The organism is Longimicrobium sp. (assembly GCA_036377595.1).
Taxonomy (GTDB): Bacteria; Gemmatimonadota; Gemmatimonadetes; order Longimicrobiales; family Longimicrobiaceae; genus Longimicrobium.
Window position 1 is genome coordinate 57672 of sequence record DASUYB010000103.1, and the last position, 57042, is coordinate 114713.

Annotated in this window: 51 protein-coding genes and 2 pseudogenes (2 of these 53 running past the window's edge); 33 read left to right on the forward strand and 20 right to left on the reverse strand. The window is 71.8% G+C overall.

Features of this window, described 5'->3' with window-relative positions; all coding sequences use genetic code 11:
* Positions 1-166, reverse strand: the start of a protein-coding gene (locus tag VF092_16460) for an RNB domain-containing ribonuclease (GenBank protein ID HEX6748893.1). The gene continues 1301 nt to the left of window position 1, outside the view; 166 of the gene's 1467 nt are visible here — the first part of the coding sequence; the start codon lies at positions 164-166; the stop codon falls past the left edge of the window.
* Between the two features lie 320 nt (positions 167-486).
* Here VF092_16460 and VF092_16465 point away from each other — a divergent pair, with 320 nt between their 5' ends.
* Positions 487-660, forward strand: a complete 174-nt coding sequence (locus tag VF092_16465; GenBank protein HEX6748894.1) for a hypothetical protein — start codon at positions 487-489, stop codon at positions 658-660.
* 3 nt (positions 661-663) lie between these two features.
* On the opposite strand, the gene VF092_16470 is transcribed toward VF092_16465, so the two are convergent.
* Positions 664-1968 carry a hypothetical protein gene (locus tag VF092_16470; GenBank protein ID HEX6748895.1) on the reverse strand — a complete coding sequence of 435 codons (1305 nt, stop codon included), beginning with the start codon at positions 1966-1968 and terminating at the stop codon, positions 664-666.
* A 501-nt stretch (positions 1969-2469) separates the two neighbouring features.
* Here VF092_16470 and VF092_16475 point away from each other — a divergent pair.
* Positions 2470-3657 carry a YbhN family protein gene (locus tag VF092_16475; GenBank protein ID HEX6748896.1) on the forward strand — a complete coding sequence of 396 codons (1188 nt, stop codon included), beginning with the start codon at positions 2470-2472 and terminating at the stop codon, positions 3655-3657.
* Positions 3658-3703: 46 nt separating this feature from the next.
* On the opposite strand, the gene VF092_16480 is transcribed toward VF092_16475, so the two are convergent.
* The 6 genes from VF092_16480 to VF092_16505 all read right to left on the reverse strand — a co-directional run bounded on the left by VF092_16480 (position 3704) and on the right by VF092_16505 (position 10273).
* Positions 3704-4177: a hypothetical protein gene (locus VF092_16480; GenBank protein HEX6748897.1), complete on the reverse strand. Its 474-nt coding sequence runs from the start codon at positions 4175-4177 to the stop codon at positions 3704-3706.
* 268 nt (positions 4178-4445) lie between these two features.
* On the reverse strand, positions 4446-5882 hold the full coding sequence (locus tag VF092_16485) for an MBL fold metallo-hydrolase (GenBank protein HEX6748898.1): 1437 nt from the start codon (positions 5880-5882) through the stop codon (positions 4446-4448).
* A 170-nt stretch (positions 5883-6052) separates the two neighbouring features.
* Complete coding sequence (locus VF092_16490; GenBank protein ID HEX6748899.1) at positions 6053-6289, reverse strand: BON domain-containing protein; 237 nt, start codon at positions 6287-6289, stop codon at positions 6053-6055.
* Between the two features lie 23 nt (positions 6290-6312).
* A complete protein-coding gene (locus VF092_16495) occupies positions 6313-7284 on the reverse strand; it encodes a universal stress protein (GenBank protein HEX6748900.1) in 972 nt (323 codons plus the stop codon).
* 277 nt (positions 7285-7561) lie between these two features.
* Complete coding sequence (locus VF092_16500) at positions 7562-8875, reverse strand: PAS domain-containing sensor histidine kinase (protein HEX6748901.1); 1314 nt, start codon at positions 8873-8875, stop codon at positions 7562-7564.
* A 162-nt stretch (positions 8876-9037) separates the two neighbouring features.
* Positions 9038-10273, reverse strand: coding sequence for a 2,3-bisphosphoglycerate-independent phosphoglycerate mutase (locus VF092_16505; GenBank protein HEX6748902.1), 1236 nt, complete (start codon positions 10271-10273; stop codon positions 9038-9040).
* A gap of 287 nt (positions 10274-10560) precedes the next feature.
* Here VF092_16505 and VF092_16510 point away from each other — a divergent pair, with 287 nt between their 5' ends.
* The 3 genes from VF092_16510 (at position 10561) to VF092_16520 (ending at position 12774) form a co-directional block, all read left to right on the forward strand.
* Entirely contained in the window at positions 10561-11106 is a 546-nt protein-coding gene (locus tag VF092_16510) for a DUF2939 domain-containing protein (protein ID HEX6748903.1), read from the forward strand.
* Between the two features lie 475 nt (positions 11107-11581).
* Positions 11582-12202, forward strand: a complete 621-nt coding sequence (locus VF092_16515) for a superoxide dismutase (GenBank protein HEX6748904.1) — start codon at positions 11582-11584, stop codon at positions 12200-12202.
* A gap of 335 nt (positions 12203-12537) precedes the next feature.
* Positions 12538-12774, forward strand: coding sequence for a hypothetical protein (locus tag VF092_16520; protein ID HEX6748905.1), 237 nt, complete (start codon positions 12538-12540; stop codon positions 12772-12774).
* 95 nt (positions 12775-12869) lie between these two features.
* On the opposite strand, the gene VF092_16525 is transcribed toward VF092_16520, so the two are convergent.
* From VF092_16525 to mazG, 4 genes are all read right to left on the reverse strand, one after another.
* Positions 12870-13880 (reverse strand): hypothetical protein, encoded by a 1011-nt coding sequence (locus tag VF092_16525; protein HEX6748906.1) that lies wholly within the window; start codon positions 13878-13880, stop codon positions 12870-12872.
* A gap of 255 nt (positions 13881-14135) precedes the next feature.
* Positions 14136-14744, reverse strand: a complete 609-nt coding sequence (locus VF092_16530; GenBank protein HEX6748907.1) for a hypothetical protein — start codon at positions 14742-14744, stop codon at positions 14136-14138.
* On the reverse strand, positions 14741-16264 hold the full coding sequence (locus VF092_16535; GenBank protein ID HEX6748908.1) for a HAMP domain-containing sensor histidine kinase: 1524 nt from the start codon (positions 16262-16264) through the stop codon (positions 14741-14743). The genes VF092_16530 and VF092_16535 overlap by 4 nt, the downstream gene beginning before the upstream one ends.
* 213 nt (positions 16265-16477) lie before the next feature.
* Entirely contained in the window at positions 16478-17305 is an 828-nt protein-coding gene (mazG, locus tag VF092_16540; GenBank protein HEX6748909.1) for a nucleoside triphosphate pyrophosphohydrolase, read from the reverse strand.
* A gap of 23 nt (positions 17306-17328) precedes the next feature.
* Here mazG and alr point away from each other — a divergent pair, with 23 nt between their 5' ends.
* From alr to can, 10 genes and pseudogenes are all read left to right on the forward strand, one after another.
* Positions 17329-18495 carry an alanine racemase gene (gene alr / locus VF092_16545; GenBank protein ID HEX6748910.1) on the forward strand — a complete coding sequence of 389 codons (1167 nt, stop codon included), beginning with the start codon at positions 17329-17331 and terminating at the stop codon, positions 18493-18495.
* A 12-nt stretch (positions 18496-18507) separates the two neighbouring features.
* Positions 18508-19797, forward strand: coding sequence for a hypothetical protein (locus VF092_16550; GenBank protein HEX6748911.1), 1290 nt, complete (start codon positions 18508-18510; stop codon positions 19795-19797).
* Positions 19794-20948 carry a hypothetical protein gene (locus VF092_16555; protein HEX6748912.1) on the forward strand — a complete coding sequence of 385 codons (1155 nt, stop codon included), beginning with the start codon at positions 19794-19796 and terminating at the stop codon, positions 20946-20948. Before VF092_16550 ends, VF092_16555 begins: the two co-directional genes overlap by 4 nt.
* 338 nt (positions 20949-21286) lie before the next feature.
* A complete protein-coding gene (locus tag VF092_16560) occupies positions 21287-22918 on the forward strand; it encodes a S41 family peptidase (protein ID HEX6748913.1) in 1632 nt (543 codons plus the stop codon).
* A gap of 233 nt (positions 22919-23151) precedes the next feature.
* Positions 23152-24165, forward strand: coding sequence for an asparaginase (locus VF092_16565; protein HEX6748914.1), 1014 nt, complete (start codon positions 23152-23154; stop codon positions 24163-24165).
* Positions 24158-24832, forward strand: a complete 675-nt coding sequence (locus tag VF092_16570; protein ID HEX6748915.1) for a carboxymuconolactone decarboxylase family protein — start codon at positions 24158-24160, stop codon at positions 24830-24832. Before VF092_16565 ends, VF092_16570 begins: the two co-directional genes overlap by 8 nt.
* 304 nt (positions 24833-25136) lie before the next feature.
* Entirely contained in the window at positions 25137-26165 is a 1029-nt protein-coding gene (gene obgE / locus VF092_16575) for a GTPase ObgE (GenBank protein HEX6748916.1), read from the forward strand.
* Entirely contained in the window at positions 26153-27307 is a 1155-nt protein-coding gene (gene dprA, locus VF092_16580) for a DNA-processing protein DprA (GenBank protein ID HEX6748917.1), read from the forward strand. Before obgE ends, dprA begins: the two co-directional genes overlap by 13 nt.
* Positions 27308-27553: 246 nt before the next feature.
* Positions 27554-28360 (forward strand): NAD-dependent deacylase, encoded by an 807-nt coding sequence (locus VF092_16585; protein ID HEX6748918.1) that lies wholly within the window; start codon positions 27554-27556, stop codon positions 28358-28360.
* Positions 28357-28938 (forward strand): annotated as a pseudogene (can, locus tag VF092_16590) (carbonate dehydratase). The gene VF092_16585 and the pseudogene can overlap by 4 nt, the downstream one beginning before the upstream one ends.
* On the opposite strand, the gene VF092_16595 reads toward can, so the two are convergent.
* Positions 28899-29504: an Rrf2 family transcriptional regulator gene (locus VF092_16595; protein HEX6748919.1), complete on the reverse strand. Its 606-nt coding sequence runs from the start codon at positions 29502-29504 to the stop codon at positions 28899-28901. The pseudogene can and the gene VF092_16595 sit on opposite strands and share 40 nt — an antisense overlap.
* 99 nt (positions 29505-29603) lie before the next feature.
* On the opposite strand from VF092_16595, the gene VF092_16600 reads away from it, so the two are divergent.
* The 6 genes from VF092_16600 to VF092_16625 all read left to right on the forward strand — a co-directional run bounded on the left by VF092_16600 (position 29604) and on the right by VF092_16625 (position 38488).
* Positions 29604-30890: a M20/M25/M40 family metallo-hydrolase gene (locus VF092_16600; GenBank protein ID HEX6748920.1), complete on the forward strand. Its 1287-nt coding sequence runs from the start codon at positions 29604-29606 to the stop codon at positions 30888-30890.
* Positions 30891-31569: 679 nt separating this feature from the next.
* Complete coding sequence (locus VF092_16605; protein HEX6748921.1) at positions 31570-34797, forward strand: lantibiotic dehydratase; 3228 nt, start codon at positions 31570-31572, stop codon at positions 34795-34797.
* Positions 34778-35809 (forward strand): thiopeptide-type bacteriocin biosynthesis protein, encoded by a 1032-nt coding sequence (locus VF092_16610; protein HEX6748922.1) that lies wholly within the window; start codon positions 34778-34780, stop codon positions 35807-35809. The genes VF092_16605 and VF092_16610 overlap by 20 nt, the downstream gene beginning before the upstream one ends.
* A 64-nt stretch (positions 35810-35873) precedes the next feature.
* Positions 35874-37931: a lanthionine synthetase LanC family protein gene (locus VF092_16615; GenBank protein ID HEX6748923.1), complete on the forward strand. Its 2058-nt coding sequence runs from the start codon at positions 35874-35876 to the stop codon at positions 37929-37931.
* A gap of 91 nt (positions 37932-38022) precedes the next feature.
* Entirely contained in the window at positions 38023-38214 is a 192-nt protein-coding gene (locus VF092_16620) for a hypothetical protein (GenBank protein HEX6748924.1), read from the forward strand.
* Positions 38215-38299: 85 nt separating this feature from the next.
* Positions 38300-38488: a hypothetical protein gene (locus VF092_16625; GenBank protein ID HEX6748925.1), complete on the forward strand. Its 189-nt coding sequence runs from the start codon at positions 38300-38302 to the stop codon at positions 38486-38488.
* 377 nt (positions 38489-38865) lie between these two features.
* Here VF092_16625 and VF092_16630 read toward each other — a convergent pair whose 3' ends face one another.
* Together VF092_16630 and VF092_16635 are read right to left on the reverse strand one after the other, a co-directional pair.
* The gene (locus VF092_16630; GenBank protein ID HEX6748926.1) at positions 38866-39924 is read right to left on the reverse strand and encodes a hypothetical protein; all 1059 of its coding nucleotides are present in this window, start codon (positions 39922-39924) and stop codon (positions 38866-38868) included.
* A gap of 158 nt (positions 39925-40082) precedes the next feature.
* Positions 40083-40199 (reverse strand): annotated as a pseudogene (locus VF092_16635) (IS5/IS1182 family transposase).
* 781 nt (positions 40200-40980) lie between these two features.
* Between VF092_16635 and VF092_16640 the strand changes: the two are divergent.
* The 11 genes from VF092_16640 (at position 40981) to VF092_16690 (ending at position 47662) form a co-directional block, all read left to right on the forward strand.
* On the forward strand, positions 40981-41229 hold the full coding sequence (locus VF092_16640; protein HEX6748927.1) for a hypothetical protein: 249 nt from the start codon (positions 40981-40983) through the stop codon (positions 41227-41229).
* Positions 41230-41274: 45 nt separating this feature from the next.
* Positions 41275-41442, forward strand: a complete 168-nt coding sequence (locus tag VF092_16645; GenBank protein ID HEX6748928.1) for a hypothetical protein — start codon at positions 41275-41277, stop codon at positions 41440-41442.
* A gap of 67 nt (positions 41443-41509) precedes the next feature.
* The gene (locus VF092_16650) at positions 41510-41779 is read left to right on the forward strand and encodes a hypothetical protein (GenBank protein HEX6748929.1); all 270 of its coding nucleotides are present in this window, start codon (positions 41510-41512) and stop codon (positions 41777-41779) included.
* Between the two features lie 11 nt (positions 41780-41790).
* A complete protein-coding gene (locus VF092_16655; GenBank protein HEX6748930.1) occupies positions 41791-42039 on the forward strand; it encodes a hypothetical protein in 249 nt (82 codons plus the stop codon).
* A gap of 99 nt (positions 42040-42138) precedes the next feature.
* A complete protein-coding gene (locus VF092_16660; GenBank protein ID HEX6748931.1) occupies positions 42139-42288 on the forward strand; it encodes a hypothetical protein in 150 nt (49 codons plus the stop codon).
* 41 nt (positions 42289-42329) lie between these two features.
* Positions 42330-42503 (forward strand): hypothetical protein, encoded by a 174-nt coding sequence (locus VF092_16665; protein ID HEX6748932.1) that lies wholly within the window; start codon positions 42330-42332, stop codon positions 42501-42503.
* Positions 42504-42534: 31 nt separating this feature from the next.
* The gene (locus VF092_16670) at positions 42535-42687 is read left to right on the forward strand and encodes a hypothetical protein (GenBank protein HEX6748933.1); all 153 of its coding nucleotides are present in this window, start codon (positions 42535-42537) and stop codon (positions 42685-42687) included.
* A gap of 40 nt (positions 42688-42727) precedes the next feature.
* Positions 42728-42892 carry a hypothetical protein gene (locus VF092_16675; GenBank protein HEX6748934.1) on the forward strand — a complete coding sequence of 55 codons (165 nt, stop codon included), beginning with the start codon at positions 42728-42730 and terminating at the stop codon, positions 42890-42892.
* Positions 42893-43413: 521 nt separating this feature from the next.
* A complete protein-coding gene (locus tag VF092_16680) occupies positions 43414-45225 on the forward strand; it encodes an ABC transporter ATP-binding protein (protein HEX6748935.1) in 1812 nt (603 codons plus the stop codon).
* Between the two features lie 98 nt (positions 45226-45323).
* Positions 45324-46544, forward strand: a complete 1221-nt coding sequence (locus VF092_16685) for an efflux RND transporter periplasmic adaptor subunit (protein ID HEX6748936.1) — start codon at positions 45324-45326, stop codon at positions 46542-46544.
* Positions 46541-47662 carry a S8 family serine peptidase gene (locus tag VF092_16690; GenBank protein ID HEX6748937.1) on the forward strand — a complete coding sequence of 374 codons (1122 nt, stop codon included), beginning with the start codon at positions 46541-46543 and terminating at the stop codon, positions 47660-47662. Before VF092_16685 ends, VF092_16690 begins: the two co-directional genes overlap by 4 nt.
* 280 nt (positions 47663-47942) lie before the next feature.
* Here the strand turns inward: VF092_16690 and VF092_16695 are convergent, their stop codons facing one another.
* The 5 genes from VF092_16695 to VF092_16715 form a co-directional block, all read right to left on the reverse strand.
* Positions 47943-48233 carry a hypothetical protein gene (locus VF092_16695; protein ID HEX6748938.1) on the reverse strand — a complete coding sequence of 97 codons (291 nt, stop codon included), beginning with the start codon at positions 48231-48233 and terminating at the stop codon, positions 47943-47945.
* Positions 48230-48799, reverse strand: a complete 570-nt coding sequence (locus tag VF092_16700) for an RNA polymerase sigma factor (GenBank protein HEX6748939.1) — start codon at positions 48797-48799, stop codon at positions 48230-48232. The genes VF092_16695 and VF092_16700 overlap by 4 nt, the downstream gene beginning before the upstream one ends.
* Before the next feature lie 345 nt (positions 48800-49144).
* A complete protein-coding gene (locus tag VF092_16705) occupies positions 49145-51685 on the reverse strand; it encodes a PAS domain S-box protein (protein HEX6748940.1) in 2541 nt (846 codons plus the stop codon).
* A gap of 268 nt (positions 51686-51953) precedes the next feature.
* The gene (locus VF092_16710) at positions 51954-52427 is read right to left on the reverse strand and encodes a MarR family transcriptional regulator (protein HEX6748941.1); all 474 of its coding nucleotides are present in this window, start codon (positions 52425-52427) and stop codon (positions 51954-51956) included.
* 336 nt (positions 52428-52763) lie between these two features.
* Positions 52764-55025, reverse strand: coding sequence for a VIT and VWA domain-containing protein (locus tag VF092_16715; protein ID HEX6748942.1), 2262 nt, complete (start codon positions 55023-55025; stop codon positions 52764-52766).
* Between the two features lie 428 nt (positions 55026-55453).
* On the opposite strand from VF092_16715, the gene VF092_16720 reads away from it, so the two are divergent.
* Positions 55454-57042 carry the 5' portion of a DUF1800 domain-containing protein gene (locus VF092_16720; GenBank protein HEX6748943.1) on the forward strand. The gene runs 454 nt beyond the window's last position, so 1589 of the gene's 2043 nt are visible here — the first part of the coding sequence; the start codon lies at positions 55454-55456; the stop codon falls past the right edge of the window.

Sequence of the window (57042 nt, forward strand, 5' to 3'; positions counted from 1 at the left end):
GGTCCGTCCTTCCAGGTGCCGACGCGGGGTCGCTCCGCGCCGCCGCCTCCGCGGCCTGGACGACCTCCGGCGGAAACTCGGCCCGTACGCCGAGCGCCTCGCGCTTGCGCGTGAATGCGGCCTCGATGAGCGCGACGCCGGGGTCGGTTCCGCTGCGAGCGGGCATTTGTCGGCAGGGGAAGACGGGAAACTGCCCAGGGTGGAGACGCCCGACTAACCTGCGGCGTACCCCTGTTCCGCGCCAGCATGCTATGAATTTCGCAGGAACTACTCGAAGGCGGGAAGTGACGCGATCAGCCGAAGAAAGCCCGGCGGGGTGCCGGTGTACTGTAGCACAAGTTTGGTGCAGTTGGATCAACGTGGCGGGAATTAATCGATTTTAGGCGCCTTATGTCCGACCCCTCCGTCCACGTGGGAGATAGTTTCCGCCCGCAGACGCGGAAGCCTCCGCGTCCCATCCCTCAAAAACCCCCAAGGACCGTTCCGATGAAGATCCGTATTGCCGTGCTCGCCGCGATGATCCTGGCCAACGTGGCGGCCTGTGCGCAGTCCCCGACCGCTGTTGATCCGAGCCGCCGTTCCCCGGTGCCTTCCGTGCGCGAGGGCGATGTGACCGACACGACCTCGAGAGGCGGCGGACTCCTCGGGAGCAACCACTGAACCTTAGGTGGCGGCGAGCTCCAACACTCCTGGCGCAGTGAGGACGGCAACGAACCGCCGGGCGAGTTCTGTTGCCGCACTCTCTTCCGCCGAACGGGAGATGCGCGTGGAAGAAGCCGTCTCCCGCTGTGCAGCCTCTAGAACCGCCTCCGCTTCGATCGACACGCGGCCTTCGCCTCGCCTGCGGGCAATCGACATCGCCTCGTCCGCATAGCCGGCCGCAGCCTGCGCGTCTCCAAGCGAGAGCGCGCCGTGCGCAAGGCCGAGAAGCGTTCTGGCCGCGGTCTCACCTGGAATAGCCGGGTCACTCAACAAATCGTCCACCAGTGCGGCGGCCGCGACGAACATCTCGCGGTCGCCAAGCGCTCCTGCCGCACGGCCGACGAGCCCCTGAACGATGGGTCGCACGGCCGGTTCGTCGATCACGTCGGCGAGCGCGAGCGCAACCTGGAGCGCAGCGGCAAACTCGCCGCGCAGCATCCAGTACATCGCCACGTCGTACGCCAGGCGAGGCACGTTCTCATTGCCGGGCTCGTAATTGTCCAGCGCGCGTGCCGCCAGCGTATCCGTGTGGGGCCCAGCCTCGGTCGCCACCTCGATGTCGAACAGGTTGTGATACGATGCAGCCACCAGCTCCCTGACCCCGTGGCGGGTCGCAGCGGCGAGGCAACGCTGGTGCATGCGTCGGGCGGCGGGGAAGTTCCCCCGCTGGAAATGCAGGTTGCCCATGCCGGCCAGCGCGGACGTGAACGCATTCCAGTCCTGCGCCTCCCGGGCCTGCACCGTCGCGCGCGTGTACCAGCTCTCGGCACGGTCGTACTCGGCGAGCTTTCGGGCGACGCGGCCGACGATGAATGCCAGCGACGCCGATTCGGGGGACACCAGGGCGGCGGCCTGCGAGAACTCCAGCACGGTGTGCATGGCGCCGCGCTGCTCGGCCCACGCGGCCACGCGGCGGCAGGCGTTCACCAGGCGCAGCACGTCGGCGCCGGCGGGGTCGCGGAGCAGGTCGGTGAAGACGGACAGGGGGGCGCGGAGCTCGGGATCGACGTCGGCGTGCGCCAGCTCGTCGCGGCGCGTACGGGCGGCGTCGCCGGCGAACAGGGCGGCGCGGCTGCCGGCCGGGGTCTCGGCCCAGAGAAGCACGTTGCGGGCCGAGCGCCAGAGCGTCAGCCCGAGATCGCCGGGGATTTCGTCCAGAATGGAAATGGCCTCCACCCGCTCGATGCCGCGTGTGAGGGCCGGAGGGACGCGCTGCCGCCGGTTCGGGCTGGGCTGGCGGGTGCGGCGGCTGGTGGCGAGGCGCATGTCGGGTTCGAGCGGAAACGGCGGGGCCGGTTGCACGTATCCCGGAAGCGTACGGCGCAAGATAACCGGGCGCAAGCGAAAAGTTCCTGGGCGCCGCGCGCGGGAGGGCGGCGCGCGGCCGTAGAGACAATCTTATACAAACCGTCGCGTTTCGGAACCTCCCCGGTACAATTTCTTTTCACCGTGAACGCATCTGCCGATTCTGCATCAGGTTCGCCCAACCTGACGCTCCGTGGTTTCCTCGTTTTTCCTCCTCGATCTCCGGCCCATCAGTCCGCCCCGGACGCCGTGACGCTGCCGGCGGGGCGCGGGCCGGCTTCGCGCGCGGGGCGGGAGCGCGGTAGATTGGCTGTCGGCTCGCGGGCCTCGGTGTCGCCCAGGACGATGCAGCGACGGCTCGCGGCCGAGATCATCATCCCACCAGTTTGAAACTTTCGGGGCCTGTCCGGCGTGGAGCATGCGTATCCCGCCGCGCGAGGACCGACCCGGAGGCCGCCAACCGTGACCGACACCCGCTTCCACCGACGCCAGGACGACCCGTCTCCGTTTCCGCCGGAGCCGGACTTCGATCCGCGCTGGGAGCACGAGGTGGCGGAGCTCGAGGAAGAGGCGAAGAAGGCCGGTCCCCTCCGCTGGGTGCGCTGGGTGGTGGTGCTGGCCCTCCTGGCGCTGGCGGTGCACCTGATCATGCCGCAGCTGGGCGACCTGCAGGACTCCGCCAGGGTGCTCCGCACCATGCGGCCGTGGGCGGTGGGGCTGGCGATCCTTTCCGAGCTGCTGAGCTACGTGGCGCTGGGCTACATGATGAGGCGCATCGTGGGGCTCACCGGGCAGGTGCTGACGCTGAACCGCGCGTTCGCGGTGACGCTGGCGTCGGGCGCCGTGGGGCTGGTGGCGGGCGGGCTGGTGGGGATCGGCGGGAGCAGCTTCCGCTGGCTGCGCGACGCGGGGATCCGCGCGGAGGGCGCGCTGCTGGCCGGGTGGCTGCCCACGCTGCTGAACGCCGCCACCATCGCCGCGTTCGCGCTGGTGGGGATGGTGGAGCTGGTCATCTTCCAGGATCTGTCCACCACGCTGTGGATCGCGTTCAGCCTGTCGCTGGCGCTGCTGGTGGCGGTGGCCGGGGCGCTGCTCTGGGGCTCCAGCCACCGCGACGCGGCCAAGCGCCGGCTCTGCATGCTGCAGGAGAAGTGGGCGCGGCTGCGGAAGAAGGAGCCGCAGCCGGAGCGACTGTTGGGCACGGTGGACCGCCTCTTCGACGCGTTCCACATCCTCAAGACGCGCGGCTGGAAGGCGCCGGTAGCCGCGGCGGCGATGGGCGTGGTGCTGGACATGGGCGCCATGTTCTGGCTCTTCGTCGCCGCCGGGCACCCGGTGACGCCCGGCAAGCTGCTGTCGGGGTACGCGCTGCCGCTGCTGCTGGGCAAGGTGGCCGTGATCCCCGGCGGCATCGGGCTGGTGGAGGGGACGATGATCGCGCTGTACCACGGCTTCGGCGTGCCGGCGGCCACGGCCACGGTGGTGGTGCTGGCCTATCGCGTGATCGCGTTCTGGATGCCGAACTTCATCGGCTTCGGGATGATCCCCCTGCTGCAGATCCCCACCAAGCGCACCGGCCGCGACATCCCCCCGCGGTGGGGGCGGCGCGAGACGGATCGCCAGCCCACGGAGACGTCGTCGGCCGGATAGATTTCGCCATCTCCCTCTCCATCCCATTCTCCCGCTCGAAGGACGGTCAGCGCGGCACCATGTCGCGCAGGCTGCACAGGCGCAGCTCGGGCACGTGCTCGCGGCCCGCGACGCCGCGGTTGTGGCGAAAGACGCGGCGCACGTCGGTGGGGAGGGTGCGGTCCTCCAGGTACGCGTCGTAGCGACGGATCACCTCGCTCTCGACGGCCAGCAGCGCGCCGCAGGCGGCGGAGAGCACGCGGTGCGAGGGCACCGCTCCGGCGCTCCACCGGCTCGGCGGGACGCCCAGGCCGCGGTCGGTGTAGAGCAGGCCGATCAGCTCGGCGTGGTTGCGCTCGACGGCCGCCCACCCGGCGAACGGCGGCACGGCGCCGAAGTCGCGCGCGAAGCGCTCGTACGCGGCGGACGAGCGGTACTCCTCCTGGATCATCGCATCCATCGCCGCCACGACGGGGTCGACGCGCGGCGCACCATCAGCGCACAGCGCCACGCCGGCCAGCAGCAGGAGCGGAATCGCCATCGTCTGTCTCATCATCCCCCTTCCCTATCGCCCTGATCGACAGATCCACCTGGCGCTGTGCACGCTAGGGCGAGCGGGAGATCGGAATGGACGGGAGATGGAGGGCACTCGCGGCGCGGAAAGCTCCGCGAATGCGTGTGGTGCGGCGCCGGACAGGACCAAGACGACGTTCCGCCGGGCGATCATCTGCCCGGCGATTTCCTCGATCAAAGCCGAAAACCCTCTCCAGCGCGCCGGAGAGGGTTTTCGCGTTTCGGATCGAGATCGATCAGACCGCGACCGGCACTTCGCGTTCGATGGGGCGGCCGGCACGGACCCACTCGGCGTAGTCGCCGGCGAGGTGGACGACGTCGGTGAAGCCGCGCGCCTTGAGCAGCGCGGCTGCGATCCCTGCCCGCGCGCCGGTCTGGCAGTGGACGACCAGCGTACGGTCGCGCGGGAGCTCCCCGAGGCGCTCGGGCAGGCGGCCCAGCGGCAGGTTCACCGCGCCGGGGAGGTGGCCGGGCTCGAACTCCGACGAGTTGCGCACGTCCACGATCTCCGCCGCGCCGGCGGGGCGCAGGGCCTCCAGCTCGTCCGCGGAGATGTAGGGCACCGAGCCCGCGCGGCCGCTCTCGCGCACCGCGGCATCCACCGCCTCGGGGGAGAAGAAGCCGGCGACGTCGTCGATGCCGATCATCGCCAGGTCGCGCACCGTCTCGGCCACGCTCTCGTCCTCGATCACCAGCCACACCGGGCGCCCGTACGGGACGATGGAGCCGGCCCAGGTGACGAACGACTTCCCCAGCGGCACGCTGAGCGTCCCCGGGACGTGGCGCGCGGCGAAGGCCTCGGCGCGGCGCGTGTCGAGCACCGTCTCGCCGGCGGCGGCGAGGGCGGCCAGCTGCGCGGCGGGAAGGCGGCGCGGCGCGCGGAAGCCGCCCAGCACGCGCGGCCCGTCGCGGTTCACCCGCTTCATCTCCGCGAAGTACATGGGCGGCTCGGGCTGCCCGGCCAGCACCTCGCGCACGAACGCGTCCTCGTCGTCGGCCGCCAATCCCCAGTTGAACAGCTTCTCGTAGCCCAGCGTGCTGGAGGGGACGGCGCCGAGCGCCTTGCCGCACGCCGAGCCGGCGCCGTGCGCGGGCCACAGCTGCACCCAGTCCGGAAGCGCGGCCTTGAAGCGCCGCAGCGAGGCGAACAGGGTGCGCGCGCCGGCCTCCATCGTTCCCGCGTAGTGGGCGGCGCGCTCCAGCAGGTCGGGGCGGCCGACGTCGCCGACGAACACGAAGTCGCCGGTGAACACGCCCATGGGCCGGTCGGCGCCGGCGGTGTCGGTGACGACGAGGCAGACGTGCTCGGGGGTGTGCCCCGGGGTGTGCATCACGTCGATGCGCACGTTGCCGACCATGAAGCGCGACCCGTCCTCCATCAGCACGGCGCCCGCATCCTTCGCCCAGCGATAGCGCCACTCCTCGCCGCCCTCGGCGGAGAGGTAGGGCGTGGCGCCGGTGCAGCGGGCCAGCTCGCGCGCGCCGGAGACGAAGTCGGCGTGGATGTGCGTCTCGGCGACGTGGGTGATGCGGAGCTTCTCGCGCGCGGCGGCGTCGAGGTACCGGCCGACGTCGCGGTTGGGATCGACGACCAGCGCCTCGCCGGTGGCGTCGCACCCCACCAGCCAACTCGCGTGCGCCAGCTTCTCGTCGTAGAAACGCTTGAGGATCATGGAGATGCAGGTCAATGGATCCCGTCGGCGCGCCATCGGCTCGCGGCGCGCGAAGAAGGTCTGCCCGCGCGCCGGTGCCGTCAAGTGCGCCGTGCGGACGGGAACGCCGCGGCGACCCGGCGTGCGCGATCCCGCCGCCTCACGTCCCGAAGCGGCGGGATCGCACGCGCTCAGACGGCGGCGAGCACCGGCGCCGGCTCGACCGCCAGCGCGTTGGCCACGCGCCGTACGCCCCACACGCGCCGCGCGGCCGTCTCCGCGGCATGCCGCCCCGCGACGGTGGGGACGGCGCCGGTGAGGGTGACGTCGCGGCCGCGCACCGTCACCGCGACCGTCGCGGGGTCGATCTCCGGCTCCCACGCCAGCTCGTCGAGCACGTCGCGCTGGAGCTCGGCGGGCGTCCTCATTCCCATCTCCCGCTCGTCCGCGCTCACAGCGCCAGCGCGGGCCGCGGCGCGATCTCCAACGCCGGCTCCGCCACGAGGCGCGGGGCGACGGCGACGGCCGCGCGCGGGACGACGAGGACGTTGCAGCAGGCGCCGCGCAGCGTGGCCGCCGCGGTGCTTCCCAGCGCCAGGCGCGAGAAGCCGGAGCGGCCGTGCGTCCCCAGCACGACCAGGTCGGCCTGCCACTCCTCGGCCTCGCGCACCACCTCGCGCGCCACCTCGCCGAAGCGCACGCGCGGCTCGATGCGGGCGCCGCGCGGGCGCTCGGCGACGAACGCGCGCAGCTCGGCCTGTGCCTCCTCGCGGAGCGCGTCTTCCTTGAGCGGCGGCGGGAGGAGGACGTCGAACCACACCACCATCAGCGTGCGCAGCGCCAGCCGGTCGCCGAACAGCGCGACGGCGGTGTCGGCGCCGCGGTCGTGCAGCCGCGCGCTCTCGTGCGACAGGTCGGTGGTCAGCAGCACGCGGCGCACGGGCGCGGCGAACGGCTGGTGCACCACCAGCACGGGCACCGGCGAGCCGCGGATCACCCGGTCGGCCGTGGTCCCCAGCAGGTTGCGCCAGAACCGTCCCCGCCGCGTGGCGCCGACGACGATCAGCCCGGCGTGCTCACGCGAGGCGAGCTCCACCAGCGTGCGCCCGGGCGAGCCCTCGACGGAGTGGCAGCGGATGCGGTCGTAGCCGAATCGCGCGACCTGCGCCTCGAGCCGGGCCAGCACGTCGCGCCCGTAGCGGCCGCGCAGCTCCTCGTCCACGTACGGTACGTACTGGGCGTAGGCGGCCAGCACGGGCGTGGGGATCTCGTACACGTGCACCACGTGCAGCAGCGCGCCGAGCCCGCGCGCCAGCTCCACCGCGGGGGCCAGCACCGGGTCCTCGCCCGCGTGCGGATGCGCGGGGTCGTCGTGCGCCAGCGTGGCCACGCCGACCACGATGGTCCGGATGGATTCGGGCATGGGGTCCTCCCGCGTGCGTCGGTTGGGCGGGTGCGCTCGATCAGGGGCGCACGTCCGCATGCATCCCAAGGTTGCGGGCGGCGGGGAACGGCGGGTGTCGGGGGATGGCGGGCGGCGTGTCGGGGAGCGTCCGCATCGTCTCCCAATGCGGCGGCCGGAAAACAGAAAGTCTCACACGGAGGGAACAGAGGAAACGGAGGACTGAACGATCAGTTTCTCCGTTTCCTCCGTTCCCTCCGTGTGAGATTTCTTTTGGATCGGCTTGCTGACGGGGAAGTCAGTCCGTCGCGCGGGGGAGGGTGACGGTGAAGACGGAGCCCGTGCCCTCCTCGCTCCGGACCGTCAGGTCGCCGCCCATGGCGCGGGCCAGCTCGCGCGAGATGGCGAGCCCCAGCCCCGTCCCCTCGGCCGGGTGCGTCAGGCTGCGGCCCACCTGCACGAACGGCTCGAACACCTGGTCGATCTGGTCGGCGGGGATGCCGATCCCCGTGTCGCGGACGAGGATGCGCACGCGGTCGCCCTCGGCCTGGTGCTCCAGGGTGATACGCCCGCCGGACTCGGTGAACTTGATGGCGTTGGAAAGGAGGTTGAGGAGGATCTGCTCCACCTTGGGCCCGTCGGCCAGCGCGGCGACGCCGGGTCCCTCGCGCACCTCCATCTCCACCCCCTTCCGCTCGGCCGAGACGGCCACCATCTGCGCCGCGGCGGCAATGGACTCGCGCAGGGGCACGGGATCGCGCGCGTAGGTGACCTCGCCCGCCTCGAGCCGGCTGAAGTTGAGGATGTCGTTGATCAGCCCCAGCAGGTGCTGCTGGTTGCGCTGCACCCGCTCCAGCGCGCTCTTCTGTCCGGGGGTGATGGGGCCGTGCACGCCCATCGCCAGCAGCTCGGCGTAGCCGCCGATGGCGTTCAGCGGCGTGCGCAGCTCGTGCGACATGGCGGCCAGGAACTCGCTCTTCATCCGGTTGGCCTCTTCGGCCTCGCGCTTCCGCTGGTCGAGCTCCTCGGCCTGCACCCGCAGCCGCTCGTTGAGCTCGGCCAGTTCGGTGGCGCGCTCCTCGGCCATCACCCGGCCCGTCTCCTCGGCGGCAAGGCGGCGGGCATCCTCCACCGCGCGCAGCTCGCCGGCGCGGCGCTCGGTCAGGTCGCGCGTGACCTTGGCGAAGCCCACCAGCTCGCCGCCCTCGCCGCGCAGCGCGGTGATCACCACGTTGGCCCAGAAGCGCGTGCCGTCCTTGCGCAGCCGCCACCCCTCGTCCTCGAAGCGGCCCTCCTCCTCGGCCACCTCCAGCTCCCACCACGGCTTGCGTGTGGCGATGTCCTCGGGGGGATAGAAGACGGAGAAGTGCTGCCCGATGATCTCGTCGGCCGTGTAGCCCTTGAAGCGCTGGGCGCCGGGGTTCCAGGTGAGGATGTGGCCGGTCTTGTCGAGCGCGAAGATGGCGTAGTCGCGGACGCTCTCGATCAGCAGGCGGTGCAGGTCCGCCAGCATGGTCGAGCCGTCGGACCCCTGCCGGTCGAGGGAGTCGGGGTCGAATCCCTCGTCGCCGGGAGTCCAGCCGGGAAGGTCCGATGGGGTGTTTTCCGACATGGGCAAGTCGTGTCCGCCGTCCGCGACTCCGGGATCCCCGCGCAAACAGGAGCATGGCACGCGACTCACGTGCCAGAAGATACGCGGTGTATCCCGTTCCAAACATTGTACATGTGCCGGAGCGGCGAGATCCTCCGGCCCCGGGCGCGCTGCCGTCGCTCCTCAGGCGCCGTACTTCTTCAGCCGGTGGGCGTGCGCCAGGAGCACCGGCATCAGGTCCTCCGCCAGGAGATGGCCCAGCCCGCCGCGCATGCACGGCCGCTCGCCGAAGCTCGCCACCTCGTCGGGGCGCGCGGCGGCGGGCGCCCACACGAGGAGGGGGACGGGATGGAAGGAGTGCGCCCGCATCCGCGCCGGCGTGGAGTGGTCGCCGGTGACGCAGACCACGTCCGGGCGCAGCGCCAGGATCTCCGGGAGCGCCGCGTCCAGCGCCTCGATCGCCCCGCACTTGCGCGCGAAGTCGCCGTCCTCGCCGCTGCTGTCGGTGGGCTTGTGGTGCACGAAGAAGAAGTCGTGCTCGCCCCAGTGCCGCGCCAGCGCCGCCATCTGCTCGTCGATGGTGCTCCCCGCGTCCAGCACCGTCATCCCCACCAGCCGCGCGAGCCCGCGGTAGGTGGGATAGAGCGCCAGCGCCGCCGCGCTCACCCCGTACGCGTCCGCGAAGGACGGGAAGTGCGGGAGGGCGGAGAAGCCGCGCAGGAGCAGGTAGTTGGCCGGATGCTCGTCGCGCAGGACGTCGCGCGCCTGGCGCAGGAGGTCGGCGGCGGCGCGGGCGGTCCGCTGGCTCGGCGGGTCGTCGCCCTGCGGGTCGACGGGGCGGAGGCCGGTCTCCAGCGGATCGGTGTCGTTCACCCGGTCGCCCAGGCCGGGGGCGCGGAAGCGGACGGCCATGCGGTAGTCGCGCACCGGCTCCAGCGTCAGCTCCACGCCGGGGACGGAGACGGCGCCGCGCAGCTTCTCCACCAGCCGCGCGCATTCCTCGGTGGAAATGCGGCCGGCGCGGCGGTCGGCCACGGTGCCGTCGTCCGCCAGCGTGCAGAAGTTGCCGCGCACCGCCACGTCGCCGGGCCCCACCTCCATTCCGATCCCCAGCGCCTCGAGGATGCCGCGGCCGACGGGGTGGGCCACCGGATCGTAGCCGAAGAGCGCCAGGTGTCCCACGCCCGACCCCGGCGTGATCCCCGGCGCCACGGGCACGGAGAGGCCGACGGTCCCCTCCGCCGCCAGCCGGTCGAGGTTGGGCGTGGCGGCCGCCTCCAGCTCCGTCGGACCGCCGGGCTCCATCGGCAGTCCGCCCAGGCCGTCCATCACCACCAGCACGATCTTCGTCGGCGCGGGCTCCAGCAGCCCGTGCAGCAGCGCCTGCCCCGGCGTAAGAGGCACCCGTTCGTCGCTCACGCACCCGTCTCCGTCCGCGGTCCGGCCCCCCGATTTGCGAGAAGCGCGCCCGAAGGCGGCCGCATCGTGACGAACCGCCACGATCCGTCGAGTCGGACGCGAATCCATGTGCTCCCTTGCGATTCGGGTACGATCTCGATCGCGCGGACCCCGGGAGATTTCCCGCGGGTACACACGACCGTGGGCGCGACGCACCCGTTCCTCGTTGCGGTGCAAGGGGTTATCTTTCCGCCACGCCGGCCCTCCCTTCCGCCGGCCGTCAACTCCACCGGAATCAGAGACCACGAATGGCGAAGAAGAGAAGCGCGTTTTCGTCCCTGCTCATCCTGGCGGTGCTGTTCGGGGCGTTGTGGATGTACTTCACCCCGTACCTGGCGATGAGCCGCCTGCAGAAGGCCGCGAAGGAAGGCGACACCGAGACGCTGAACGAGCTCGTCGACTTCCCCGCGCTGCGCGAGAGCGTGAAGACCAACGTGCGCTCGGCCGTGGAGCACTCGGTGGGCCGCCGTGGCAACCCGCTGGGCGTGCTGGGCGGCCTGCTCGCCGGCGCGGTCGCCAGCCCGCTCGTGGACGCGTTCGTGACGCCCAGCGGCATCGCCGCGCTGACGCAGGGCGAACGCCCCGGCAGCCACCGCGACGGCCACTCGGACGCGCGCGTGCGGGTGAAGGACGTGAAGGTGAAGCGCGGCTACGAGGGCGTGGACCTGTTCGTGGTGCACTTCGTGGGCAAGAACGACGGCGCCGAGCGGATGGCGCTGCTGCTGCGCCGCGACGGCCTGATCCACTGGCGCCTGAGCGGCATCCGCCTCCCCGCCGCGCGGGACGCGAACTGATCCGCGGATCGGCGGAAGATCACGAAATGCGCCCCGGCTCGACATGAGCCGGGGCGTTGTTGTCTGCTCCTCATCTCGATTCTCCCAGACTGCGGGAGACAGGGGAGAACTCAGCGCGGCGACGGGACTTGCGTGAGGGATGCGCGCCCGAAGGGCCGGGACGCCGCCGCGCGTGCACCATCGCCGGCAACCCGCGGAGATTCCGGGCGCGGCGGTGGCCCGGCGCGGTTGGGCACAGCGGTATCGTGCCCTACCGCGCGCGCAGCCCGGTTCCGCGTCTCGGCGCGGAACACGCCCGAATCCGCAGTTCATCACGCTCCGCGGTACAGCGCGCACCCTGTACGAACGGCCGGTGGCGAAAAATTCGCGATCGCCTACATTCACCGCGCAGAGCCTCTCGCACCGTTCGGAAAGACCGGTCCGTGTGGAGGTGCGGGGAGGGGAGTTGGACCTGAAACCCGATGGGAGGTGCATGATGCCGTTCACCCTGCCGGATCTGCCGTACGCGTTCGACGCGCTGGAGCCGCACATCGACGCGAAGACGATGGAGATCCACCACGACAAGCACCACAAGACCTACGTAGACAACCTCAACGCCGCGCTCGAGAAGCACCCCGAGTTCGACGCCGGGAACGACGTCGACGACCTGCTGCGGCGCATCGGCGAGGTGCCCGAGGACATCCGCACGGCCGTGCGCAACAACGGCGGCGGGCACAGCAACCACAGCATGTTCTGGCAGATCATGGGGCCGGGCGGCGGCGGCGAGCCCACGGGCCCCATCGCCGAGGCCATCAACGCCACCTTCGGCGGCTTCGCGGGGCTGAAGGAGAAGCTGGTGAACGCCGGGAAGGGGCGCTTCGGCAGCGGGTGGGCGTGGCTGGTGGTGAATGGCGGGCGCCTGGAGGTGACCGACACCGCCAACCAGGACAGCCCGCTGATGGACGGCAAGTTCCCGGTCCTGGGGATCGACGTGTGGGAGCACGCCTACTACCTGAAGTACCAGAACCGCCGCCCCGACTACCTGGACGCCTGGTTCAACACCGTCAACTGGGACGAGGTGAACGCCCGCTACAAGCGCGGCGCCGGCGCGAGCTGAACGCTCTCCGCCCCGTTTTACATACAACGCGCCCCCGCCGGCTACCGGAGGGGGCGCGTCGTTCATTATGGGGGCATGCGCAACCCGCCCGACACCCTGAGCCCCGTCGCCGCAATCCCGGCGGCGGGGCGCTCTGCTACCCGGCTCCGCAGCACGTCCGCGAATCCGTGGCGAGCGCTTGCGCGTGCGAGGGCGCCGGGACGATGTTGGCAGGCCGCCGCACGATTGGGGACCCGACGAGCGCCCACCCGTTCCGGAGAAACGCAAACGGCGCGCGGCGTGCCCAGCGGCATCGTCGCCGCACCATCGTCACCCGCAGACCACGGGAGAAGATCATGCGCAAGCTCACGCTCCATCTCGAAGCGTTGAACGTCGACTCGTTCGACACCGGCTCGGCCGAGGACCGGCGCGGCACCGTGCGCGGTCACGACACGCGCGTCACCGAGTTCTGCGCCACGCCGTACTCGCCGTGCAAGCCGACGCAGGCCGCGGGGTGCCACACGTACACCTGCGCGCGCCACGACGACGAGATTCCCGCCGCCATGGGCGAGCCGCAGCTGCCGCCGCAGTGACCGGCATCGCTTGATCTCACGCGGAGACGCGGAGACGCGGAGGAGCTTCCCAGCCACCTCCGCGCCTCCGCGTCTCCGCGTGAGACTTCTTTCCTTCACCCCCACTTCTCCAGGAACCGCATCAGCGCGGCCTCCTCGGGATAGTAGCGGCCGGGGTTCGCGTCGTCGGGGCGCGGCGCCTCGCGCATCAGCGGCGCGATCGTCTTTCCCTGCAGGTAGCGGTCGAACACGGCGGGATGGATGTACGCGCTGCGGCAGACCGCGGGCGTGTTCCCCAGCTCCGTGGAGACCAGCTTGCACGCCAGCACCACGTTCTTCTTCGCCTCGCGCTCGTTCTTTGCCGGGCCCAGGTCCGCCAGGATGGTGGCCGCGCGCACGGTCCCGCCCCAGGTGCGGATGTCCTTGGAGGTGTAGCGCTCGCCCAGCAGCTCCTTGAGGTAGCGGTTCACGTCGGTCGCGGTGACGTTCCGCACCCTGCCGTCCTCGTCCACGTACTTGAACAGCCGCGGGCCGGGAAGCTTCATCACCTCGCGGATCACCTCCACCAGCGGCGTGCCGGCCACCACCTTGCGCGTGTCGATGGACTTCTTCCCGACGTAGCGGAAGAGCAGGTCGTCGCCTTGGATGGTGAGGTTCTTCCGGCGCAGCGTGGCGATGCCGAAGGTCTTGTTCTTCACCGCGTACTTCTCGCTCCCCACGCGGAAGAAGCCGCGCTGCATCAGCCGGACGATCAGCGCCAGCACCTTGTCACGTCCCACGCCGGGCTGGCGGAGATGCGCCTCCGTGGCTTCGCGCAGGCGCGGGAGGTCGCGCGCGTAGTGGAGGAGGCGGCGGTACTTGCGGCGCGCACCCCTGGCCACGGCGTCGGGGTGATAGCGGTACTGCTTGCGCCCCGCCGCGTCGATCCCCCACGCCTGCACCTTGGCGCTGGCGTCGGCGGCCACGTGCACGTCGGTCCACGCGGGGGGGATGGCCAGCGCGCGGATGCGGGCCAGCGCGGCCTCGCTGCGCAACGGCTTCCCGTCCGCGCGCAGGTAGGTGAAGCCCTCCTCGGGCGTTCCCCTCCGCCTCCACCATCGCTCCGCCGCCGGCTTCCTGGTCGCCATGCGGCGCCAGCAGATACAAGGAATGTTCCGGGTTCTGCCCTTTGAGGAGCGCGAACTCGGGCTCTCCCGGCGGCTGAACCCGCAGCAACAACGACGAAAAGCCTCGCAAACCGCGCGAGGCTTTCTGCATCGACCGCGATACTGGCGCGGGGAGCGACCGGATCGCCGGGATATGGTAAAAGCGGAGGACGCGGAGAATGATCTTCTCCGCGTCCTCCTCGTCTCTGCCTGAGCCGTCGATCGATGCCGCGCGCTTCAGTCGTCCGGGCGGCGCGGCGCCAGCGTGTTGCGGATGCGCTCGAGCTCGGTGCGCAGGTCGCGGATGGTGTCGCCGCGCTCGGCCCAGGCGCGGCGCAGGCGGGCGATCTCGGCGGCCGTGGCGGCGTTCGGCGCGTTCTCGCCGGGTCCCTGCGGCGTCGGCCGCGTGGCGACCACGGCGGTGTCGCATGCCAGCGCCCCGCCGGCGCGCTCGGCGCAGGGCGCGCGCAGCGTGCGCACCAGGCGCAGCAGCGACGAGGCCTCGCGCCGGTAGCCGCCGCGCAGCGACTGGATCGAGTCGTCCGCCAGGTACATGGCCAGGTGCTGCTCGGCCAGCTGCGTGTTGGGCCCGGTGCGCGGGTCCAGGTTCAGCAGCCCCAGGAAGTAGCGCGCCTCATGCCCCTCGTGCGTCCGCGGATACTCGGTCGTGAGCCGCTGGTAGAGCGCCTGCGCCACCCGCACCGAGTCGCGCGAGTAGGCGTCGAACGCCTGCACCCACAGCCGCTGGCGCTCGGCGTCGCCGGGGCCGGACGAGCGCCGCCCGATACCCAGGGTGGCACAGGCGGCCAGCAGCGGCAGCGCGAGCAGAAGGCGCAGCGTCTTCATCGGCGTACGGCCACGGGATGGGGCTCGGCGGCGCGCGGGGCGGGCGGCCGCTCGGGAAGTGTCACCCGGAACATCGTCCCTTTTCCGACCTCGCTCTCTGCAGTGATCGTGCCCCCGTGGGCCTCCACGATCTCGCGCGCGATGGCCAGGCCGAGCCCCGATCCCACCGAGCGCGCCGCCGACCCGTCGACCTGGTAGAACTTCTCGAAGATTCGCGGCAGCTTGTCCGCCGGGATCCCCACGCCGGTGTCGCGCACCTCCACCCGGAAGCCGGCGCCGTCGCGCTCCGCCACGAGTGAGATGCGGCCGCCGTGCTCGGTGAACTTGAAGGCGTTGGAGAGAATGTTCCCCAGCACCTCGTTCAGCCGGTCGGCGTCGCCCTCGATGTTGACCGGGACGTCGTCGGCCACGTGCACGGTGAAGTCGATCCCGTTCTGGAAGGCCAGCACGCGGAAGCCGCTGGTCAGCTCGTCCAGGAAGTCGCGCACGTTGATGCGGCGCAGCTCCAGCCGCCCGCCCCCCGCCTCGAAACGGGAGATGTCGAGCAGGCGGTGGACGAGACGGGTGAGGCGGTCCACCTGGTCGGAGACGGCCTCCAGCGTCTTCTTCTGCTGGTCGTTCACCTCGCCGTAGATGCCGTCGGCCAGCAGCGAGACGTAGCCGCGGATCACGCTCAGCGGCGTCTTGATCTCGTGGCTGGCCACCGACACGAACTCGGCCTTCAGCCGGTCGAGCTCGGTCAGCTGCTCCGTCATGGTCGAGAACGAGCGCGCCAGCTCGCCGATCTCGTCCGAGCGCTCGGTGGGGATGTGCACGTCGGGCTCGAAGTCGCCCCCGGCCACGATCTTCATCCCCCGCCCCAGCTCGTCGATCGGCCGCAGCATCGCCCGCGTCATCAGGATCCCGATGACGATGGTCCACCCGAGGGCCAGCGCAAGGGCGATGAGTGTGGTGTTCCGCGACGTGTTGGCCAGCTCGGTCGCGCGCTGGAGACGCTGCTGGGCCTCCGCGTCGACCGCGTCCTCGATGGGCTTCAGCCGCTCGCCCATCCGGCTGTATGCGGGCGACACGATGCGGTTGCGGAACTCGTTCTGCGCTTCGAGCGAGGGAAACGGCAGGTTCGAGAACTCCTGCCGGATGATCCGCTTCAGCATCGACCACTGCGCCTCGGCGTCGGCCACGGCCTGACGATACTCGGCGCCGTGGCTGCGAGCCTGGTCGCGGAGGATCCTGATGTCGCCGTCACCCCGCATCATGGCCGTATCGGCGGTCTGGCGCCACAACTCCGCCGTGTCGCGCGAGATGTTGATCAGCACCACCACGTTGTCGTCGGCCGACTGGAGCGCCTCGAGGTTCTTGCGCAGGCTGCCCACGGCCGACGTGGCCACGTTGTCGCGCAGCTGCAGGTCGCGGGCGATGCGGTGGACCGTGTTCAGCGAGAAGTACGCGTAGGCCGCGGGGATCGCGAGGATCACCGTGATCGCGACCAGCGTCAGCACGATGCGCTGCCGGAGCCTCATCGCCCCATCTCCGGCGTAGGCGCGCGCGGAGACGGCGCGGCGGGGTGTGCCCGGCGCGCAAACATCTGTTGTGTGGTCTCCTCGAACCCCGAAAGGGTCATCCGTCCGCCGAATCCGTCTGTGCGGGAGTCGCGCGTGCACCCGTGGGCGCGGGGGAGATTGACGGCACACGGGCGTCCGCCGTCACGCCCCGGGGGTGACGCAAGAGGCGTGTCACCCGTCCCCCCGCGCCGCGGTTCCGCCGCCCGCCCGCTCGCGCCGCTTGACCTCGTCCCAGAGCCGGTCCAGCTCCTCCAGCGTGGCCTCGCCGAACACCACCCCGCGCTCCGCCGCCAGCGCCTCCACCGCGCCGAAGCGGCGCGCGAACTTCTCGTTGGCGCGGGAAAGCGCGGAGGTGGGATGCGCGTCCGCCAGCCGCACCAGGTTCACCACCGCGAAGAGGAGGTCGCCCAGCTCCTCCTCCAGCCTGGCGAAGTCGCCCGCCTCCAACTCGTGGCCGACCTCGTCCACCTCCTCGCGCACCTTGTCCCAGGCGCCGCGCCAGTCGCTCCAGTCGAAGCCGAACTCGGCCACGCGCGCCTGCACGCGGTAGGCGCGGGTCAGCGGGTCCAGCCCGCCGGGGACGGCGTCCAGGATGGCGTCGGCCGCGCCGCGCTCCGAGCGCTCGCGCGCCTTGATGGCGTCCCACGGCTCGTGAGGGCCGCCGTACAGGTGCGGGTGGCGTCGGCGCATCTTTTGCTCGACGCCGCGCACCACGTCTTCGCGGCCGAAGAGCCCCGCCTCCTCGGCCATCACGACCTGGAAGGCCACGTTCAGCAGCAGGTCGCCCAGCTCGTCGCGCAGCGCCGCGTGGTCGCCGGCGGCGATGGCGCGGGCCGCCTCGTGCGCCTCCTCGAGCAGGTAGGGCTGCAGCGAGAGCGGGGTCTGCGCCGCGTCCCACGGGCAGCGCGCGCGGAGGAAGGCGGCCAGCGCCAGCGCGCGGTCCAGGACGCCGCCCGCGGGCGCGTCGGGGTGCGGGTTTTCGGCTTGCGACGGGCTCACAGGCGGCCTAGAATACCGGTTTCGTGTCTGATCCGTCAACCGCGGTTTCGAGGGCCTGGGTCGAGGTGGACCTGGGCGCGCTGAAGGCCAACCTGCGCCGGGTGCGCGATGCCGCGCCCGGCGCGGGCATCGTTCCCATGCTGAAGGCCGACGCCTACGGGCTGGGGATGGCGCAGGTGCTCCGCGCGGTGCTGGCCGAGCTGGCGCCCGGCGGCGGCCCCTGGGCGCTCGGCACCGCCTCGGTGGCCGAGGGCGAGGCGCTCCGCGCGCTGGGGTGGGCAGGGCGCATCGTCGTCGTCACCCCCACGCCGCCGGGCGAGGAGCGCCGCGCCGCCGAGGCCGGGCTCACCCTCGCCGTCTCCGACCTCGACGCGCTGGACCGGTGGGCCGCGGCCGCCCGAGCGGCGTCGCGGCCCCTGTCGTTCCACGTGGAGATCGACACCGGGATGGGGCGCGCCGGCTTCCCCGTCGCCGGCGTCCGCGAGTGGGGTCCCGCCGTCGCGGAGCGGTCGGGGGATCTTATTGCGTGGGAAGGGTGTTTTACGCACTTCCATTCCGCGGACGAGCCGGACCTGGGCCCCACCGAGACCCAGGTTCGCCTGTTCCGGGAGGCGCTGGCGGCGCTTCCGCCGGTGCCGGAGGGCGCGCCGGAACGGGTGGTCCACTGCGCCAACAGCGCGGCGGCGCTCCGCCGCGGCGGCTACGGGATGGACCTGGTGCGCCCGGGGATCTTCCTCTATGGCGGCCGCGCCGGCCCGGGAACGGAGCCGGAGCCCGTGGCCGCCGTCCGCGCCCGGGTGGCGCGCGTGGCCGACGAGCCGCCCGGCGCCACCGTCGGCTACGGCGCGACGTACCGCGCCAGACGGGCCGAGCGCTGGGCCACGCTGTCGATCGGCTACGGCGACGGGCTCCGGCGCGCGCTGGCCACCGCCGGCGGCCAGGCGCTGCTGCACGGGCGCCGCGTGCCGATCGTGGGCCGCGTCTCGATGGACGTCACCGTGGTCGACGTGACGGACGTTCCCGAGGCGAGGGTGGGCGACGCGGCCACGCTGGTGGGGCGCGACGGCCCCGAGGAGATCCGGGTGGACGAGGTGGCCGCCCGGCTGGACACCATCAGCTACGAAATACTGACCGGGCTGAGTCCGCGCCTGCCGCGCGTGTACCGCGACGGGCCCGGGCCGAACCCCTGAACGCTGCACCGAATGCCGTTTCCCAGACTTCCCGCGCGGGCCGCGCTCGCGCTCCTTCCCCTGCTGGCGGCCGCCGCCTGCAAGGACCAGACGCCCACCCTGACGGGCGACGAGTTCTTTCCCGGCGGCAGCCGCCCGGTGACGCTCGAGGCCATCATCCCCGCCGCGCAGTACCTGCAGACCATCGGCGCGTTCAGCGGCTACGAGAACGCGCGCACGCTGTCGGAGCAGGTGGTGGCCAACCAGTACCAGGGGGTGCTGAGCGCGCACGCGCTGCAGCGCTTCGACTTCCCCGACACGCTCACCTACTCGCAGAACGGCAACAGCCTGACCGACACGCTGTACGGCGTGCGCAGCGCCAGGCTGGTGGTGTTCGTGGACTCGCTGGGAAGCCAGACCACCGGCACCACCACGCTGCAGGCGTTCGACCTGGCGCAGCGCTACGACGCGCTGACGGTGACCTGGGACTCGGCGTTCAACACCGACAGCGTGCACACGCTGTGGACCACGCCGGGCGGGACCACGGGGCCGCTGCTGGGGCAGGGCACGTACAACGCCGCCGCCAGCGACTCGGTGGTGATCAACATCGACTCGGTGTCGGCGGCGCGGATCCGCCCGGACTCGTTCCCCGGGATCCTGCTGGCGGTGAACCCGGGGCGGCGGCTGCAGGTGGTGAGCTCGGTGCTGCGCCTGGCCGCGCGCCCCAGCAACGCCCCGCGCGACACCACCATCACCGTGGAGATCGCCGCGGCCGAGCCGGCCTTCGTCTTCACCCCGCAGCCGCCGGTGCCGGCGGGAAGCTGGCTGGCGGGCGGGGTGGCGGCGGCGCGCACGCTCTTCACCGTGGACCTGGACCAGCCGCTCCCCGGCTGTCCGCCCACGCAGACCTGCGCCACGGTGAGCCTGAAGGACGTGGAGCTGAACCGCGTGTCGATCCTGCTGAAGCCGCTGCCGCCGCCGGCCGGGTTCGACCCGCTGTCGCCGGTCACGCTCACGCTGTGGACGGTGGACGAGCCGGCGCTGGGGCGGCGCGCGCCGCTGCTGCAGCTGGCGCTGGACGCCGACCGGCCGGAAAACTCGTTCGTGAACCACGCGCCGGCCGACACCGTGGTGGAGCTGCCGATCACGCTGCTGGCGCGGCAGGCGGCGGCCGACGACAGCCTGCAGCGCTCGTTCGCGCTGCTGGGGCAGACGCCGCCGGTGCAGGGCCTGTCGTTCCGCACCTTCGGGATGGTGCGCTACGACCCGCTGCCGCGGCTCCGCATCGTGTACACGCTTCCCACCCGTCCGCAGCTTCCATGATCCGTCTCGTGTCGCGAGGGGCTGCCGCGGCGGCCCTCCTCTTTGCCCTGCCGGCGGCCGGGCAGAGCCTGCTGGCCAGCCGCGGGCTGGGCTATCCGCTGGAGCCCATCGACGCGCGGTCGCGCGCGCTGGGCGGCATCACCACGGGGCTGTCGGACCCGCTGCCGTCGCTGGTGAACCCGGCCACCGCGGCGGGGATTCCCGTCCCCGCGTTCCTGGTCACCTTCCAGCCCGACCACTACGACGCCACGGCGGGCGCGGTGCAGACCTCGGGGAGCACCGCGCGCTTCCCGCAGCTGCTGGGCGTGTTCCCCGTCTCCGGCCGCCTGGCGGTGCAGCTGGGCTATGGCTCGTACCTCGACCAGCACTGGCAGGTGGAGCAGAACGACTCCATCGACCTGAGCACCGGGCGCACGGCGGTGAACGACCGCTTCGTCTCGTCGGGCGGGGTGGCGCGCTTCCAGGGCGGGATCGGGTACCGGGTGACGGAGCGGCTGTCGGTGGGCGGGGCGCTCGACGTGTTCACCGGCGCGGCGCACGACAGCGTGGTGCGCACCATCACCGGGCTGCAGCCCGCCACCAGCGTGGTCACCTACACCTACTCGGGGATCGGCGCGGGCGCCGGCGCGCGCTTCCAGCCGCTGACCAACCTCAGCCTGTCCGCTGCGGTGCACGGCGGCGGGCACATCCGCGCCACCTCCGACTCCACCGGCACGGAGACGAAGGACTACACCAACCCGCTGAGCGTGGACGCCGGCGCCAGCGCGCTGCTGCTGGGGAACACGATGCTCGTGGCGTCGGGCCACTGGGCGGGGTGGGGGAAGCTGAACGACGAGCTGGCCTCCACCGGCGGCGCGCGCGACGCCGCCAGCGTGAGCGCGGGGGTGGAGTACCAGGGGTTCCAGCTCTTCCGCAAGGTGATGCCGCTGCGCGTGGGCGGGCGCTACGGCCAGCTCCCCTTCCGCTGGGCGGGGACGGGCTCGGAGTTCCCCACCGAGCGCGCGGTGACGGCGGGGCTGGGGTGGCGCTTCGGCGGCCGCGCGGCGCAGATCGACGCGGCGGCCGAGCGCGGCTGGCGCGGCGGCAGCGCCGCGGGGATCGACGAGCCGTACTGGCGCTTCGCCTTCTCGCTGCAGATCCTCGGGCGGTAGACCTCCGGGCGGCGGATCGGTCTTCCGTCGCGGGATGAGAATCGACGCAGGGGATGAAGCTACCGGCGCGCCGCGAGATTCCGAGGACGTGACAAATCCCCCTTCCCAGGGCAGTTGGGAAGGGGGATTGTCGTGGGGGTTATTGTTGTGGTGCTCCCACGACGGCATGTTGATGGGACGGCGTTGTCCGTGCCGGGCGATCCTCGCGCTCTCCGGCCCGTTCCTTGCCGCTCGGCCAAAGTGGCGAAACCTTTTGCGCCACGCGGGTTTATCAAGCACCAGCCGCGCCGCCGGGACCCCTCGGACCGGCGCCCGAAGCGATCCATTCCGGAGGCCTGATGAAGCTCAAGCGGACCGTCGTTGCGCCCGCGCTCGTGGCCGGCGTCGCCCTGGTGTCGGGCGGCTGGCTGCTGCAGCAGGGGACGTCCGGCCAGGAAAGCGTGTTCCAGCGCGCGCGCCTCTTCGACGAGGTGCTGCACTACGTGGAGACGCGCTACGTCGACGAGCACTCCGAGAGCGACCTCTACCAGAAGGCGATCGAGGGGATGCTGCAGGAGCTGGGCGACCCGCACACCGTGTTCATGACGGCCGACGAGTACGCGCAGCTGCACCTGCAGACCAGCGGCGAGTACGGCGGGCTGGGGATCCAGATCGCCCCGCGCGAGGGGTACATCACCGCCGTGGGCGTCCTCCCCGGCACCCCCGCCGAGCGCGAGGGGATCCGCGTGGGCGACCAGTTGATCGAGATCGACGGCCGCGACGCCAAGGGGTGGACCGACGACTACGCGGTGAAGGTGCTGCGCGGCGCCGTGGGCACGCCGGTGAAGCTCACCGTCCGCCGCGTGGGCGTGGACCAGCCGCTGCGCTTCACCATCACCCGCGAGGAGATCCACGTGCGCTCGGTGCCGTACGCCTACATGGCGGCGCCGGGGATCGGCTACGTGGACCTGCTGGTGTTCAGCCAGACGTCGACCGAGGAGCTGCGCGCCGCCATCGAGCGGCTGCGGAGCCAGGGCGCGCGCAAGCTGGTCTTCGACCTGCGCGGCAATCCCGGCGGGCTGCTGGACCAGGGCGTGGCGGTGTCGGACCTGTTCCTGCGCCGCGGCCAGGCCATCGTGGAGACGCGCGCGCGCAACCCGATGGAGAGCGAGACCTACCGCGCCAGCACCGACGAGGCGTACGACATGCCGATGGTCGTCCTGGTCGACGGCTACAGCGCCAGCGCCGCGGAGATCGTGGCCGGCGCGCTGCAGGACCACGACCGCGCGCTGGTGCTGGGGTCGACGAGCTACGGCAAGGGCTCGGTGCAGTCGCTCTTCCGGCTCTCGGGCGGCAACTTCCTGAAGATGACCACGGGGAAGTGGTACACGCCCGTGGGCCGCTCCATCCAGAAGCCCTTCCGCCCCGGCGACGCTGGCGCGGACGCGGACGAGGACAGCACCGGCGCGGCGCCGGACACGACGTCGTCCGACACCACCAAGCGGCGGCCGTACCGCACCGACAGCGGCCGCACCGTGTTCGGCGGCGGCGGCATCGTCCCCGACCTGACGGTGCGCGACACCACCACGCTCGCGGAGCGGACCTTCATCACCACCGTCTCCAAGAAGGCCAGCACCTTCAACGACGTGGTGATGCGCTACGCGCTGGAGTACAACCGCCGCACGCCCAACCTGACGCCGACCTTCCAGGTGACGCCGGCGATGCGCCAGGAGCTGTACCAGCGGCTGCGCGCGGCCGGGGTGGAGGTCACGCCCGAGCAGTACGCGGGGGCGCAGCGCTGGCTCGACCGGCAGCTGGCCAACCAGATCGTGATCGCGCGCTTCGGGCAGCAGGCGGCCGCCCAGCGCAACGACGTGGACGACAAGGTGCTGCAGGAGGCCGTCCGCCTGCTGCAGGCCTCGCCCAACCAGGCGGCGCTCTTCCGCGCCGCCGAGCAGGCGCAGCGGGTCGCGCAGACGCAGGGCCGCTGATCCACGCGACAGGGGTGATGTGACGAGCGGGGGAGGAGGCCGGAGCCGGCTTTCTCCCCCGCTCGATTTCAGTGGACGATCGGCTGTGGGCGCTCCCGGCGGAGTGCCCTTTTTTGTTGCGCCGGGAAGCCGCTGTCCGCAACCGCTGGTGCGGCGGTGGCGGAATGCTGGCGATGCGTTGCCGTGCCGGGGGTGGGGATTATCTTCACGCGTCCGCCGACCACGGGAGCCGCATGGGCGAAGCGATGGATTGCACGGTCGAGGTCACGCGCGGGGCCGTCGTCGAGAGCCGCCACCGCATCCACGCCGCCGTGGTGGACGCGGACGGGCGGCTGCGCGCGTTCGCGGGCGACCCCGACCTCGTCACCTTCTTCCGCTCGGCCGCCAAGCCGCTGCAGGCGCTGCCTCTGGTCGAGGACGGCGCGTTCGACCGCTTCGGGCTGACGCTGGAGGAGCTGGCGCTCTGCTGCGGCTCGCACTCGGGAAGCGCGGAGCACACGCGCGTGGTGGCGGGGATCCTGGAGAAGGCGGCGGTCACGAGTGACGCGCTGGCGTGCGGGCCGCATCCGCCGTTCGACGACGAGGCGCGGCGCGCGCTCGCCGAGGCGCACCTGGAGCCCGGGCGCGTGCACAACAACTGCTCGGGAAAGCACGCGGGGATGATGATGCTGGCCCGCGCGCGCGGCTGGGACCCGGCCGACTACCATCGCCCCGAGCACCCGGTGCAGCAGCGGATGCTGACCGAGATCTCGCGCTGGACGCGGATGCCGGTGGAGGCCGTGGCGCTGGCGACGGACGGGTGCGGCGTGGTCTGCTTCGCCCTTCCTTTGCGGCAGATGGCGCTCTCGTTCGCGGGGTTCGCGGCCGCCGTGCGCGCGGGCGAGCGCTCGCCCGCGCTGGTGTTCGAGGCGATGACGGCGCACCCGGTGATGGTGGCGGGCGAGGGGCGCATCTGCACGGAGCTGATGCGGCAGGCGGCGGGGCGGCTCTTCGCCAAGGTGGGTGCGGAGGGCGTGTACTGCGTGGGCGTCCCCGGCGCGGAGCTGGGGATCGCGCTGAAGGTGGAGGACGGCGCGGCGCGCGCGGTCGCCCCCGCGATCCTCGGCATCCTGCGCGAGCTGGACCTGATCAGCGAGGACGACTTCGGCGCGCTGCACCACCACGCCTATCCCGAGCTGCTGAACACGCGCGGCGAGCCGGTGGGGCAGATCCGCCCGTCCATCTCCCTGCAGGTCCCGGATGCCTGAGGCGGGGGACGACGCCCGCCGCGCGCTCCTCCGCGTAGCCGCGGCGCTGGGGACGCGCGACGCGGGCGTGGTGCGCCGGGCGCTGGAGAATGCGGTCGACGTCGCGGACGCGGCCGCCGTCGAGGAGGTGATCCTCCAGTCGCACCTGTTCGTCGGCTTCCCCGACGCGCTGAACGCGCTGGCCGTCTGGCGCGAGGTCGGCGGCCGCCCCGCGCCGCCCGCGTCGGGCGAGGACGCGGCGCTGTGGGAACGGCGCGGCGAGGCGGTGTGCGAGGCCGTCTACGGCGCCAACTACCTCAAGCTGCGCGAGAACGTCCGCGCGCTGCACCCCGACTTCGAGGGGTGGATGGTCACCGGCGGCTACGGGCGCGTGATCGGCCGCCCCGGGCTGGAGCTGCGGACGCGCGAGCTGTGCATCGCCGCGCTGCTGGCGGTCTGGAACGTGCCACGCCAGCTGCACTCGCATCTCCGCGGCGCGCTGAACGCCGGCGCGGCCTTCGCCGAGGTCGACGAGGCGGTGGAGATCGCGTGCGCCTTCATCGCGTCTCCCGAAGCAGCCGCCCGGGTGCGGGCGCTGTGGGCGGAGATCCGCGCGAAGGCGGGCGCGGGCCAAGGTTCTCCCGCAATGCGGGCCGAGGCGCCGATCCGGGATCTGCCGGGCGAATGAATTCGCGGCAACAACGACACGAAGTCCCCCGTCGGGGACTACCGGCTTCGGCTCGGACGATGGTTTGGTGCGCGTGGCAGGCCCCGGCTCGCGCGCAGAACTGCGGGGCGGGTCGCGTGCACGGCGGGCGCGGCCGCGCCGTCGGTCGTAGTCCGCGAAGGCGGACTTCGTGTGGTGGTTGCAGCGAATTCGTTCGCCCACCCGCCGAATGGGCGTGAGGGCTGGCGGCCGCGAAGATGCAGCCTTGGGCGGGGGGATCATCATCATCCCCCCATGAATCGGTGGATGGAGAGGGCGGGGAGACGTGTTTCTCGATTACGCGGAGATCCAGATCAAGGCGGGCGACGGCGGGCCGGGGGCATCCTCGTTCCGCCGCGAGTCGTTCGCACCCATGGGCGGCCCCGATGGCGGCGACGGCGGGCGCGGCGGCGACGTGGTGCTGCGCGCCGACGGGCAGATGTCGACCCTGCTCGACTACCGCTACCGCCAGCAGTACGCGGCGCCGAACGGGAAGAAGGGCGAGGGCTCCAACTCCACCGGCCGCAGCGGCGACGACCTCGTCCTCCGCGTGCCGCCGGGTACGCTGGTGCGCGACGTGGAGTCGGGCGAGATCATCGGCGAGCTGCTGGAGGACGGGCAGGAGCTGGTCGCCGCGCGGGGTGGGCGGGGGGGATGGGGGAACGCGCGCTTCGCCACGTCGACGAATCAGGCGCCGCGCCGCGCCGACCCCGGCCTGCCCGGCGAGGAGCGGCGGATCGCGCTGGAGCTGAAGCTGATCGCCGACGTGGGGCTGGTGGGCGAGCCGAACGCGGGGAAGTCGACCTTCCTCTCCGCCGTCTCCGCGGCGACGCCGAAGGTGGCCGACTATCCCTTCACCACGCTGACGCCGAACCTGGGCGTGGTGCAGCTCTCCGGGCACCGCACCTTCGTCGTCGCCGACATCCCCGGGATCATCGAGGGCGCGCACGAGGGGAAGGGGCTAGGGCACCAGTTCCTGCGCCACATCGAGCGCACCCGCACGCTGGCGCTGATGATCCCCGCCGACGCACTGGAGCCGCAGCAGGAGTACCAGCGGCTGATGGACGAGCTCCACGCGTACTCCGGGGAGCTCGCCGCCAAGCCGCAGGTCGTCGTCTTCACCAAGGCCGACCTGCTGCCGCCGGAGTGGCCCGCGCCGCACGTGGACGCGCCGGGCGCGTGGGGGCAGTTCGTGATCTCGTCCGTCGCCCGGCAGGGGCTGGAGCCGCTGCTGGAGGGCCTGTGGCAGCACGCGGCGAAGGCGGTGGAGGAGGAGCGGGCGCACGAGGACGAGCCCGAGCCTTGGCGGCCCTGACCATGCCGCTCTCCGCGTCCGCGCTGGAGCCCATCCTGCGCCTGGCCATCGTCGACGGCATCGGCCCGGCGCGGCTGTCGGTGCTCCTGGCGCGCTTCGGCTCGGCCGAGCGCGTGCTGGCGGCGCGCGAGGACGAGCTGGGCGCCGTCCCCGGATTCGGCCGCGAGTTCGTCAAGCGCCTGCGCGCCGCCGCGACCGACGAGGGTCTCCGCCGCACGCGCGCGGCGATGCAGCGGCTGCGCGACGTGGGCGCCGTCGCCATCACCCCGGCCGACGCGGCGTATCCGGAGGCGTTCCGCACCCTTCCCGATCCCCCGTACCTGCTGTTCGCGATCGGCGACCTGGCGCTGCTGGAGGCGCCGGCGATCGGCGTGGTCGGCACGCGCTCGCCCACGGACTACGGGCGGCACACGGCGATCGCGCTCTCGGCGGACCTGGCGCGCGCGGGGCTGGCCATCGTCAGCGGGATGGCGCGGGGGATCGACAGCGCGGCGCACGCGGCGGCGCTGGACGCGGGCGGGACGACCATCGGCGTGCTGGGGCACGGCATCGACCGCGTGTATCCGCCGGAGAACGAGCGGCTGTTTGGCCGGGTGCGCGAGCGCGGGCTGCTGATCACCGAGCTGGCGCCGGGCGAGGAGCCGAACGCGGGGAACTTCCCCCGCCGCAACCGGCTGATCGCGGCGCTGAGCCTGGGCGTGCTGGTGGTGGAGATGGGGTCGAAGAGCGGCGCGCAGCACACGGTGTCGTACGCGCTGGAGCAGGGGAAGGACGTGTTCGCCGTCCCCGGCCAGATCGGCAGCCCGCAGAGCGCGGGGACGAACCAGCTGCTGAAGGAAGGCGCGCGGGTGGTCACCTCCGCGGCCGACATCCTCGAGGAGCTGCGCGGCGTGGGCCATGCGCTGGACGGCGCGCCGGGGCCCGCGTCGCCCGCGAACCCTGACGTGCCGCCGCCCCCGCCCGCAGACCTGGCGCCGGACGAGGCGAAGGTGTACGCCGCCCTCACCGGCGACGGCCGCCACGTGGACGACATCGCCGCGGACGCGGGGCTGGCGCCGAGCAACGTCCTCGCGGCGCTGCTGGGGCTGGAGCTGCGCGGCGCCGCCGAGTCGCTGCCGGGAAAGCAGTTCAGGCGGAAGTGAGAGATTCTCCGGCTGAAGTGAGGGAGGGCGAATAAATTCGCAGCAACAACCACACGAAGTCCCCCTGCGGGGACTACCGGCTTTGGCTCGGATCATGATTCGGGGCACGCGACGGGCTCTCGATCACACCAACCGAAGCTTGTCGCGCGCACCGATGCCGCGGCAGCACCGTCGGTCGTAGTCCGCGAAGGCGGACTTCGTGTAGTTGTTGCAGCGAATTCATTCGCCCCCAACAACACCGGCGAGATGCTGGAAGCACAGAACCGCATGGCGGGATCATCTACCGTGAATGCCGGGATGGATCGCGCGGCGGAGTGGCTGGCGGGGGCGGAGCGCGTGCTCGTCTCGACCGGCGCGGGGATGTCGCGCGAGAGCGGGATCCCCACCTTCCGCGACGCGATGGAAGGGCTGTGGGCGCAGTACGATCCGCAGGAGCTGGCCACGGAGCGCGGCTTCCGGAAGAACCCGCGGCGGGTGTGGAGCTGGTACGCGTGGCGGCGCCGGAAGATCGCGGAGGCGGTGCCGCATCCCGGCTACCACGCGCTGGTGGAGATGGAATCCATCGTCCCGTCGCTGACGATCGTCACGCAGAACGTCGACGGGCTGCACGCGCGGGCCGGCTCGCGCGATGTGATCGAGCTGCACGGCAACATCCATCGCGTGAAGTGCCTGGACCGGCATCACCCGTTCGACGGCGAGCCGCCCGACGACGGCGCGGAGGAGAGCGATCCGCCGCCCTGCCCGGTCTGCGGATCGCCGCTGCGGCCCGACGTGGTGTGGTTCGGCGAGATGCTGCCCGAGGCGGCGACGGAGCGCGCGTGGCGCCTCGCCGGCGAATGCGACGCGCTGCTGCTGGTGGGTACGTCGGGGACGGTGTGGCCCGCGGCGGAGCTGCCGCACGTGGCGCGGCGGGCCGGCGCGCGGGTGATCGAGGTCAATCCGCAGCCGAGCGAGCTGACGGAGGTGGCCAGCGTCTATTTGCAGGGCGCGGCCGGCGAGGTGCTGCCGCGCCTGGCGGCGGCCATGGCGGAATGGAAACGGGGCGGAGGATGAGCGGAATCGACCACCTGATTGACAATAACCGGGCGTGGGCGCGGCGGACGGCCGAGCGCGACCCCGAGTTCTTTCCCACGCTGGCGCGGCAGCAGTCGCCCGAGTACCTGTGGATCGGCTGCTCGGACAGCCGCGTGCCGGCCAACGAGATCGTGGGGCTGCTGCCGGGCGAGCTGTTCGTGCACCGCAACGTGGCCAACGTGGTGGTGCACACCGACCTCAACTGCCTGTCGGTGATGCAGTTCGCCGTGGACGTGCTGAAGGTGAAGCACATCCTGGTGGTGGGCCACTACGGGTGCGGCGGCGTGCAGGCGGCGCTCGAGGACCGGCGCTTCGGGCTGATCGACAACTGGCTGCGGCACGTGCAGGACGTGGCGCACGCGCACCGTGCCGAGCTCGATGCCATCCCCGACGCGGCCGAGCGGCTGGCGCGGCTGTGCGAGCTGAACGTGGTGGAGCAGGTGCAGAGCGTCTGCCGGACCACGATCGTGCAGGACGCGTGGGAGCGCGGGCAGGACCTGACCGTGCACGGCTGGATCTACGGCATCGCCGACGGCATGGTGCGCGACCTGGGTGTGTCGCGCAACGCGTGAGTCATCGGCTGGGGACGACGCCGCGGCCGCTCGCAGGCCGCGGCGGCGCTTTTCGTTGCGATTGTAATCTTCTTCGGCCTGCAAGCTCTTGCGCAGATGCTGATTACGGTCTGGCCGGCCCTCAGGATGACGTCAGCGCGGGATGTGACGTATGATCCGCATCGCCGCGCGCGTGCACCCCGCGCCGCCAGGTCGGCCAGCGTGATGGCGCCGAGCCACTCGAGCAGCAGCGCCTCGGCGTCGCGGAGGAACCCGTCCAGCACGCCCGACACGGCCGCCTCGATCCGGCACTCCGAGCGGCCGCCCGCGAAGTCGACCGCGAACAGCAGCCGCTCGCCGAGCGCGGCACATACCTCGCCGAGCGTCACCTCCGCGGGGTCGCGGGCCAGCGTCCAGCCGCCGCCGTGGCCGGCCGCCGAGGCCACCAGCCCGACCTGCCGCAGCCCCGCGAGCGTGCGCCGGATCACGACGGGGTTGGTGTGGATGCAGGCGGCCAGCTGCTCCGACGTCATCGGCGCCGGACGCTCGGCCAGGTGCGCCAGCACGCGCAGCGCGACCCCGCTGTTCGTCGGCCACGGTTGACGCCCGCCGTCGCGCGCCGCACACTCTCCACGATCCCGATCCCCATCTCCCGCTGATCAGATCCAGCGATGACGCGCTCGCACCGACTCCTCACCATCGCCGCTGCGGCGACGGCGCTCGCCACATCCTCGGTCGCCGCGCAGCAGGAACGTGCGGGCGCGCAGCCGGCGGACGAGCGCTATCCCACGCGCTGGTCGCCGCGGACGGCGAGCGCGCCGGCGGTGCGCGACGCGCTGGCGTGGATCGAGGCGAACTTCCCGGCGCAGGTGCAGGAGTGGGTGCGCATCACGCAGATCCCCGCGCAGTCCACGCACGAGCAGCAGCGCGCCGCCTACGTGGCCGAACAGATGCGCGCCGAAGGGATGGAGGTGTCGATCGACTCCATCGGCAACGTCACCGGCCGGCGGCGCGGCGAGGGCGGTGGCCCGACGATCGTCTTCGCGCCGCACATGGACACGGTGCACCCGATGGACACCGACGTGGCCGTGCGCGTGGACGGCGGCATCCTGCGCGCGCCCGGCGTGTTCGACAACTCCGCGTCGGTGGCCGACATGCTGGCGGTGGTGCGCGCGCTGAACCGCGCGCGCGTGCGCACCCGCGGCGACCTGGTGGTGGTGGCCACGGTGCAGGAGGAGTTGGGACTGAGGGGGATGGACTGGTGGCTCGCGCACAACCCGCGGCCCGACATGGTCGTCGCGGTCGACGGCGGGCTGGGGCCGGTGAGCTACGGCGCGCTGGGGATCTACTGGACCCGCTACCGCTTCACCGGCGAGGGGAGCCACACCAACTCGTCCACCGGCAAGCCGCACCCCGCGCACGCGCTGGCCGATGCGATCCGGTCCATCTACGAGCTGCGTATCCCCGAGGGCCGCGGCGGCGCCGTGTACAACGTGGGGATGGTGGGCGGAGGCCAGGTGTTCAACGCCATCCCGCAGGACGTCTGGTTCACCGTGGACCTGCGCTCGGTGAACCCCGCGCTCCTCGACTCGCTCGACGCGGAGATCAACGCGCGGGTGCAGCGCGCCGCCGAGGCGAACCGCGTGCAGTGGTCGAAGGAGCAGGTGCAGCACCAGCGCGCCGCGGGAACGGAGGAGATGCTGCGCGACCGACGCGCCCATCCGCTGGTGCAGACCGCGCTGGACGTGCACCGCTTCCTGGGCATCCCCACGCGCGCGGAGGCCAGCGGGTCGACGGACTCGAACATGGCGGTAACGCGCGGCATCCCCTCCATCTCCGTGGGCCGCGCGCGCGGCGGCGACCAGCACACGCTCGGCGAGTGGGCCGAGCGCGACACCGCCCTTCCCGCCACGAAGATGCTCCTGCTGCTGGCGGTGAGTCTGGCGGGGTTGAGGTAAGGAGTTGCGGGACCGGGGCTTCGGTCGGGTATTGCCGGGCGAATGAATTCACGGCAACAACAGCACAAAGTCGCTGCGCGACTGCGGTCGCGACATCTGTTCACGAGGGAACCCCAGTCGCCGCCGCAGGTGTAGTTGCAGTTCTCCCCTCCCCTGCGCAGCGGGGGAGGGGGGAGGGGGCTGCCCATGGCGGGCAGGAACTCTCCTTGGCGAGCCGTCGTCCGTCCCCAGGCTGAGGTCTCCCCCTCCCCCAGTCGGTTTTGGGGGAGGGGGCTGGGGGGAGAGGGCCTCCGCGGCGGCGGCCGCGCCGACCGTCGTGCACACGTCCGGGATGCCGTCCCGCACGGTCCGGCGCCGCACCCGCTCCCTTAAGCTCATCTCGCGTATGGCCCGCGTCCGCCCCTGATCTCCATGCCGCGAACGGCCGCAGGGGCGGGTCAAAGTGTCGGCTCGGGTACTTGCATGGTTTTGCGCGGCGGGGTTATCATCGCAGACCGCCGTGCTTTTTCGGACACGCCGGACCCCACGCGCCGCGCTGGATTCGCGGCCGGCGCGGGGCTCGCCGTCTCCACCATGCACGGCCCGGCTGAAGCGTAATCGGCGGCGGCGGAGCGGCAGTGCCCGCTCCTCTTCCCGCCGATTCCCGCAGATCCACCCGCTCACGAGAGCCGCCGCACCCATGATGGAATCCTGGCAGGATGGCCGGTCCGAGCCCGGCGAGTGGCTGGGCACGCGCTTCGTCTGCCGCGTGTCCGGCGCGCCCGCCGACTACGTGGACGACCTGCGCGCCGCGCGCACCCTGGACCTCCTCGGCCGGCTGCACGAGGTCGACGCGCGCCTCCACGACGAGCGCGAATCGCTCTCCGCGCTCCTCTTCCGCGCCATCGGCGCCGCCACGGAAAAGCCCGTCCGCAACCGCCTGATCACCCTCAAGCGCGAGCTCTACAACCTCCGCCCGCTCGCCGCGGCGAAGATCGACGACGCGGTGGCCGCGCTCGACGCCGCCGACGCGGGGCAGGTGCGCGCGTTCGCCGCGCTGCTGGAGGAGCGCGGGCGCGTCGAGGGCGAGCTGAAGCAGGCGTACGGCAGCGAGACGCCCGAGCTGCGCCGCCGCTTCCGCGCGCTGCTGGACGATGTCGACTTCCGCAAGGGGCTGATGATCTCCTCCCGCTCGCTCTACGGCTCCCTCGACCGCTGGGGCCAGGCCGCGGCGACGGGCGGGGCGGAGCTGGGGGGGAAAGAGGAGAAGACGGAGCGCGGGCTGCTGCGCTACTACACGCGCATGGCCATGAAGGCCACGCCCTTCGCCACCTTCTGCGCCATCATCCCCGGCGCCTTCGTCGACGAGGACGCGTTCGAGGGCGAGGGCGAGTTCCGCTTCGACCGCAGTCCGCGCGAGAAGCGCTCGTTCGTCCGCATCAACAAGTTCATCTACGGCCTGCTCTTCGATCACCTCAAGACCAGGCCGGTCTTCCGCCGCGCGCTCCACGTCGAGCTGAACCCCACCCTGCGCGAGGAGAACGGGCGGCTGGTGTTCCTCACCGCCATCGAGGCGCGCGAGGTGTTCCAGCGGCTGGCCAACAACGAGGTGCTGGAGCTGATCACCGGCTCGTACCACGGGCTGGGCAAGCCCACGCTGGGCGAGCTGATCGCCGCGCTCTCGTCCGATCCGCAGATCGAGGCCACGCCCGAGGAGGCCGAGGCCTATCTCGACAAGCTGATCGAGATCGGCTTCCTGCGCTTCCACACCGGCATCCGCGAGCAGGACGCGGACTGGGACCTCCCCTTCCGCGAGCTGCTCGACGCGATCGACGACGAGCACGCCACGATCTCGTCCGAGCTCCTCGCCCGCCTCCGCGAGGTGGTCGAGCGCTACACCGACGCCGACGTCGACGAGCGCGCGCGGATGATCGAGGAGATGCACGCGCTGCTGAACGACGCCATCGAGAAGATGGAGGTGCAGCAGCGCCTGCGCCGCGACATGCCGTTCTACGAAGACGCCACCTCGCCCGCCCGCGCCGAGGTGCCGCTGACGCCCGCCGTCCGCCGCACCTTCGACACCTGGGCCGAGTGGGTGCGCCTGACCAGCCGCGTCAGCTGGCCGCGCGGCGAGCAGGCCACCATGCGGCACTTCTTCGACACCTTCTATCCCGAGGGCCGCCGCAGCGTCCCCCTCCTGGTGTTCTACGAGGACTTCTACCGCGAGCACTTCAAGTCGCACGTGGAGAAGGAGGCCAAGATCCGCGGCGGCGTGCAGGACGAGGAGCTGAAGGGGTACAACGTGGGCAACCCCTTCGACCTGGACTTCGTCACCCGCCTGGGCGCCGCCCGCGACCGGCTGGGCGAGGTCATCCGCGAGAAGTGGCAGGCCGCGCCCGAGGCCGAGGAGCTCGTCTTCACCGCCGAGGAGGTGGAGGAGGCGCTGTCGGGGGTGGAGAACACCTCCACCGTCTGCCGCTCGATGGGCGCGTTCGCCTGCCTGGTTCCCGGCGAGGCGCCGAAGCTGGTGCTGCAGGGGGGCAGCTACACGGCGGGGTTCGGGAAGTACTTCTCCCGCTTCCTGTACATGCTCCCCGACGACGTGCAGGAGCAGGTGCGGCGCGAGAACGAGAGCCTGACCGACGAGTACCTGGCGGAGATCTGCGGCGACGCGCAGTTCAACGCCAACCTCCATCCGCCGCTGCTGCGCTGGGAGATCAGCTATCCCACCGGCGAGAGCGGCGCGGCCGAGGAGCAGCTGAAGAGCAGCGAGATCATGGTCGAGACGGACCCGGAGGACGCGACCACGCTCCGCCTCGTCCACGGGCCCACGGGACGCCGCGTGATCCCCGTGGACCTCGGCTTCCTGAACCCGCGGATGCGGCCGCCGCTCTACCAGCTGATCTCGCGCTTCACCCCGCCGGCCATGTTCGGCCCGCCGATCCCCGAGTCGCCCGAGCGCCGTCCCCCGCCCAAGCCGAAGGAGGAGGGCGACGCCGTCCCCGCGGCTCAGGGAGATGCGGCTGCCGCGGAGGGAGATCCCGTCGCGGTCGCCGAGGCGCCGGCGCAGGAGGAGCAGGCGCACCCCGCCGAGGGCGCGCCCGGCGCGCAGGCCGTCGCCGTCCCCGCCGCGGATGGCGATGCGGCCGCGGAGGCGCAGCCCGCGGGTGACGCGAAGCCAGTGGGCGAGGCGACGTCCGCCGAGACGCCGCCGCCGCCCGCGCCGAAGATCCAGGTGCGGCCGCGCATCGTCTACGGCGACTCGCTGGTCCTCGCCCGCCGCCGCTGGTCGGTGCCGGGGGCGCTCTTCCCGCAGCGCGAGCCGCACGAGAGCGCCGCCGACTTCTTCCTGCGCGCCAACCGCTGGCGCCTCGAGGCGGGGATCCCCGAGACGGTGTACGTGCGCATCAACCCGCTCCCCGAGCCGCAGCCGCAGAAGCCCGGGCAGCCGGCCGACGCCGCCGCGCAGGCCGAGGCCGAGGAGCAGCAGGCGCAGGCCGCCGCCGCCGCGGGCGAGGTCCCCGGCTACGAGGCCGCCGAGCACGCCGCGGAAGAGGAGCACGAGGCCGAGGCGCCCGAAGCGGCGGCCGAGGGCGAGGCTGCGGCTGCGGAGGGCGAGGACGCCGCGGAGGGGGAGAAGAAGCCCGCCAAGCCGCGCACCGCCGGCTCGCGCGACCTGCACAAGCCGCAGTTCATGGACTTCGGCAACCCGCTCCTGGTCGGTCTCCTCGGGAAGATGGCGGCCAACCTCAAGGCCTACAGCGCCGTCTTCGAGGAGCGCCTTCCCGCGCGCGAGGCGCTGCCGCGGCACGACGGCGACCGCTACGCCACCGAGGTGGTCGTGCAGCTCTACTATCCGTCGGGCACCCTGACCGACGACGCGAACGCCCGCACCGCCGAGGAGGACCATGCTGCCGCCGTGGCCTGAGGACAGCCGCTGGCTGGCGGTGCACCTCTTCTTCAACCACCCGCCGGGGATCTACACGGTGGAGTGCGACCGCATCGTGCTGGACGTGACGGAGCCGTTCGTCCGCCGCTTCCAGCGCGAGGGGTGGGGCGACGGGTACTTCTTCATCCGCTACAGCGAGCACGGCCCGCACGTCCGCCTCCGCCTCCACGGGCGCGAGGACGTCCTCGAGGGCACCGTCTGGCCCGCGCTGCAGGAGCACGTGCGGTCGATGTATCCGGACGTCTCCTTCGAGAAGCCCGACATCCCCGCCTACGGCACGCCCCTGGAGGTGCCCGAGGGCGAGCCGCTGAAGGTGACGCACGCCGCGCGTATCGAGTACGAGCCCGAGACCGAGCGCTACGGCGGCCCCGAGGGGGTGCGCCTGGCGGAGCGCTTCTTCGAGATCAGCAGCGAGGCCGCGTTCGCGCTGGTCGCCCGCACCGGCGCCGAGCGCTCGTCGCGCCTGGGAAAGGGGCTGCTGACGATGGTGGAGATGGCGCACGTGCTCACCCGCGGCAGCCGCGAGGTGGCGGTGCGCTGGATGGACCAGTACAACACCGGCTACCTCCGCGGCGTGGCCCGCGACGAGGAGGGGCGGCAGGCGTGGCTGGGCGCCTTCGACAGCGGCTACGACGCGCAGGCCGAAACGCTGGGCGAGTACGTGGAGGAGGTGTGGAGCCGGATGAACGAGGGCGAGGCGCTCTCCGACGCGCTCGACCTCTACCGCGACGGGCTGATCGAGGTGCGCGGCCTGTTCGACGAGCTGTTCGAGCAGCGCAAGCTGGGGCGCACCCCCGAGCCGTACACCGAGCGGGAGATGGCGGTCACCTCCATCTGCTCGTCGTACCTGCACATGATGAACAACCGCCTGGGGATCACCATCCAGGAAGAGAGCTACCTGGCGTACCTGATCAAGCGCACCCTCGAGCGCGAGGCGCCGCCGCGCGAGGCCGAAGACGAGGCCGCCGAGCCCGCCGCGGCCGAGGGCTGACCCCACGATGAACGCCCGGCCCGCCGCGGAGGCGGGCCGCACACCCGCAGAGCGAGACGACACGATGGAGCATTCCCCCCACGTTCCCGCGGCCGAGCCCGGCACGCAGGCGTTCTTCCTGGAGGTGGCCGAGCGCATCGGCCGGCGCGTGGCCGCCGCCGCCGAGTGGCAGGGCGACGGCCGCTGCACGTGGACGATCATGGCGCCCGACCGCGACCGCCCCGAGCTGCGCACCGCCAAGCCGTCCACCGCCAGCGGCACCCTGTACGAGGGGACGAGCGGGATCGCGCTCTTCCTGGCCGAGCTGTGGAACGCCACCGGGCGGAGCGACGACGCGCTGGCCCGCGCCGCCGAGGGCGCCATCCTCTTCGCCATGGACGAGGCGAAGGAGCTTCCCGAGCCCTCGTTCGGCTTCCACGGCGGGCGCGTGGGGATCGCCTACGCCGCCGCGGCGGTGGGGCGCACGCTGGGCCGGCCGGAGCTGCTGCGGATGGCCGACGAGGTGCTGCGCCCCGCCGCCGGGCAGGAGCGGCAGGACCGCGGGCTCGACGTGATCGGCGGCGGCGGCGGCGCGGTGCAGGCGCTGGTGTGCCTGGCGCAGTGGCTGGACGACGCCGAGCTGCCGATGGCGATGGCCCGGGCGCTGGGCGAGCACCTGGTGGCCGCGGCCGAGCACGAGCCGGGCGGGTGGTGCTGGGGGACCATGCGCGGCTCGTCGCTGCGCCACCTCTGCGGCTACGCGCACGGCTCCGCCGGCGTGGGCCACGCGCTCCTCGAGCTGTACCTGGCGACGGGCGACAGCCGCTACCGCTACGCGATGGAGCAGGCGTTCCTGTACGAGAACCAGTTCTTCAACCCCGAGAGCTCGAACTGGCCGGACCTGCGCCACAACGAGCTGGGCGAGTACCTGTACGCCAACCGCCAGGAAGAGCTGAAGCAGCGGCTGCTGGGCGGCGACCCCCTGCCGCCGCAGGACTTCCGCTACATGGCCGCGTGGTGCCACGGCGGGCCGGGGATCGGGCTCAGCCGCCTGCGCGCCTGGCAGACGCTGGGCGAGCCGCGCTGGCTGGAAGACGCGAAGGCGGCCATTGTCGCGACCGACGCCTCGCTGGCGGACCCGCGGATGAACTACTCGCTCTGCCACGGCCGCGGCGGCAACGCCGAGACCATGATCGTGGGCGCGGAGGTCCTGGACGACGCGTCGCTCCTCGACCGCCCCAGGCAGGCGGCGATGGAGGGGTGGGAAGCGTACGAGTCGCAGGGGATCCCCTGGCCGTGCGGGACGATGCAGGGTGCCAGCGACCCCGGGCTGCTGCTGGGCGAGGCGGGGATCGGCTACTGGTTCCTCCGCTTGGCGCGGCCGGAGACGCCGTCGGTGCTCGTCGTCACCCCGCCGGACGAGACGCGCGTGGCCGACGACGGCGGCGCCGGCTACCGCGAGCTGCGCGACGAGACGGTGCGCGAGCACTTCGGCCGCTCGCTGGCGCTGTTCGAAGGGTTGGGCGAGGGCGGCGCGGCCGAGCTGGCGCCGGTGCGCGCGCCCGGCCAGCCGCCGCGCTCCGACGTGGACGCCGCGTTCGAGGCGATCTCCGCGCGCGTGCAGGCGCAGGGCGACCCCGCGCGCCGCGAGCTGCTGGAAGACGCGTTCCGGCTGGACCGCGAGCGCTACGACCTGTCGCGCGCGATGACCGACTTCACCGAGGAGTTCCTGGAGAACCTGGTGCGCACGCCCGAGGACGAGGTGCGCTGGCCGGAGGCGCGCTTCGGCCTGAGCCCGCGCGCGCGGGTGGTGCACGGCCAGTGGGACTGGGACGAGTGGCTCGAGGCGGAGCCCGACGAGCGCGGCGAGCCGGAGGAGGCGGATGTCTTCTACCTGCTGCAGGCCACGGGCGCGCGGGTGAACGTGCGCCGGCTGAGCCCCTTCGCCGCGCTGGTGCTGCAGGCGGTGGAGACGCCCGCCACGGTCGACGAGGTGGTCGACCGCGTGCAGGAGTCCATCTCCACCGACGGCGAGGGGCCGAGCCGCGAGTGGCTGGAAGACCGCGTGACCGAGCAGCTGCGCCAGGCCTACCGCGCCGCCTTCGTGGGCGCCGAGAACGGCGTCACCGCCGGCGCGGCTTGACCCGGGACTCTTTGCAGCAGACGGGAAAGATAGCGATTCCGGCCGCACCCGGCGTCCGGCTGGTCATGGAACCACGAATGGTGAGGAAGTGATGAAGAAGCTCAAGCTCCAGCTGGAAGAGCTGGACGTGCAATCGTTCCGGGTCGACGGGGTGATCCTGGCCGAAGCGGGTACGGTGCGCGGGCATGCGGTCACGCGCCTCGATACCTGCCAGGCGAGCTGCGGACCCACCGCGTGCTCCGATCCCCTCTCGTGCGCGCAGCAGACCTGCTTCTGCGGCTGAGCCCGGACGCTTGCGGTCACGCGCCATCATTGACCCGGCCCGTGCCTGCCCGGCACAGGGACGGACACAACCCGTGGAGTGAACGATGAAGAAGCTGAAGCTGGACCTGGCTGCGCTCGGCGTGGAGTCGTTCGCCGCGGACGCCGCCTCGCGCGCGGAGATGGGGACCGTGGAGGCGCAGGTGACCTCGATCAACGGCACCTGCGTGGTGAGCTGCTACCACACGGCGTGCATCGCGCAGGCCACCTGCGGCTCCACCTGCGAGTGCGGCTGAGCGCAGACGCCTCCACGCGTGCCGGGGCGATGCGGGGAAGTGCGCTGAGTATCGCGGATTTTTGAAAAAGGGGATGATTCTCCATCCGCGCAGAAATCAGGCGTGCTCGTCATCCCCCGATCGAATCGGTTGAGATCGCTGGCTGTGCGAGCGTGTTGGTGACGCGGATCACGTCGCCCAACCTCCCGCGCCCGCGGTAGCGCAGAACTGGCGCAGCAAAAGTACATCGCCGCCCTCGTGCTCGTCCGAAGCACGAGGGCGGCGATGTACTTTTGCTTGTATCCGGCGACTCCAGCCCCGACGCAGCCGAGCGTCAAAGAGCGGGGCGAGGTGATCGCCTCCATCGCCGGAGCGGGGCTCGTTGCGACCGGCCGTGACTACCGCAGCCCTGCGAGCCAGTTTGCCCAGGCTGCCGCGTCATCGCCCAGGTCCTGTCCGGAGACCTGCACGAGGAACCCGCGCGTAGTCTCCCTCAGGAACGGTTCCGCGGCCCCCAGGTGGGCCAGCACGAGATCTCCGTTGCCGTTTCCCAGAAGTTCGACAGCCAGCCCGGGAGACACGTGTGTCGTACGGAGCACATCCAGCGTCTGAGCGAAGGCGAATACGTTGGTTCCTGCCAGCAGGGCTCGAATGGAGGCTGCTGCCGGCCGCCAGTCGACCGTCGGGACGTGACGCTGCGTCATCGATCGCAGCACCTGGATGGCGGTTGCGGCAACCGCACCTCGCGAGGAGCGCTGCGCATCCATCAGCGCCCACCATGCCGGCTCGTGCTCGGCGAAGTTGCCCAGAAGCGCGACCGCAACCGCAAGGTTCGCGGAGTTCCCATCCGTCGCGAGCACCCACAGCGCCTCCTCGAGGTCACGCGTCGAACGGTGCGCGTCGAGAAACGCCCAGACCCGCCGGACGTCCGCCGAATCTCCGCGCGCCGGGCGCAGCGCAGCCCGCTCCGCGGCCTCGTTTCCCGCGCGGTGCACGTCGACCAGCGAAACGGCGGTGAGAAACGCCGGATTGCGCGCGCGGAAGAGCGAATCCACCTCGCGCCATCCGGGTCGATCCGAGCTAGAGTCCGGCCGCTCCACCCGCAGCCTCACCCGTGCCGAGTCCGCGGGCTCCACCAGCGTCACCACGATGTGCCGGTGCCCGTCGCGGATGAATTCCGCCGAGCTGGCGGACGGGAACCCGATCGCCTCCAGGACCACCGCGCACTGCCCCAGCGGGGCGCCGGGGGCCTTCACGGCCATGGTGTCCCGGATCATCTGCACCGTCCACCGCCTCAGCCCGATGAACTCTATGTCCGGCGTCGTGTCCGGAGCCGCCTGGGCACGAGCCGCGCCGGCCATCGCCGCGAGCAGCAGCATGCTTGCAGCGACGGCGCGCGGCAACAGGGTCAGCGGCGTCCGGAGCCAGTTGCGGCCTTGGGCGAGAAGCCGGATCACGGAAGGCGGCGTCCGTGCGGGCGCAGGAGCGCCCGGTGCGGATACGGATCGTTGTAGACGACGTACAGGCCGCCGTTTCCCCAGGCAATGTCGTCCGCTACCCGGGGCAGCAGGTAGCTCCCGAGATATCGCCCGTCGCGCGTCACGGCGCCGCTGTTCCGTAACGGCACAAGCCCTTGCGGTGCCTCCGACAGGTCTGTCAGGGCCAGACACGGTGCGACGAAGGTCCATTCCTCGTCGCTGACATCAGTCGGGTACTTTTTGCGATTCGACATGCATCGAATCTAACACGAGATGTACAGAGTGCATAACAGCCCTCCACCACGGTGAGTTTCGCGGGAGTGGACTCGCCCACTCCAATCCGTGCGTCCACCACCCGGGAAACGGCCTCCACTCGGAACGTGAGAGGCCGGTGCAGCGCTAATGCGTCTCCAAACGTCCGTCGCGGTAGCAAAGCCGGATCGAATCCGGTAGATGGACCGCTGCCTACATGCTCGTCGTAACGCGTGGGCGCGGCGCTGTCATTTGCGTGTATCTGCGCGCGCTTCTGGGCCAATCCGCATCCCGGATGATCCCAACTGCGACATCAGGTGGGCGCAGCGGAGACATCATCTCCGAAAGACTTGGCAACCTCCGATCGATGGCCTAAACTAAACGCCCGCCCGATTCGTGGGTGACCGGGACGCGGTCGCGGAAAGGGGATGGAGATGCAGTCGATCTCCGCTCGTTTTCGGCCGCTGGTGATGGGGATGAGTCACACCGGGTGCGTGAAGGGCCGCACCTCGCAGCAGGGGACAAGCCGATGAGCGCGATCTCGATCCAGACCGGCCGCACCTGCGCGTGTCGCGATGGCGAGCGCGCCTGTCGTGCCGTGGCTGGGCGAAGCTGACGGTTTCGGGTGGGCCGCATCCCTCGCGAGGGGAGATGCGGCCCGCCGTCGTTGCAGTGCCCCCGGACGTGCGACGGGTTCACCACGATACCCCGGAGCACTGCCGACCACCGGCGGACGCGCGCCCGCGCGGCCGCACCCTGTCAACACCGGCCAGGAGGACGGACATGCGCAAGCTCAGACTGGACCTGGATCAGCTCGAGGTCGACTCGTTCCGCACCGGCGAGGCGTACGGCGTGGGAACCATCCAGGCGCATTCCGACAGCGACGTCGAGGTGTGCCTGCAGCCGGGGGACGACCAGGTCGCCATCACGGTGCCCGTCACCTGGGCCAAGACGTGCGACACCTGCCCGGGCCTGTACACCTGCAATCTCTCGTGCATTCGCACGGAACCCGGCTGCACCACCTGCACCTGAGGCCGCGCCCGGTCCGGTCGACCCTGGATCTAAGGGGAGGGTGAGATGAAGAAGCTGAGCCTGGACCTGGACCGCCTCGCCGTCGACTCGTTCGCGGTGGACGCCGGCGGCGGCGGGGGGACGGTGGCCGCGCACGAGGCGGTGACGCAGGCGCACTCGTGCTACGACACGGTCTGCTGCCCCGTCACCCGCTACCGCACCTGCACCTGCTGACCGGCGGGCCGCGGCGGTTCGCCGCGGCGCGCCGTGTTCATCACCTCGACCCGGGGGAGTACGTACGATGAAGAAGCTCAGGCTGAATCTGGAGCAGCTCGCGGTCGACGCGTTCGAAACCGGTGAGGCGCGGGGGCTGGGCACCGTGCGCGCGCGGGAGAGCGACCCCGACCTCTGCGTCGCGCAGCCCATCGACGACGGCGAGGTGGCCATCACCGCCACGCTGTGGAAGACCTGTCCGAACACCTGCGCCTTCACCTGCCAGGGCGACACCTGCTACATCACCTGCGTGACGGGGTGCAGCTGCCGGACGATGCCCTGCGACACCTGCGCCTGAGCGGAGGAGCGATGCGGAGGAAGATGAAGCTCGACGTCGGCGCGCTCTCCGTCGACACCTTCACGCTCGACGACGCGCCGTCGGCGGGCGGCACCGTGCGCGGGCACGACAGCGACGAGGTGGCGCTGATCCCCACCACCGACTGGAAGACCTGCCGCTGCACCAACCAGCCGGACACCTGCGGAGACCTGTGCTCCAACCCGTGCCCGGTGTACACCGACGGCTGCGCGCCGCCGCGCGACCCGATCATCATCGTCTGAGCCGGCGCCGGCCTCCGGCGCCGTTTCGCGCGCGGAGCCGCGGTCACGTGCCGCGGCTCCGCGCGAGTCCTCTCATCCCCAGCGGGAGAAGATCGACCGATGCCCAAGCTGAAGCTGGACCTCGAAGCCATCGCCGTGGAGAGCTTCGACGCCGACGCCGCCGGCCCGGCGCGCGACGCCCTGAGCGGGCACCCCTGCTCCGCCATCGACGCGTGCCCGTCGCGCCTGTGCGCCACGTCGCTCTGCTGAGCGGCGCGATCACCAACCCTTCCCACCAGAGGAGCAAGACGATGGAGAAGCTGAGACTCGACCTCGACGCGATCGCCGTGGAGAGCTTCGACGTGGCCGATGTTCGCGACGAGCGCGGCACCGTGCTGGGCAACGACTTCGTCAGCGGGCGCCGCTGCTCGGCCATCGACGCGTGCCCGTCGGCGCGCGGCTGCACCGAGATCTCGCCCTGCTGAGCCCACGGATCTCCAGACCAGGAGGCACACCATGGAGAAGCTGAAGCTGGACGTGGACGCCGTTTCGGTGGAGTCGTTCGACCCCCGGACGGCCCCCCCCGCCGCGCTCGAGGACATCCTGCGCCCCTCGCGCCTCGACGCATGCCCGTCGTCGCGCGGCTGCACCGAGATCACGTCCTGCTGACGGGACGCGAAACCTTTCCCATCCCACGAGGAGTACAACCATGCAGAAGCTGACGCTCGACGTGGCCGAGCTGCGCGTCGAATCGTTCGCCGCGGGCGAGTCCGCCGGCGAGGGCACCGTGCACGGCGCCGAGGCCACCCCCGGCCACTCGTGCCTGCGCACCGCGTGCTGCCCCGACACCTTCCAGCCGGGCTGCACCGGCTGACGCGCTCCCCGGCTCCGGCGGCGGATCCTGCGGGTCCGCCGCCGGGGCCGGCATCCTGGACCGATTCGATCGAGGGAAATCGTCACAGGCCGCTTCACGGGCGGCCGGCCGGGATCACCCCTCGATCGAAAAATCCGAGATACTCAGCGCATGCCGGACCGGCGGCCCCGGACCCGCTGCTCCCCGGCGAGCACGAGGGGACTTCGCGTCCGCAGCGATGTCCCATTTCTCATGTAAGATGGCCGCTTCCGTGCGCGGGGTAGATCGGCTCGTGGAGGCGCGAGGGTCCGCTTCGGCCAGCGCCGCGCGTTCTTGTAAGGGGATGTTGGGACACGTCGTGGGAGGACTCACGGATTCCGCCGAGAAATCCGCCACACCACGCTGCGACCTACCCTGTCGCGTGAACCGGGGAATGCTGTTATCTTGAGAACCTGACCGCAAAAGAGGGATCGCCCCACCGCGGTCCGTCCCTGGCTCCCGGCACATGGCCGCGGGCCCGCACCCCCAGCGATGTACCTTACATGCCCCCGTCCCAGCACGCGGAGATCCCGCCGCTTCGAGAGGCGTTCCAGCAGTTCCTCAGGCTGCTGCGGCTCATCCGCCGCTACTGGGGGCCGCTGGGCAAGGGGATCGCGCTCGGACTCGTGCTGGGGCTGCTGGGGATGGTCACGCCGTACCTGTCCAAGCTGCTGATCGACGAGGTGTATCCCACCCGCAACCTCACCCTCATGGAGGTGCTGGTCGCGGGGATCCTGGCGGTTTCGGTGGCGTCGGCGGTGATGTCGGCCATCCGCACCTACTTCACCTCCTACACCACCAACCACCTCTCCAACGCCACCTCGCTCCTCTTCTTCAACCACCTGCAGCACCTGCGCACGCGCTTCTTCGACGAGCACCGCGTGGGCGAGATCGTGTCGCGCTTCGCCGACGTGCGCAACTCGCTGAACAGCGTGAGCCGCGTGTTCGAGACGCTGTTCGTGAACGGCGTGTACCTGATCCTGGTGCCGCCCTTCCTGTTCGTGCTGCAGTGGAAGCTGGCCATCGTCTCGCTGATCACCATCCCCCTGACGGTGGCCATCACCACCGCGTCGGCCCGGCTGCTGCGGCGCTTCTGGAAGAAGAGCGCCGAGGCGTACGCCGACCTGGGCGCCTACCAGGTGGAGGTGCTGAGCCATATCCGCACGCTCAAGGTGATGGCCATGGAGCACGCCGTGTACGGGCGTGCCCGCGACCAGATCCAGCAGGCGCTGCAGGTGCAGCTCAAGGCCAACGCGTGGAGCCAGGTGTTCACCACCATCACCGCGGTGGTGCGCGCGCTGGGGACGGCGGTGTTCACCTGGTACGGGTGGACGCTGATCGTGCAGGGCGACATGTCGCTGGGCGACTACATCGCCTTCACCGCCTACATGGGGTACCTGTACAACCCGCTCCAGCAGATCACCGGGCTGTTCTCCGACTTCCAGCAGACCGCGGTGAACCTGGGGCGCATGTTCGAGTACCTCGACAAGCCGGTGGAGCAGGACCCGGCCGGCGCCTACGAGCCGCACGGCCCCATCGAGCACCAGATCGAGGGCGACGTCCGCCTGCGCGACCTGTCCTTCGGCTACACCGAGGAAAAGCGCGTCATCCACGACGTGACCCTGCACTTCCCGCGCGGCGGCGTGACGGCCATCGTGGGCCCCAGCGGCGCGGGGAAGAGCAGCCTGCTGCGCCTGATCACGCGCATGGAGGACCCGGACGCGGGGCAGGTGTTCGTGGACGGCGTGCCCGTGACCTCGATGTCGATGAGCGACCTGCGGCGCCAGGTGAGCGTGGTGTGGCAGGAGTTCTCGCTGATGCAGGGCACCATCTGGGAGAACCTGACGCTGGGCGCCGAGCGCGTGACCCGCGCCGAGGTCGACGACGCGGTGCGGCTCTGCCGGCTCGACTCGCTGGTGGCCGACCTGCCCAAGGGCTACGACACCAGCGTGGCCGAGTGGGGCGCCACCCTCTCGGGCGGGCAGCGGCAGCGGATGGCGCTGGCCCGCGCGCTGATCCGCGACACGCCGGTGCTGCTCCTCGACGAGGCCACCAGCAACATCGACATGCAGACCGAGACGGAGATCCTGCGCGACCTCTTCCAGCGGCTGCAGGGGAAGACCATCATCTTCGTGACCCACCGCGTGCAGACCGCCGCGCTGGCCGACCAGATCTGCGTGATCGAGGCGGGGCGCGTGGCCGGGGTGGGCACGCACGCGGAGCTTTACCGCGACAACGAGACCTACCGCCTGCTGCACGGCGGCGGCAACGTGGAAGAGGTGCGGCGCCTGCGCGCCGTCCCGCAGACGGTCTGATCCCGGACCTTCCGGCATCCCGACGTGAGACGTGATCCCAGCGCGCGCGCCCCGCTGCCGGCGGCGCGCGCGCACCACGAGACGACCCGAGCACCAGCATGAGCCCCATCCCCAAGAAGGCCGGGCCCGATCCCGACGTGATCCCGCTGCGGCTTCCCGAGATTCCCGACGAGGGGCAGCCCGGCTCGCGCTTCGTCCGCCGCTCGGTGGGGATGACGCTGACGCTGGTGGCGCTCCTGGCGGCCACCGCGTTCCTGGTGGCGTCGATCGTGAGGATGGACGTGACGGTGAAGGCGGCCGGCGTGCTGGAGCCCGTGGGCCTCTACCCGGTGCGCGCGCTGGAGGGCGGCCCGGTGCGCGAGGTGCTGGTGCAGACCGGCGACACCGTCCATCGCGGCCAGGTGCTGGTCCGCATGGACACGGTGGAGCTCAGCTCGTCGCTGGCCCAGCTCGAGGCGCAGCTGCGCGCGGCCGAGATCGACCGCCAGCGCAGCGCCACCGCCGACCCGCTGCAGCGCGAGCAGAACCTCCAGCGCGCCGCCCAGACCCGCCAGCGGCTCGCGGCCGCGATGGCCACCCTCCGCCAGCGGATGGTGGAGTACGACCTGGGGACCAACGCCGATTCGCTCCTGGCCGCCTACGTGCCGGGGACGCACGTGACGCTCGACCAGGCGGTCAGCGAGGTGCGCAGCGCCCAGGCCGAGCTGCGCGTGTCGGGCGCCGAGGGCGGGCTGCAGGAGCTGTCGCGCTTCGACCGCGAGAAGCTGGGGACGCAGATGGACCAGCTGCGCGCGCAGATCGCCGCGGTGCGGGCGCGGCTGGGCAAGCTGACCATCGCCGCGCCGGTGGACGGGGTGGTGCTGACCGAGCAGCTGGAGCGGCTGAACGGCGCCTTCGTGCGCGAGGGCGAGCAGCTGATGGAGCTGGGGGGGACGACGCAGTGGCGGGTGCAGCTGAACGTCAGCGAGCGCGACGTGCACAAGATCCACGTGGGCGACTCGGTGAAGGTGGAGCTTCCCGCCTTCGACCAGTCCGAACGCCAGCTGCTGGGCGGGCGGGTGGACTACGTGGCCCCCGAGCCGCTGGCGCTGCAGGGGGCGCAGGCCGGCGCGGGCGGGCAGCAGCCGGGCGCGGCGGCGGGCGGGCAGGCGGGGCCGGGCGTCTACCGCATCACCGCCACGCTGGAACGCTCGCAGCTGGAGAAGATGGGCATCGAAAACTTCCGCCGGGGGTATTCGGTGCAGGGGAACGTGATCACCAAGAGCGGACGCATCATCACGCTGCTATGGAACTACCTGACCGAGAAGCTGGGGAAGTGACCGACGGGGCACGCTTCGGGCCGCCCGCGCCCTTCGATCCGCCGGAGTGGGTGGCCGACGGGCTGGGGCGGCCCACGGGACGCGGGCTGCTCGTCGGGGTGATCGACAGCGGGTGGGACCGCAACTGCGACGATCCGCGCGTCCTTCCGGGGATCGGACTGGTCGACCCCGAGGACGACCTGGCCATGCTGCGCACCGACGACGACCACGACCGCGTGGGCCACGGCACGGCGTGCATCCACCAGATCCTGCGCATCGCCCCGGATGCCCAGGTCGTGCCCATCCGCGTGTTCGGGCGCGACCTGGAGACCAGCCCGGGAACGCTGCAGGCGGGGATCCTGTACGCCATCGAGCGCGGCGTGAACGTGGTGAACCTGAGCCTGGGAACCACCCTCGAGGGCACGCTGCAGCCGCTGTACATCGCGTGCGAGAAGGCGCGGCAGCAGGGGATCATCGTGGTGGCCGCGGGGCACAACTCCAAGGACTGGAGCTACCCGGCCATCTTCGAGCCGGTGATCGGCGTGTCGGCGGGGCGCTTCGGGTCGCCGTACGAGTACCGCTACCTGCACGACGAGGCGATGGAGTGCCAGGCGTGGGGGGTGGAGCAGCCGGTGATCTGGCTGCGCGGCGAGCAGCAGATCAAGCACGGCACCAGCTTCGCGGCGCCGAACATCACCGGGATCGTGTGCCTGCTGATGGAGCGCCATCCCGGCGCCGGGCTCGAGGAGATCCGCGAGCTGCTGCCGCAGTACGCCCTCGAGGTGGTCTCCGCCCCCGCCGAGGAGAAGCCGAAGCGCCGGCCGCGTGCGAAGGCGGCGGCCGCCAAGTCCAAGGCGGCGAAGAAGCCGTCGCGGAAGAAGGGCGAGGCGGCGGAGGCCAAGGCGCCGGCGCCCCGCCGTTCCCGCCGCAAGGCTGCCGCGGAGGTGGTGGAGACTCCCGCGCCCACCGCGTCCGACAACGGCGCCAAGCCGCGCCGCCCGCGCGCGAAGGCCGCGACCGCCGCCAGGCCCGCGGCGAAGAAGCGTCCGGTGAAGAAGGACGAGGCGGCGGAGGCGAAGAAGGACGAGCCGGCGGAGACGAAGCCCCGGCGCCGCCGGCGAACGCCCGCGGCGGTGTAGACTGTCTTTGGGCTCACGCAGAGTCAGCAGGGTCAGCAGAGAACAAACTGCTGGCCCTGCTGACTCTGCGTGAGCCCTTTCTTTTCGTGGGACGGAAGGAAGAAAGAAGGGCTCTCACAGAGGGCACAGAGGTCACGGAGGAATTCGTTTTTTCCTCTGTGACCTCTGTGCCCTCCGTGAGAGAAAAATCACCGGCGGAGGGTGAGCCAGACGAAGGCGACGATCACCAGCGCCTCGACCAGCGCGGCGGCGAGGATCGCGTTGCGGGTGACGCGGGCGCTCATCGCGGCGCTCCCGCGTGCGCCAGCTCCAGCGCGGCCAGGATGCGCGCGCCGGTGCGGCTGACGTGCGCGCCGAGCGCCGCCAACCCCAGCGCCAGCGTGGAGTAGACGAGCACCGCGGACACGAGCAGGAGCAGGTGCGTGCGGTCGTGCAGGTCCGCCAGCAGCAGGAAGGCGAGCAGCAGGATCGCCTCGACCAGCACGGCGCCCGCCAGGCTCAGCTTGAACCACCGCTCGCGGCGGTCGATCTCGTCCAGCGCGGATCTGCGAATGCGGTCCAGGTCGCTCATGGGGTTCCTCGTTCGATGGAAGTGGGGCCGGCGTCCAGCGCCCGGCGCAGCGCGCGGAGGCCGTAGGCGAGCCGCGACTTGGCGGTGCCGGCGGAGATGCCGAGCACGGCCGCGGTTTCGGCGAGGGTGAGCTCCTGCAGGTAGTGGAGGTCCAGCACCGCCCGGCTGGCCGGCGACACTGCCGCCATCGATTCGCGCAGCCGCGCCGCCAGCGCCGGGTCGATGCGCTCCGGCGGCTCGGGCGCGGGGGCGTGCTCCAGTGCCGCGTCGTCCGCCCAGCGCTCGCGCAGCCGGCGCTCGCGGCGGGCGTGCCTCATCGCTGCCCGCGCCGCGATGCGGAACGCCCACGGGCGGAACAGCGCCGGCTCGCGCAGCCATCGCAGCTTCCGCCAGATCCGCACGAACACCTCCTGCAGCACGTCGTCCGCCAGCGCGCGGTCGCCCACCACGCTGGTGACGAAGCCGTGCAGCGGCGCCTGCACTCCGGCCAGCAGCGCCTCGAACGCGGCCCGGTCGCCGGCCTGTGCCCTCAGCACCTGGAAGCTCTCGCGGGTGTCGCGCTGCATGGTCTGGAGATGCGGTGCGGGTGGCGTCTCTACCCTCGCGCTGGTAGAGAGCCCTCGGGGCGGGCCAGGTGTTCGAATTGGGGAAGATGCTTGTGCGTCCGACCAGGATCGCGTGCTGACACGGCCACAGATCCCTGCGGCCTGCAAGCTGTTGTGCAGACGCCGATTACGGGCTGGCTGGCCTCAGGATGGCGTCGGGCGGTGAGTTGAGAATCACCCTCCCCCCAGTCGGTTTTGGGGGGAGGGTCGCGCGAAGCGCGGGGTGGGGGGCCAAGGATGCCGCGGCCGCACGCCCGTCCGCCCAGCGCTCCATCATCAGCCCGCGCGCACTCAGCACTCAGCACTTCACGCCTCGACCGGCACCGTGAACGTGAACTCGCTTCCTCTCCCCGGCGTGCTGCGGACGGTGATGTCGCCGCCCATCAAGCGCGCGAGCTGGCGGGCGACGCTGAGGCCCAGCCCCGAGCCGCCGTGCTCGCGGATCAGCCCCTGCTCGGCCTGCCAGAAAGGCTCGAAGATCCGCTCCAGCTGGTCGGGATAGATCCCCATCCCCGTGTCGCCCACCACGAACGCAGCCGCGTCGCCGTCCCTCCGCGCCTCCAGCGTCGCCTTCCCCCGGTCGGTGAACTTCACCGCGTTCCCCAGCAGGTTGGTGAGCACCTGCCGCACCTTCCGCCCGTCGGCCACCAGGGTGAAGTCCGGGTCCGGTCCGCGCACCTCGAACCCGATCCCCCGCTCCAGCGCCAGCGGCTCCACCAGGGCGGCGACCTCCTCCACCAGCGCGGAGACGGCCACCGGCGCGGCGCGGACCTCCTCCTGCCCCGCCTCGATCCGCGCGAAGGTCAGGATCTCGTCGATCAGCTCCAGCAGGTGGCGCGCGGCGCTCTGCATCCGCCCCACCTGCGGCGCCAGCGGCTCCGGCAGCGCGGCGGGAATCCCCATCAGGAAGAGGTCCGTGTAGCCCAGGATGGCGTTCAGCGGCGTGCGCAGCTCGTGGCTCATCACCGCCAGGAAGTCGTTCTTGGCGCGGTTGGCCTCCAGCGCCCGCTGGTACAGCCGCGCGTTGTCCACCGCGAACGCCGCGCGGCGCGCCAGCTCCTCCGCGCGCTCCAGCTCCACGTCGTCGTAGCGCCTGCCCGACGTCGTCGCGCAGAGCAGGATAGAGCCCAGCACGCGGCCGCGGGCCACCAGCGGGACGGCCATGTACGCGCGCACGCCCAGCTCGCGGACGGTGTCTTCCGGCTGCAGCTCGGCCACGCCCGGCGGCGCCGCGCCGTCGTTCACCACCAGCGGGTGCGCGGTGCGCATCACCACCGCCACGGGGTCGGAGGAGACGAGGCTGGGGGTGAAGTCCAGCAGGCGGCGCGCGGCGGCGTCCTGCGCGGCGTCGGCGTTGGCGGCGTCGACGCGCTCGATCCTGCCCTCGTCCAGCACGTCGATCACGCACACGTCCGCCATCACGGGCACGGCCAGGCGGGCTACGCGCCGCAGCGTCTCGGTGTAGTCGAGCGACGAGGAAAGCACCGTTCCCGCGTCGGCCAGGAAGCGCTGCTGGTCGCCCGCCTCGCGCAGCTCGGTGATGTCGATGCACGAGCCGATGTAGCCGGCGAGCGCGCCCTCGGCGGTGACGAGGGGGAAGCCGTGGTCGAGGACCGCGCGATACTCGCCGTCGTGGCGGCGCAGGCGGTACTCCATGCGGAACTCGCGCCGCGCCTCGAAGCTGGAGAGGTAGAGGGTCATGCACCGCTGGTAGTCGTCCGGGTGCACGCCGTCGGCCCAGCCGTTCCCCAGCTCGTCGTCGATCCCCCGCCCGGTGAACTCCAGCCAGGGGCGGTTCACCCAGTCGAAGAGCGCGTCGGGCCCCGCCGTCCACATCATCACCGGCGCGCTGTCGGCCATGGTGCGGAAGCGCGCCTCGCTCTGGCGCAGCGCGGCGGCGGCCTCGCGCTGGGCGGTCACGTCGTCGATCGTCACCACCACGCCGTCGCCCTGGGCGTGCAGCGGCGCGGCGCTCACCCGCAGCGCCACCCGCCGGCCGCCGCGCGTGAGCTCCACCTCGTCGCCGAGGACCGTCTCGCCCGTCCGCAGCACGCGCCCCGCGGGCCCCTCCTCCAGCGGGAGGGGAGCGTCGCCGCGGAAGGCCGCCAGCCGCGGGTCGCCGCGGTGCATCGTCACCAGCTCCTCGCGCGGGATGCCCAGGACGCGCGCCGCCGCCTGGTTGGCGAAGGTGATGCGGCCGTCGGACGCGACCAGGAGCACCCCCTCGGCCATCGTCTCCAGGATCTGCCGCAGCCGGTCGCCCGCACGCTGCGTCTCGCCGTGCGCCGCCTCCAGGCGCTCGTGCGCGGCCTCGACCCCCCGGCGCAGCGCCTCGGACTCGTCGATCTGCTGCTGCAGCTCCTCGTTCAGCGACTGCATCTCCTCGGCCTGCACCTCCAGCTCCACCGCCTGCTCCTGGAGCTGCCCGGCCAGCTGCGCCGCCTCGGCCGCCTCGCGCTCGGCCCGGCGGCGCGCGTCGATCAGGCGCTGGTTCAGCACGCTGGCGATGTATCCCGCCGCGACGAAGAACCCCAGCTTCACCGCCTCGCCCGGCCCGCGCACGCTGAGCGGGTCGCCGGGGGAGAGGAAGAAGAGGTCGACGGCGACGACGGAAAGGATGCTGGCCACGATGCCGGGCCCCAGCCCGCCGTACCACGCGGCCAGGACCACGGCGAAGAGGAAGACGACGAGGAAGTTGGGCGCGATCCACGGCCGCAGCAGCGCGCAGAAGCCCGCCGCGGCGGCGACGGTGACGAGCGCCGCCGCGTACCGGGCGGCGACATGCGGCGCATCCGCGCGGAGATCGGCGGGAGGATCCTGCCTGGAGCCGTGGGTCGCGAGCTGCACCGCGCGTGTCTGGATGGGGTTGCGATGTGCGCGCGAATCAATCCGGGTCCACCTGGTGGACCCGCGCCGGAGAAGCCCGGTGGAGGATGCAAGTTTCGGACACCTTCCGGCCGCCCGCCGATTCAGCGAAAGCCGGATTTCCTCCTCTGTCGCAGACCGGCCGATTGCGAAAAAGAATCTCACGCAGAGCAGCAGAGGCAGCAGAGGAACTGCGTGATAGTCCTCTGCGACCTCTGCGGCCTCTGCGTGAGATTTTGTTTCTGGAGAGTCAGGACTGCGCCGGCTCGCGGACGGCTTCGAGGAGCTCGATCAGGGTGCCGAGGCGCTCCGCGCCGAGATGGGAGAGCTGGCGCAGGTGCATCCGCTCGATCTCCGCGTCCAGCGGGGCGATGGCCTCGCGCCCGGCGGGGGTGATGCGCGTCCACACCACGCGGCGGTCCTCGGTGCAGCGCCAGCGCTCGGCCAGCCCGCGCTTCTCCAGCCGGTCCAGCAGCCGGGTGACGTCGGGGTCGCGCGTGATCATCCGGTCGCTGACATCGCCCGCCGTCAGCCCCTTCTCACCCGCGCCGCGCAGGATGCGCAGCACGTTGTACTGCGTGGGCGTCAGGTCGTGGCGCTTCAGGACGTCGGACAAGCCCTGGACAAGGACGTTCGCCGTACGCTGCACGTTGAGGTACGCCTCTTCCTCGAGCGTCTCGATCGGGCGGTTCTGCCTGATTTCCTGCTGGAGCTTGCCGGGCACGGGGCCTCCTGGACGCCGCGTTGTTTCGTTTGGCCCGACGATAGACGGCGGAACGGGTGAAGTCAACGAATTCGGTTCGAAATGATGGGAACCCGACCATTCGTGGCATCTCCGCCCGCGTCTTTCCCTCTACGCGATCCCACTCACGCGCGGTGGGATGGATCGCGTGCATGCCGCGGCATCCCGCCCCCCTCCCCGCGCTTCGCGCGACCCTCCCCCCAAAACCGACTGGGGGGAGGGTGGGTAACGGACGCATCGAAACGGCTCGCCGCCACCCGGTTTCGGGGAGGCGGCGAGCCGTTCATCCATCTCCTGTCGAGCCGTTTCGATCGCCCGCTACGGCTGGGGCGCCGCGCGGACGCGGTAGATGCGGCCGTCCACCAGCACCGCCACCTGCTGCCCCAGCGCGAAGTAGCGGCCCAGCGCAGGCACCCGCTGCAGCAGCGCGAAATACTCGTCGGTGCCGAACGTCACCGTCGTCTCGGGAAGGTGGGCGTGGTTGTCGCGCGGGATGGCCGCGTCGGTCCACACCCCGTCGCGCAGGTAGAAGGTCTTGTCGCCCACGTGCTGGGCGTTCGCCGCGGCGGCGCCCTCCGCGCCCACCGTGGCGGCCTCCTGCATCCGGCGCGTGGTCACGCTCTGCGCCACGGCCGCGCGCCCGGTCGTCGCCTGCGCGTCCATCGGCATGGTCGGCGGAGGCGGCGGAGGCGGGGGTGGCGGGGGCGCCGATGGCGGCGGGGCGCCGTTGTAGCCGCCGGACGCCGACCCGCGGATCCGCACCTGGTCGCGCACGGGCTGCGGCACGGGCCGCGGCCGATCCTCCGCGACGGCGCCGGGCTCCAGCGCGAGGAACGACGTGTACGGCGTCACGATGCCGTAGCGCGTCCCCAGCTCCACGATCTCGTCGCGCAGCTCCTTCTGCTCTCCGTTGCTGCGGATCTGCTCCATCAGCCATCCCACCCGCCGGGTCGCCCAGAGACGCGGCAGCCAGTCGTTGGCCTCCGCCCGCAGCGGGAAGCGCTGGCCGGGATAGGTGAAGGTGCGCATCGGCGAGCCCGAGCCGCTCAGGCGGATGGCCACGTCGCGCAGCTCCGTGTCGTTGCGGTAGCGTCCGACGAGGGCGAGCTGCGTCCCCCGGAACAGGTCCGGCAACGAGCGGGGATAGACGAGGTCGGTGCGCACCGGGCCCATGTCCACCCGCACGTCGGTCAGCACCGGGTGGTTCACCTTGTCGAAGAAGGCGCCCACCTTCACCTCCAGGTCCTCGCGCGGCTCCACGTAGTCCGACGTGCCGCCGTTCTCCGCGGCCACCCGGTCCAGCAGGCGCGTGTTGACGTCGTAGCCCACGCCGAAGGTGAACAGCCGCACGCCGCCGCGCCGCGCCCGCCGCGTGTTCTCCAGGATCGCGGCGACGGAGGTGTCGCCCACGGTGGGCAGACCGTCGGTGAGGAAGACGAGCAGCCGCGGGCGCGTGGATTGGCGGGGGAACTGCTCCATCGCCTGCACCAGCGCGTCGTTGATGTTCGTCCCCCCCGCGGGGCGGAGGCCGGAGACGAACTCCGTCCCGCGGCGCCGGCCGGCGTCGGTCGCGGCGATCAGCCCCGTCTCCATCAGCCGCGTGTCGCCCGAGAAGGCGATCACGTTGAAGCGGTCGCCCGGGTTCAGCCCGCGGATCCCGTACTCCAGCGCGCGCCGCGCCTTGTCGATCTTCCCCTCCTCGCTCATCGACCCGGAGACGTCGAGAACGAAAACCACGTCCTTGGCCGCGTACTCCTGCGCGTGCACGGTGGTGGGCGGGGAGATGAGGAGGAGGTAGTAGCCGTCCTTCCCCGCCTCGCGGTAGGTGAAGAGCGAGAGGCCGATCTCGCTGGGGCTGGGCGCCCAGAAGAGCTGGAAGTCGCGCCGCTCGCCCTGTCGCGCGCTCTCGAAGCTCACGCGCACGCGGCGGTCGCCGTCGCCGCGGCGGACGTCCACGGCGTGGCTGGGCGAGTAGACGGTGCGCATGGGCTGCTGCGCGCGGATCTCCACCGTGCCGGAGACGCGCTCCACCGGGCTGGCGTTGCGGCCGATCCCCAGCGGATAGCGGTAGCCCACCGTGCCGCCCTCGGCCTGCAGCACCTGCGTGTAGGTGAGCTCCAGCTTCTTCGTCGACCGCGGGTTGATGGGGAAGATGCTGGCCTGGAACAGGTCCTCGCCCGCGTACTCCAGCAGCCCGGGATCGCGGCGGCGCCGCACGATTCCGTCGTAGATGCGGCGCGCCTCCTCGCGCGGGCGCACCTCGCCGGCCAGCCGCCTGTCGCCGTCCCAGATGGCGAAGTCGGTGACGCTGGCGCCGCGGGGGATGGGGAAGAAATAGGTGCCCTCGAGCGTGGCGCCGGTCTCGTTGCGGAACACCTGCGTCACGTGCGTGGTGGCCACCTGCCCCTCGATGGTGGTCTCGATGGCCACCGATTCGATGGGAAGGCCGATGCGCCCCGACGGCGGCACCCACGGCGTGCGGCAGTCGCGGCATTCGGGGACGATGATGCCCTGCGCGCCGAGCGGCGGCGCGGCGGCCAGCAGGAGCGCGGCGGCGGAGAGGAGGCGTTGGATTCGCATGGGGATGGGCTCCACGAGGAAGGATGGTCCTCGGGCTGGTACCCGCGCCGGGGACGGTAGAGTTCCGTCCACACCGCGCACGAGCGGTTCCGCAGGTGGAACGCGCGACGAGACGGCGTTCTGTCCGCTAAGTATTTAGCATCATGGGAGATGAGGGGAGATGAGGGATCCCGGGTGAGAGACATTCTGCAGGCCGCGGCGCTGTGGCCCTCACCCGTAAATCTGGAAGGGCCGACACATAACCCTCGTGTCGGCCCTTCCAGATTTTCGACCTCTCCCGACAGCAGGAGAGGTGAACTGCAACTCAGCGTGGAGGTTGGCTTTCGTTCCGCGGGACGGCCCAACGCCATCGCCCCATCCGCTGTACTGCCTTCCATGGCGCCGATGCGACCGGCGCCGTCGCGATCCGCCTCACCCGCGGCACCACCATGCCTGACCTCGATCGAATCCCCCAACTCTCGCGCCTCCGCCGCGCCGCGCACGCTGGCGGTTTGCTGCTGAGCGGCTTCCTGCTCACCGCCCTCGGCCCCGCGCCGTCGTTCCTGGCCGCGGCCGCGGTGATGCCCGATGCGAGCACCAGCCCCTGGGCGGTCTCATCGCCCGTAGTCCGCGAAGGCGGACTTCGTGTGGTTGTTGCTGCGAATTCATTCGCCCCCCTCCGCTCGCGTCCGACCCTCCAGCGCCGCGCGGAGATCGCATCTCCCCCGACCGCGGAGGACACCGCGCGGGCGCTGCAGCTGCTGCAGCGCGCGACGTTCGGCGCGCGGCCGCGGGATCTCGCGGAGGTGCTGCGGCTGGGGCGGGAGGCGTGGCTCGACCGGCAGCTCCACCCCGAGCGCATCGACGACGCGGCGCTCGGCGCGCGGCTGGCGGCCTTCCCCGCGGCGGCGATGTCACCCGGCGAGCTGTACGCCGCCTTCCCGCCGCCGCAGGCCGATCCCGCGCGCCGCGCCCAGCGCGACTCCGCCCGCCGCGCCGCGCAGGGCGACGGGGAGATGATGCGCCCCGGCGCCGCCGCGGCCGACGAGCGGATGGACGCGCCGCAGCGCCCGCGCGCCCGCCGCCGCATCGCCGACGACACGGCGGCGGCGATGCGCGCGGACGGCGCCGGGTTCGCGCAGCGGCGCCGCGCCGGCGCCCGGCGTCCCGCGGCGATCCTGTTCGACGCGGCGGGGGCCAAGGTGCAGCGCGCCGTCTACAGCGAGCGGCAGTTGCAGGAGGTGATGACGGACTTCTGGTTCAACCACTTCAACGTCTTCTTCGGGAAAAACCAGGACCGCTACCTCGTCACCGCCTACGAGCGCGACGCCATCCGCCCGCACGTCTTCGGGAAGTTCCGCGACCTCCTGGAGGCGACCGCCAAGCACCCGGCCATGCTCGTCTATCTCGACAACGCGCAGAGCATGGTGCCGGACTCGCTCAACCCCAACGCCGGCCCTATGGAGACCGCGCGCCAGCGGCTGATGGCGATGCCGCCCGCGCAGCGCGCCGAGGTGCTGCGCCGCCGCGGCGTCGACCCGGCGATGGCGGAGCGGATGATGGCCGATTCGGGCGCGGCGGGGCGGCGGCGCGCGCGGGGGATCAACGAGAACTACGCGCGCGAGCTGATGGAGCTGCACACCCTCGGCGTCGACGGCGGATACACGCAGAAGGACGTGATCGAGGTCGCCCGCGCGCTCACCGGGTGGACGGTGGAGGGACGCGGGCGGCGCGCGGCGGGCGGGTTCGAGCCGTCGTTCATCTTCCGCCCCGCGATGCACGATCCGGGGGAGAAGACCGTGCTCGGCCATCGCCTCGCGGCGGGGCGGGGGATCGAGGACGGCGAGGAGGTGCTCGACCTCCTCGCGCGCCACCCGGCGACGGCGCGGCGCGTCGCCTTCCGGCTGGCGCAGCGCTTCGTGGCCGACGACCCGCCGCCGTCGCTCGTCGATCGCCTCGCCGCGACGTTCACGCGCACCGACGGCGACCTGCGCGAGGTGACGCGCGCACTCTTCCTCTCCCCCGAGCTGTACGACAC

Excerpts from the sequence above, each read along its gene's own strand:
- VF092_16465 (HEX6748894.1), top strand. The coding sequence starts at position 487 with ATGAAGATCCGTATTGCCGTGCTCGCCGCGATGATCCTGGCCAACGTG.
- VF092_16470 (HEX6748895.1), bottom strand. The coding sequence starts at position 1,968 with ATGCGCCTCGCCACCAGCCGCCGCACCCGCCAGCCCAGCCCGAACCGG.
- VF092_16480 (HEX6748897.1), bottom strand. The coding sequence starts at position 4,177 with ATGGCGATTCCGCTCCTGCTGCTGGCCGGCGTGGCGCTGTGCGCTGAT.
- VF092_16485 (HEX6748898.1), bottom strand. The coding sequence starts at position 5,882 with ATGATCCTCAAGCGTTTCTACGACGAGAAGCTGGCGCACGCGAGTTGG.
- VF092_16490 (HEX6748899.1), bottom strand. The coding sequence starts at position 6,289 with ATGAGGACGCCCGCCGAGCTCCAGCGCGACGTGCTCGACGAGCTGGCG.
- VF092_16495 (HEX6748900.1), bottom strand. The coding sequence starts at position 7,284 with ATGCCCGAATCCATCCGGACCATCGTGGTCGGCGTGGCCACGCTGGCG.
- VF092_16500 (HEX6748901.1), bottom strand. The coding sequence starts at position 8,875 with ATGTCGGAAAACACCCCATCGGACCTTCCCGGCTGGACTCCCGGCGAC.
- VF092_16510 (HEX6748903.1), top strand. The coding sequence starts at position 10,561 with ATGGCGAAGAAGAGAAGCGCGTTTTCGTCCCTGCTCATCCTGGCGGTG.
- VF092_16515 (HEX6748904.1), top strand. The coding sequence starts at position 11,582 with ATGCCGTTCACCCTGCCGGATCTGCCGTACGCGTTCGACGCGCTGGAG.
- VF092_16520 (HEX6748905.1), top strand. The coding sequence starts at position 12,538 with ATGCGCAAGCTCACGCTCCATCTCGAAGCGTTGAACGTCGACTCGTTC.
- VF092_16525 (HEX6748906.1), bottom strand. The coding sequence starts at position 13,880 with ATGGCGACCAGGAAGCCGGCGGCGGAGCGATGGTGGAGGCGGAGGGGA.
- VF092_16530 (HEX6748907.1), bottom strand. The coding sequence starts at position 14,744 with ATGAAGACGCTGCGCCTTCTGCTCGCGCTGCCGCTGCTGGCCGCCTGT.
- VF092_16535 (HEX6748908.1), bottom strand. The coding sequence starts at position 16,264 with ATGAGGCTCCGGCAGCGCATCGTGCTGACGCTGGTCGCGATCACGGTG.
- VF092_16550 (HEX6748911.1), top strand. The coding sequence starts at position 18,508 with ATGCCGTTTCCCAGACTTCCCGCGCGGGCCGCGCTCGCGCTCCTTCCC.
- VF092_16555 (HEX6748912.1), top strand. The coding sequence starts at position 19,794 with ATGATCCGTCTCGTGTCGCGAGGGGCTGCCGCGGCGGCCCTCCTCTTT.
- VF092_16560 (HEX6748913.1), top strand. The coding sequence starts at position 21,287 with ATGAAGCTCAAGCGGACCGTCGTTGCGCCCGCGCTCGTGGCCGGCGTC.
- VF092_16565 (HEX6748914.1), top strand. The coding sequence starts at position 23,152 with ATGGGCGAAGCGATGGATTGCACGGTCGAGGTCACGCGCGGGGCCGTC.
- VF092_16570 (HEX6748915.1), top strand. The coding sequence starts at position 24,158 with ATGCCTGAGGCGGGGGACGACGCCCGCCGCGCGCTCCTCCGCGTAGCC.
- VF092_16585 (HEX6748918.1), top strand. The coding sequence starts at position 27,554 with ATGCTGGAAGCACAGAACCGCATGGCGGGATCATCTACCGTGAATGCC.
- VF092_16600 (HEX6748920.1), top strand. The coding sequence starts at position 29,604 with ATGACGCGCTCGCACCGACTCCTCACCATCGCCGCTGCGGCGACGGCG.
- VF092_16605 (HEX6748921.1), top strand. The coding sequence starts at position 31,570 with ATGATGGAATCCTGGCAGGATGGCCGGTCCGAGCCCGGCGAGTGGCTG.
- VF092_16610 (HEX6748922.1), top strand. The coding sequence starts at position 34,778 with ATGCTGCCGCCGTGGCCTGAGGACAGCCGCTGGCTGGCGGTGCACCTC.
- VF092_16615 (HEX6748923.1), top strand. The coding sequence starts at position 35,874 with ATGGAGCATTCCCCCCACGTTCCCGCGGCCGAGCCCGGCACGCAGGCG.
- VF092_16620 (HEX6748924.1), top strand. The coding sequence starts at position 38,023 with ATGAAGAAGCTCAAGCTCCAGCTGGAAGAGCTGGACGTGCAATCGTTC.
- VF092_16625 (HEX6748925.1), top strand. The coding sequence starts at position 38,300 with ATGAAGAAGCTGAAGCTGGACCTGGCTGCGCTCGGCGTGGAGTCGTTC.
- VF092_16640 (HEX6748927.1), top strand. The coding sequence starts at position 40,981 with ATGCGCAAGCTCAGACTGGACCTGGATCAGCTCGAGGTCGACTCGTTC.
- VF092_16645 (HEX6748928.1), top strand. The coding sequence starts at position 41,275 with ATGAAGAAGCTGAGCCTGGACCTGGACCGCCTCGCCGTCGACTCGTTC.
- VF092_16650 (HEX6748929.1), top strand. The coding sequence starts at position 41,510 with ATGAAGAAGCTCAGGCTGAATCTGGAGCAGCTCGCGGTCGACGCGTTC.
- VF092_16655 (HEX6748930.1), top strand. The coding sequence starts at position 41,791 with ATGCGGAGGAAGATGAAGCTCGACGTCGGCGCGCTCTCCGTCGACACC.
- VF092_16660 (HEX6748931.1), top strand. The coding sequence starts at position 42,139 with ATGCCCAAGCTGAAGCTGGACCTCGAAGCCATCGCCGTGGAGAGCTTC.
- VF092_16665 (HEX6748932.1), top strand. The coding sequence starts at position 42,330 with ATGGAGAAGCTGAGACTCGACCTCGACGCGATCGCCGTGGAGAGCTTC.
- VF092_16670 (HEX6748933.1), top strand. The coding sequence starts at position 42,535 with ATGGAGAAGCTGAAGCTGGACGTGGACGCCGTTTCGGTGGAGTCGTTC.
- VF092_16675 (HEX6748934.1), top strand. The coding sequence starts at position 42,728 with ATGCAGAAGCTGACGCTCGACGTGGCCGAGCTGCGCGTCGAATCGTTC.
- VF092_16680 (HEX6748935.1), top strand. The coding sequence starts at position 43,414 with ATGCCCCCGTCCCAGCACGCGGAGATCCCGCCGCTTCGAGAGGCGTTC.
- VF092_16685 (HEX6748936.1), top strand. The coding sequence starts at position 45,324 with ATGAGCCCCATCCCCAAGAAGGCCGGGCCCGATCCCGACGTGATCCCG.
- VF092_16695 (HEX6748938.1), bottom strand. The coding sequence starts at position 48,233 with ATGAGCGACCTGGACCGCATTCGCAGATCCGCGCTGGACGAGATCGAC.
- VF092_16700 (HEX6748939.1), bottom strand. The coding sequence starts at position 48,799 with ATGCAGCGCGACACCCGCGAGAGCTTCCAGGTGCTGAGGGCACAGGCC.
- VF092_16715 (HEX6748942.1), bottom strand. The coding sequence starts at position 55,025 with ATGCGAATCCAACGCCTCCTCTCCGCCGCCGCGCTCCTGCTGGCCGCC.